The 57671-nt window shown below is 69.2% G+C and carries 33 protein-coding genes (2 of these 33 cut by a window edge); 18 read left to right on the plus strand and 15 right to left on the minus strand.

The window, feature by feature from the left end; all coding sequences use genetic code 11:
* Nucleotides 1-28556, minus strand: partial view of an Ig-like domain-containing protein gene (locus SNE35_RS18600; protein WP_320424469.1) — the 5' portion only. It extends 14440 nt beyond the left edge of the window; the window shows 28556 of its 42996 coding nt (coding positions 1-28556); it begins with the start codon at nt 28554-28556; the stop codon falls past the left edge of the window.
* Between the two features lie 298 nt (nt 28557-28854).
* Nucleotides 28855-30522 (minus strand): PAS domain-containing hybrid sensor histidine kinase/response regulator, encoded by a 1668-nt coding sequence (locus SNE35_RS18605; RefSeq protein ID WP_320424470.1) that lies wholly within the window; start codon nt 30520-30522, stop codon nt 28855-28857.
* A gap of 161 nt (nt 30523-30683) precedes the next feature.
* Here SNE35_RS18605 and SNE35_RS18610 point away from each other — a divergent pair, with 161 nt between their 5' ends.
* Nucleotides 30684-31559, plus strand: a complete 876-nt coding sequence (locus SNE35_RS18610) for a substrate-binding periplasmic protein (RefSeq protein WP_320424471.1) — start codon at nt 30684-30686, stop codon at nt 31557-31559.
* On the opposite strand, the gene SNE35_RS18615 is transcribed toward SNE35_RS18610, so the two are convergent.
* The 4 genes from SNE35_RS18615 to SNE35_RS18630 all read right to left on the minus strand — a co-directional run bounded on the left by SNE35_RS18615 (nt 31493) and on the right by SNE35_RS18630 (nt 36529).
* Nucleotides 31493-32278: a substrate-binding periplasmic protein gene (locus SNE35_RS18615; protein WP_320424472.1), complete on the minus strand. Its 786-nt coding sequence runs from the start codon at nt 32276-32278 to the stop codon at nt 31493-31495. The genes SNE35_RS18610 and SNE35_RS18615 overlap by 67 nt on opposite strands.
* Before the next feature lie 63 nt (nt 32279-32341).
* Nucleotides 32342-35344: a response regulator gene (locus SNE35_RS18620; protein ID WP_320424473.1), complete on the minus strand. Its 3003-nt coding sequence runs from the start codon at nt 35342-35344 to the stop codon at nt 32342-32344.
* Between the two features lie 230 nt (nt 35345-35574).
* Nucleotides 35575-35940 (minus strand): H-NS histone family protein, encoded by a 366-nt coding sequence (locus SNE35_RS18625; protein ID WP_320424474.1) that lies wholly within the window; start codon nt 35938-35940, stop codon nt 35575-35577.
* 88 nt (nt 35941-36028) lie between these two features.
* On the minus strand, nt 36029-36529 hold the full coding sequence (locus SNE35_RS18630) for a uracil-DNA glycosylase family protein (protein WP_320424475.1): 501 nt from the start codon (nt 36527-36529) through the stop codon (nt 36029-36031).
* A 430-nt stretch (nt 36530-36959) separates the two neighbouring features.
* On the opposite strand from SNE35_RS18630, the gene SNE35_RS18635 reads away from it, so the two are divergent.
* From SNE35_RS18635 to SNE35_RS18650, 4 genes are all read left to right on the plus strand, one after another.
* The gene (locus SNE35_RS18635; protein ID WP_320424476.1) at nt 36960-38279 is read left to right on the plus strand and encodes a toll/interleukin-1 receptor domain-containing protein; all 1320 of its coding nucleotides are present in this window, start codon (nt 36960-36962) and stop codon (nt 38277-38279) included.
* Nucleotides 38280-38334: 55 nt separating this feature from the next.
* Nucleotides 38335-39375, plus strand: a complete 1041-nt coding sequence (locus SNE35_RS18640) for an AAA family ATPase (RefSeq protein WP_320424477.1) — start codon at nt 38335-38337, stop codon at nt 39373-39375.
* 13 nt (nt 39376-39388) lie between these two features.
* The gene (locus tag SNE35_RS18645; RefSeq protein ID WP_320424478.1) at nt 39389-43945 is read left to right on the plus strand and encodes a hypothetical protein; all 4557 of its coding nucleotides are present in this window, start codon (nt 39389-39391) and stop codon (nt 43943-43945) included.
* A 165-nt stretch (nt 43946-44110) separates the two neighbouring features.
* The gene (locus SNE35_RS18650) at nt 44111-44365 is read left to right on the plus strand and encodes a hypothetical protein (RefSeq protein WP_320424479.1); all 255 of its coding nucleotides are present in this window, start codon (nt 44111-44113) and stop codon (nt 44363-44365) included.
* A 133-nt stretch (nt 44366-44498) separates the two neighbouring features.
* On the opposite strand, the gene SNE35_RS18655 is transcribed toward SNE35_RS18650, so the two are convergent.
* The 5 genes from SNE35_RS18655 to SNE35_RS18675 all read right to left on the minus strand — a co-directional run bounded on the left by SNE35_RS18655 (nt 44499) and on the right by SNE35_RS18675 (nt 48419).
* Nucleotides 44499-45029 carry a hypothetical protein gene (locus SNE35_RS18655; RefSeq protein ID WP_320424480.1) on the minus strand — a complete coding sequence of 177 codons (531 nt, stop codon included), beginning with the start codon at nt 45027-45029 and terminating at the stop codon, nt 44499-44501.
* Nucleotides 45030-45176: 147 nt separating this feature from the next.
* Complete coding sequence (locus tag SNE35_RS18660; protein WP_320424482.1) at nt 45177-46217, minus strand: AAA family ATPase; 1041 nt, start codon at nt 46215-46217, stop codon at nt 45177-45179.
* Between the two features lie 49 nt (nt 46218-46266).
* Nucleotides 46267-46473 (minus strand): helix-turn-helix transcriptional regulator, encoded by a 207-nt coding sequence (locus SNE35_RS18665; protein ID WP_320424483.1) that lies wholly within the window; start codon nt 46471-46473, stop codon nt 46267-46269.
* Between the two features lie 147 nt (nt 46474-46620).
* Nucleotides 46621-47280, minus strand: coding sequence for a hypothetical protein (locus SNE35_RS18670; RefSeq protein WP_320424484.1), 660 nt, complete (start codon nt 47278-47280; stop codon nt 46621-46623).
* 308 nt (nt 47281-47588) lie between these two features.
* Nucleotides 47589-48419: a hypothetical protein gene (locus SNE35_RS18675; protein WP_320424485.1), complete on the minus strand. Its 831-nt coding sequence runs from the start codon at nt 48417-48419 to the stop codon at nt 47589-47591.
* A 367-nt stretch (nt 48420-48786) separates the two neighbouring features.
* Here SNE35_RS18675 and SNE35_RS18680 point away from each other — a divergent pair, with 367 nt between their 5' ends.
* Nucleotides 48787-49173 carry a hypothetical protein gene (locus tag SNE35_RS18680; RefSeq protein WP_320424487.1) on the plus strand — a complete coding sequence of 129 codons (387 nt, stop codon included), beginning with the start codon at nt 48787-48789 and terminating at the stop codon, nt 49171-49173.
* A 107-nt stretch (nt 49174-49280) separates the two neighbouring features.
* On the opposite strand, the gene SNE35_RS18685 is transcribed toward SNE35_RS18680, so the two are convergent.
* Nucleotides 49281-49667 (minus strand): hypothetical protein, encoded by a 387-nt coding sequence (locus SNE35_RS18685; RefSeq protein ID WP_320424488.1) that lies wholly within the window; start codon nt 49665-49667, stop codon nt 49281-49283.
* 221 nt (nt 49668-49888) lie between these two features.
* Between SNE35_RS18685 and xisR the strand changes: the two genes are divergently transcribed.
* Nucleotides 49889-50107: an excisionase family protein gene (gene xisR / locus SNE35_RS18690; protein ID WP_320424489.1), complete on the plus strand. Its 219-nt coding sequence runs from the start codon at nt 49889-49891 to the stop codon at nt 50105-50107.
* A gap of 404 nt (nt 50108-50511) precedes the next feature.
* Here xisR and SNE35_RS18695 read toward each other — a convergent pair whose 3' ends face one another.
* On the minus strand, nt 50512-50910 hold the full coding sequence (locus SNE35_RS18695) for a hypothetical protein (protein ID WP_320424490.1): 399 nt from the start codon (nt 50908-50910) through the stop codon (nt 50512-50514).
* A gap of 517 nt (nt 50911-51427) precedes the next feature.
* Here SNE35_RS18695 and SNE35_RS18700 point away from each other — a divergent pair.
* The gene (locus tag SNE35_RS18700; RefSeq protein WP_320424491.1) at nt 51428-51952 is read left to right on the plus strand and encodes a hypothetical protein; all 525 of its coding nucleotides are present in this window, start codon (nt 51428-51430) and stop codon (nt 51950-51952) included.
* A gap of 139 nt (nt 51953-52091) precedes the next feature.
* Here the strand turns inward: SNE35_RS18700 and SNE35_RS18705 are convergent, their stop codons facing one another.
* Nucleotides 52092-52508, minus strand: a complete 417-nt coding sequence (locus SNE35_RS18705) for a TM2 domain-containing protein (protein WP_320424492.1) — start codon at nt 52506-52508, stop codon at nt 52092-52094.
* A gap of 163 nt (nt 52509-52671) precedes the next feature.
* Nucleotides 52672-52995 carry an Arc family DNA-binding protein gene (locus tag SNE35_RS18710; RefSeq protein WP_320424494.1) on the minus strand — a complete coding sequence of 108 codons (324 nt, stop codon included), beginning with the start codon at nt 52993-52995 and terminating at the stop codon, nt 52672-52674.
* Nucleotides 52996-53232: 237 nt separating this feature from the next.
* On the opposite strand from SNE35_RS18710, the gene SNE35_RS18715 reads away from it, so the two are divergent.
* The 10 genes from SNE35_RS18715 to SNE35_RS18760 form a co-directional block, all read left to right on the plus strand.
* The gene (locus tag SNE35_RS18715) at nt 53233-53418 is read left to right on the plus strand and encodes a hypothetical protein (RefSeq protein WP_320424496.1); all 186 of its coding nucleotides are present in this window, start codon (nt 53233-53235) and stop codon (nt 53416-53418) included.
* A 136-nt stretch (nt 53419-53554) separates the two neighbouring features.
* Nucleotides 53555-54076 carry a hypothetical protein gene (locus tag SNE35_RS18720; protein ID WP_320424498.1) on the plus strand — a complete coding sequence of 174 codons (522 nt, stop codon included), beginning with the start codon at nt 53555-53557 and terminating at the stop codon, nt 54074-54076.
* A 65-nt stretch (nt 54077-54141) separates the two neighbouring features.
* Nucleotides 54142-55116: a hypothetical protein gene (locus tag SNE35_RS18725; protein ID WP_320424499.1), complete on the plus strand. Its 975-nt coding sequence runs from the start codon at nt 54142-54144 to the stop codon at nt 55114-55116.
* Nucleotides 55117-55136: 20 nt separating this feature from the next.
* Nucleotides 55137-55325: a hypothetical protein gene (locus SNE35_RS18730; RefSeq protein WP_320424500.1), complete on the plus strand. Its 189-nt coding sequence runs from the start codon at nt 55137-55139 to the stop codon at nt 55323-55325.
* Between the two features lie 324 nt (nt 55326-55649).
* Entirely contained in the window at nt 55650-55883 is a 234-nt protein-coding gene (locus SNE35_RS18735; RefSeq protein ID WP_320424501.1) for a DNA-binding protein, read from the plus strand.
* Complete coding sequence (locus SNE35_RS18740; RefSeq protein ID WP_320424503.1) at nt 55880-56128, plus strand: helix-turn-helix transcriptional regulator; 249 nt, start codon at nt 55880-55882, stop codon at nt 56126-56128. Before SNE35_RS18735 ends, SNE35_RS18740 begins: the two co-directional genes overlap by 4 nt.
* Nucleotides 56118-56384: a hypothetical protein gene (locus tag SNE35_RS18745; RefSeq protein WP_320424504.1), complete on the plus strand. Its 267-nt coding sequence runs from the start codon at nt 56118-56120 to the stop codon at nt 56382-56384. Before SNE35_RS18740 ends, SNE35_RS18745 begins: the two co-directional genes overlap by 11 nt.
* Nucleotides 56381-56674 carry a helix-turn-helix domain-containing protein gene (locus tag SNE35_RS18750; RefSeq protein WP_320424505.1) on the plus strand — a complete coding sequence of 98 codons (294 nt, stop codon included), beginning with the start codon at nt 56381-56383 and terminating at the stop codon, nt 56672-56674. The genes SNE35_RS18745 and SNE35_RS18750 overlap by 4 nt, the downstream gene beginning before the upstream one ends.
* Entirely contained in the window at nt 56674-57438 is a 765-nt protein-coding gene (locus tag SNE35_RS18755; RefSeq protein WP_320424506.1) for a hypothetical protein, read from the plus strand. Before SNE35_RS18750 ends, SNE35_RS18755 begins: the two co-directional genes overlap by 1 nt.
* Nucleotides 57435-57671, plus strand: partial view of a replicative DNA helicase gene (locus SNE35_RS18760; protein ID WP_320424507.1) — the 5' end (the start) only. It continues 1101 nt past the right edge of the window; only the first 237 of its 1338 coding nucleotides appear in the window; it begins with the start codon at nt 57435-57437; its stop codon lies off the right edge, out of view. The genes SNE35_RS18755 and SNE35_RS18760 overlap by 4 nt, the downstream gene beginning before the upstream one ends.

The raw sequence follows: 57671 nt of genomic DNA on the forward strand, positions 1-57671 counted from the left end.
TGCAGGTCGTAGGCGCGGAACAGGTTGGCCAGGTAGGGCTTCGGCGCATCGGCGGTCTTGCCGGTGTTGCGGTTGTTGCCCATGGCCGTCGTGTACTCGTCCCCGGCGGTGGAGCCGTCGTTGACGTAGTAGGTGGCGCCGTCTTCCGGCACGGTGAACGGTTCCTGGCTGCGGTCCAGCACCGCGGCGTTGTTGACCAGCGAGACCTGGATGCGCAGGCCCTGCGTGCCGAAGTCGATGCCGCTGTTGCCGGGGATCCAGGTGTACTGGCCGGAGTCCGGCGTGGCCGCGACGATGTTGGCCACCCACTTCGGGCCGTCCGGCGTGTCCTGGTAGACGTCGATGCGCACCGGCGAGTCGTCGGTATTGCCGTAGGTCTCCCAGGTGATGTTCAGCGGCTTGAACTTTTCCCAGTCGATGTAGAAGTCCGGCGAGCGCAGGTCGATACGCGGGCTGCGGTCGGCCACCGGCAGATCCTTCACCGTGCCGCCGTAGGCGCCCAGGTCCGGCGCGCCGTTCTCGTTGATCTTGTAGAGGAAGGCCTGGTCGAAGTAGCCGTCGGCATTACCGCCGGTGACCCGGTTGGTCTTGACGACGAACTCCACCGAGCGCGTGCCGTAGGGCACCTGCGCGCGCTGGCCGATCAGCTCCCAGCGGTCGGTCGCGCCGCTGGCGTTGGCCGTCGCGGTGGCGATCACGTTGCCGGCCGCGTCGCGGAAGATCAGCTGCACCTGCGCGGTGTCGACCGGCGTCTCCACGCCCAGGCGCACGCGGCTGCCGAACAGCAGCTGCAGGTCCTGGCTGTCGGCCTCGGCCGCGGTGATGCCCAGCTGCGCCAGGGTGAAGGTCTGGCGCGCGAAGCCGCCCGCCACGCCGCCGGCGAAGAAGAAGCTGCTGCCCTCGTAGGCGGCCGGCGCAGAGCCGGTCGGCACCAGCGCCTGCGCGCCGGCGTTCACTTCCCAGCCGGCCAGCGAGCCCTCGAAGCCGGGGTTGGCGAGCAGGTTCTGGTCGGTCGTCGGCCGGCCGTTGTCGACCAGCGGGTTGCCCATGTCCACGCCGGGCGAGGAGTAGCGCTGCAGCGCCACCGGATCGCGCAGTCGGAAATCGTTGGTGAGGATGGAGATGAACTGCGGCTCGGCCCAGCTCGGGTTGACCACCGTCGTGCCGATCGAGTGCAGATCGAGCCGGTCCAGGTCCATCTGCCAGTCGAGGATGTCGATGAAGTCGGTGGCCCAGAAGCCGATCTTGCCGGTGCCCGAGGTGAACAGGTCGTTGTAGTCGCTGAAGATGCCGTAGCGGCTGTCGTTGGCGATGTAGAGGTCGTAGCCACCGGCCGCCCACATCACGTTGTTCTGCACCTCGACTTCCTTGCTGCCGCCCTCGGTGCGCAGGTTGTCGCCGGTCAGCGAATAGAAGGTGTTGTTGAACACGCGCACATCGGTCTTGCCGGTGATCTGCACGCCGACCACGGTGTTGCGGTCGAAGATGTTGTGCAGGATGCGCTGCTCGCTGGTCGCGTCGATCGCGCGCTGGTTCGCCGACAGGCGGTTGAACTGGATCGTGCCGGTGAAGTTGGCGACGCCGGTCACATTGCCCTGGATCAGGTTCATGTGGTCGGCCGTGCCGCCGCCGAGCTGGCCCGCGCCGGTGACGCCGACGGTGTTGTTGCTGACCACCTGGCCCTGCATCACCGCGCTGCCCGAGAGTTTCACGCCGGTGGCATTGCCGTCGAAGGTGTTCGGCCGGTCCAGCGAGGCGCCGACGAAGCCCAGCGCCTGGTCGCCACCCAGCGAACTCTGCAGGCCCACGGTGGCGCCGCTGACCCAGTTGCCGGCCAGTTGGTTGCCGGCCGCGTAGTTGATGCCCAGGGCGCCGCCCTGGATGCGGTTGTTCTCGATCAGGCCGGCGAAGGTGGCCAGCAGGTCCACGCCCGTGGCCGTGCCAAGGATCGTGTTGCCGGCGATGCGGCCGCTGGCGGCGGAGCCGGCCAGCACGCGCAGCGCGGTGGCGCCGCTGATCGTGTTGTCGCGGATCTGCACGCCGGTGGCGCTGTCCAGCAGCAGGCCGCCGCCGATGGTGTTGAAGCGCAGGCTGGCGTTCTGCACGCCCGCGGCGATGCTGACGCCGCCGCTGAGCTTGTTGCCCATCAGCTGGGCGCCCTGCCCGGCCGTGAGGCTCGTGAGGCCTGTGACGCTGCTGTCCGTCACGCCGACGCCGTTGGCCGCCACGGTCAGCGCGCCACCGATGGTCAGCCGCTGCAGGTTGACGTTTGCGCCGTTGATCACCACGTCGCCGTTGATGCGGCTGTTCGGTGTGCCCCAGATCAGCACGCCGGCATCGGCCGCGGACACGGTGAAGCCCGAGGCTTGCGTGCCGGTGACGATGATGACGTCGCCGGCGCCCAGCACCTGGCTGTCGAGGATGCTCTGCACCGAGGTGTTGGCATCCGCCGTGAAGGTGCGCGAGACCGGCGCGGCATCGCCGCGCACGAGGATCTCCGGCGAGTTCGCCGTGCCGCCGACGCTGGCGTCGGCCCAGGCCAGCAGGGCCTTGCCGTCGGCACCGACGGCCAGCGCCAGTTGCTGCGGCTGGCCGCCGGTGGCGCTGATGCCACCGCTGCTGGCTTCGCCCGGCAGCACTTCGACGAAGTGCTGCGTCGTAGCGTTCCATTGCCGCTCGTACAGCGCGCTCGCCGCATCGGCCAGCGGCGTGTTGACCCACACCAGGCGCAGCGAGCTGCCGCCCGCAGCCAAGGTCGGCAGGCCGGGCCGGCTCTGGTCCTTGATCACGTCGCGCACGGTCACCGTGGCGCCGTCGAGCTGAGCCGTGACGACCGTCGCGCCGGTATCCGAGAAGGCCTGCCAGGCCACGAACAGCGAGCCACCGAAGTAGGCCACGCTCGGCTGCGCATGCCAGGTGCTCGGCTGGCCCAGCGCCGTGTTCACCGCGGGCGAGCCGCTGACGTTCGTGGTCGCCCAGGTGCCGGTGTATTCGGCGACGTAGACCTCCCGCATCGCCGTGTTCGGCTGGATCGCCGAGTAGGCGATCGCCACCTTGTTGCCGTTGGCGCTGACGCTGAAGTCGCGCAACTCGGTGCCGATGGCAAGACCTGTCCCCGTGGTCGCCGCCTGCGCGCCCAGCGCCACCCAGGCGCCGCCGGTGTAGATCTTGGCGTAGACGCGCAGGTCGCCGCTCGCCTTGTCGGTCCACACCAGCACCGGGCCGTTGGTCGTGTTGACCAGCTTGCCCTCCACCGCCGTGCCGGTGCCGGAGACCGTGCCCAGGCTCACCCAGGCCGAGCCGCTCCAGCGCTTGACGAGGAGGTCGCTGCGGCCGTCGGCCGTCGTCTCGGTCCAGGACACGATGGGCGCACCTGTGCCATCGAGCGTGATGCTCGGCTTCGTCGAGGCCGCGTTCGGGCTGGCCGACACGCCGCCCTGCGTGGCGCTGCCGCCCAGCATCGTCCACTGCGTGCCGTCCCAGCGCGCCACGTAGACCTCGAAGTTGCCGTTGCGGCTGTCGCTCCAGGCCGCGTACTGCTGGCCCGCGGCGCCGGCCACGACGGCCGGTTGCTGCGAGAGGCCAGCGTCGCCTGCGAGCCCGCGCAGCGCGTCGGAGTCGAGCGTGCTGCCGCCCAGGTCGCCCCAGCGACCGGTGCCGGCGATGCCGTCCGGCAGCACGCCCACCGCGCGCGGGCTGCTGTCGTCCACCGCCACCGGCGTGGGCGCCGGCGTCGCGGTGACCGTGCCGTTGAACGAGGCATCGTCCCCGCCGCCGCCGAAGTCGATCAGGTTGCTGGTGCCACCGCCGGTCTCGCTGACCGCGATGCCGGCCACGCCCTGGATCAGGTCGTCGCCGCCTTCGCCGTACAGCAGGTCGTTGCCGCCCTGGCCGAAGAGCTGGTCGCGGCCGGAGCCGGCCTCGTTGCCGTTGGTGCCGAAGTCGCCGTAGAGGTAGTCGGCCGCGTTGTCGTCGCCGGTGGGGTCGATGCCCTGGCCGTACAGCTTGTCGTTGCCCGCGCCGCCCACCAGCAGGTCCGCGCCGGTGCCGCCTTCCAGCACGTCGTCGCCGGCGCCGCCTTCGAGCACGTCGTCGCCGCTGCCGCCGAGCAAGTGGTCGTTGCCGGCCAGGCCCTGCAGCCGGTCGTTGCCGGCGCCGCCGATCAGCGTGTCGTCGCCGTCGTCGGAGCCCACCAGCAGGTCGTCGCCGTCGCCGCCGTCGATGGTGCCGCCCTGGCCGTAGCCCTGGTGCAACTCGTCGTTGCCGGCCTCGCCGTAGATGCGGTCGGCGCCGAAGCCACCGTCGATGTAGTCGTCGCCGCCGTTGCCGTGCAGCTCGTCGTCGCCCTGCTCGCCGTAGATGCGGTCGGTGGCGTTGTCGTCCGGATCGCTGGTGCCGTGGCCGAAGATGAGGTCGTTGCCGCGGCCGCCGTAGAGCGTGTCGCTGCCGGCGCCGCCGTAGACGGTGTCGTTGCCGTCGCCGGCGTCCACGAAGTCGTCGCCCGCGCCGGCGTCGATCGTGTCGTCGCCGCCCAGCGCCCAGATCTGGTCGTTGCCGCTGCCGCCGCGGATCGTGTCGGCGCCATCGCTGCCGAAGATGCGGTCGTTGCCGGCGCCGCCATCCAGGGTGCCGTGGCCGACGATCAGGTCGTCGCCGCCGTTGCCGGAGATCGTGTCGGTGCCGTCGCCGCCGTAAAGGTCGTCGTTGCCCGAGCCGCCGCTGATGATGTCGTCGCCGCCGTTGCCGTAGACGGTCCAGGCCTGCGTCTGCGCGGAGACGTCGAGCACGTCGCCCTGGTCGCCGCCGCCGAGTTCGGGCCGGTCGCCGGTGACGGTGCCGGTCACCGTCGCGTGGCCGCCGGCCGCGTCGGCGCTGTGATAGTCCACCGCCAGGAAGATCCGCTCGCCGGCCGTCACCGTGCCGGTGATCGTCAGGTCGTCACCGGCATTCAGCGTGATCGCGCCACCGGCCTGCACCTTGCCGTCGCTGATGACGATGTCCTCGCCGCTGGCCGCGCTGTCGCGCGTGGTCAGGCGCACCTGGCCGAGGCTGCTGATGATGGTGCCGACATAGAGCGCCTGCACCACCTCGGTCAGCTGGATGCCGTTGGGCGCTGTCGCGGTGACGAAGCCGCCTTCCGCGGAGAAGCGGCTGTCGATCTCCACGTCGTTGTAGTAGCTGCCGATGCTGCCGCTGGCGGTCAGGGTCAGGTTGTTGCCTTCGACGTCGGCGGCCAGATCGGCCGCGTCGTCGAGCAGGTCGCCGGCCAGCACGCTCAAGACCACGTCGGCCGTGGTGGAGCGCACGCGGTCGAGGTTCATGTCACCGGCGACTTCGGTCAGGTAGATCGAGCCATCGGCCAGCGCGTAGAGCGTGCCGTGGCTGGGCCGCGATGAGTCGATCTCGATCGCGTTGGCTGCACTGCCGATACCGCTGCCCGCCGTGAGCCGCAGGTTGACGCCGGAGATGTCGGCCGCGGCATCGTTGCCGATCTCGCTGATCGCGCCCTGGCTGGCCGTGATCGTCACGTCGTTGTTGCTGGCTTCCACCTCGGCCAGCAGCACGCTGCCGCCGGTCGAGGTGATGCTGATCGCGCCGTTCTGCGCGAGCACCTTGCGCGGCAGCGTGATGTCGCCGCCGGCCAGCAGGGTGATGCCGTCGCCGGCGGTGATCAGGTTGTCGGAGAACAGGTTCAGCCGGTTGCCCGACTGGCCACCGGTGACGTTGCTGATCGTGCCCTGGCGCGCGGTGATGGACACGTCGCTGCCGGCCACCACGTGGTCGACCTGCACCGAGCCGGTCGTCGAGGTGATGGACACGTCGGCGTTCTGCGACCAGATCGAGGCCGGCGCCAGCACATTGCCGCCTGCCAGGATCGTCGCGTTGCCGGCGGCCTGCAGGATGCGCGGCAGGGTCACGTCGCGGCCGGCCGTGAGCTGGGCCGCGCCGCCCGCGGTCAGCAGGTTGGCCTGGTTCAGCGCCAGCCAGGTGTGGGCATAGCTCGCCAGCACGTTGGAGATGTCCAGCGCGGCGGTGAGCGTGGCATTGCCGCCGGCCAGCAGGTGGTCGGCGTAGATGCTGTTGTTCTGGCTCTGGATGGCCAGGTTGCCACTGCCGGCCTGCACGGTGCTGGGCAGGGTCAGGTCGCCGTTGGTGCGCAGGGTGACGTTGGCGCCGCCGATCCAGGTGTTGCGCTGGAACAGGTCCATGCGCTGGGCCGGGGTTTCGGCGATCACGTTCAGGTCGGAACCGGCGTCGAGCTTGCCGAGGCTGGTCGTCGTGGCGATGGCCGTGTTGCCGGTGCCGAAGAAACCGACCGGGAAATCGACGATCGCGCCGCCCGGCTGGTCGGGCCGGAAGTGGCGGATCCAGTTGGTCGTGCCGAGGTCCGTGGCCAGGGTGGCGGCGTTGATGTGCACCTGCACCTGGTAGGTCGGCGGCACGCCGTTGACGGTCACCTGCCGCTTGGCTTCGCGCAGCAGCAGGTCCAAGGTGCCGCCGGCCTTCATGTCGCCCAGGGTCAGGGTGAAGGTGTCGAAGGCCGGATCGCGCAGCAGGCCGCGGATGCCGAGGTAGGTGCTGGCGCCGGAGATGCTGGTCATCGTCGCCTGCCGGCCTTCGCTCTGCACCAGCTCCACGTTGAGCCGTTGGCCGCTCGTGCCGATCGCGCCGCCGGCGCTCAGCGCCAGCAGATTGGTGCGCACCAGCGCGGCGGTGCTGAAGGCCACGATGTCGCCGCCGACGCTGCCGATCTGCGTGCTGCCCAGCGGGTTGTCGATCACGCCGTTCAGCTGCACGTCCGGCTGGCCGGTCGTGCTCGTGTTGTTGATCAGGATCTGCGTGGCGCCGTAGCTGTGCTTGATGTTGAACTCGAAGGGCGTCGGGTCGGCCGCGCCGCCGCTGACGTTGTCCACGTCCAGGGTCACCGTGGGCACCGCGGTGCTGTTGACCGGCGCGATGTTGTTGATGCGCAGGTCCTTGTTCGACTCGTTGGTCAGCGTGATCCGGTTGTAGGTGTGGACGAAGGTGAAGGTCGACTGCGTGCCGGTGATCGAGCCGAAGTCGGCGATGCCCAGCCCCGCGTCGAACACGCCGTTGGCGCGGAAGTAGGCCGTGCCGACGCTGGCGTTGGTGATGTCGTTGACGATGATTGCGCTGGCGGTGTTCTGCACCGTCACGTTCTGCGCGGTGACGACATTGCCCGCCGCATTGACGAGCAGCACCGGGTTCGGGCCGCTGGACAGGCGCGCGTCGGCGTTGAAGTTGATCTTCTGCTGCAGCGTGTGATCGAAGCGCGAGTTGACGTCGCCGTCGTCGATCCAGGCGCCGTCCTGGCGGTAGCGGGTCGTGAAGGTGATGCTGCCGATCTCGGCGCGCACATCCAGCGCATGGGTGTCGAACAGCGCGCCGGCCGCGGCGTTCACGCCGGCCAGCAGGCGGTCTTCGACGATCGAGTCCACGTCGGTATCGCCGCCGGCGGCATCGGCCTCGCCATTGCCGTAGGTGTAGCTGCTGATGCCGGTGTTCAGCGCGTGGACGTAGATGTTCTCCAGCGAGAGCACCGTGGCGCCGGCGGCGACGTTGACCGTCGCGTCGGAGAACAGGCGGCTGTTCGCATGGGCATCGGGGTTGGCGCCCAGCGCGGCCGAGTAGGCGCTGGCCGTGACGTTGCTCTTGGCGCGGCCCAGAGTCGCGTCGAGGTTGATGTCGTCGCCGGCATTGATCGTCGCGTTGCTGCCGACGTTGACGGCGATCTGCTGGTGGTCGCCCGAGGATCCGACGTTCCAGTACATGTCGGCATCGGAATCAGCGCCCAGGCCGCCGCTGCTGGCCTTGCCGTTGATGCTGCCGTCGAAGCGCGCTTCGGCGCTGAGGGTCACGTCGTGCGCGGCCGTGATGCTGGCGCCGTCGCCCAGGCTCGCCGTGGTGTTGTGGTTGAGCTGCGCGCCGCCGCTGACCTGCGAGGAGTTGATGAAGCCGCCGCCCTTGGAGTTGGCGTCCACCGTGCCGTTCTGCGTGGACAGCGAGCTGAGCGTCACCGAGCCACCGCTGCTGCTGAGCCGCGCGCCGTTGCCGGCCGTGGCCGCCACCGTCTGCGTCGTGTTGACGAAGGCGTCCGAGTAGCCCACGGCGATGAAGGCGCCGCCCGAGCTGCCCGCCGTGGCCGCGCCGTTGGCCGCCGAGAAGGCGTTCAAGAGGATGTTGCCGCCGGCCTGGATGCTGGCGTTGTCCCCCACCAGCGCCTTCACCTGCGTGACGACGTCCACCGTGGACGTCGAGCCCTTGTCGCCGAAGATCAGCGCGCCGACCGAGCCGCTGGTGGCGCCGCTGGACACGCCGTTGTCGATCGCGTTGCCCACCAGCGAGCGCGCGCCGCCGGCGCCCAGCAACTGCTGGCCGGTGCCGCTGCCGGCGCTGGTGAGGTCGATCTCGAACTGGTGCTGGCCGCTGGTGGCCGCGCCTGACAGCTCGATGCCCTCGACGCCGATCGTGTGCTTGCCGCCGCCGACGCCGGTGAGGTCGATCGCCGCGCCGCCGGGGGTCAGCGAGAGCTGGAAGCTGTTGGCGTCGATCACCTTCACGTAGTAGGTGTTGCCGCTGACGAGGCCGGCCACCGGCGCCGCGTTGAGGCGGGTCAGGATGTGGCCGCTGGCCGCCGATTCGGCCGTGTTGCCGAGCGTGATGGCCGTGCCGTTGGTGGCATCGGCGGGGCTGGCCGCCAGCCGGATGTGGTCCGCATCGACGCGGATCACGTAGTAGGTGGTGTCGGCCGTCAGGCCGGTGAGCGCCACCGGCGGCTTGTTGGGACTCTCGGTCACCAGGTCGCGCAGCGTGTACTTGACGGCGTCGCCGGTGTTGAAGCCGTGGCCGCTGATGGTGATCGTGCTGTTCGCGCCGAGCGCGCTGCCGGTGAACTGCTCGGCGCTGGCGGTGCGGTAGGTCACCGCCTGGTTGTTCGTGAAGCCGTGGCCGGCCAGGGTGATCTTGTCGCCGGCGATGTCCACGTCGCCGCTGCCGAAGCTCTTCGGCGCGGCCAGCGCCGCGGCCTGGGTGGTGGCGAGCTTGATCGTCTGCGCGTCGATCACGCGCACGTAGTAGGTGCCGCCGTCGGTGAGCCCGGCGATGGGCGTGTTGCCGGCCGCGTGGTAGATCACCCGCTGGCCGTTGGTGAAGCCGTGCTCGGAGCCGAACTTGATCGCGTCCTGCGTGGCGTCCACCACGTTGGCGTTGAACACCGCGCCGAGCTTGACCGCGCTGTCGCTCTGCACGATCACCTGGTAGTTGTTGCCGTCCACCAGGCCGCCGACGGCCGCATTGCCGTCGCCGCCCTTGTCGTAGGTCACCGTGTCGCCGGTGGACAGGCCGTGCGCGCCGTTCAAGGTGATGACGTTGGTGCCCACGTTGACGCCGCCGGCGCCGAAGCTGGTGTCGCCGACGCTGACCTGCTGGCCCTGCGTGGCCTGCACCGTCACGCTGCCGCCGGCCTTCACCTGCGCGCCGCTGGCGAGCTGCGCGATGACGACCGGGTTCACGTTGATGTCGGCCTTGGAGATGCTCACCGCGCCGGCGCCGCCGGCGTAGCCGACCGCATTGCCGTCGCCCTCGGCATTGCCGCTGGCTTCCACCGTCACGTTGCCGCCGACGTCGATGCGCGCGCCGCCGGCAAGGCTCGCATTGATCTGCGGATTCACGTTGACGACCGGCGCCGCGCCGTTGCCGGCGATGAGGCCGCCGCTGGTCGCCTCGGCCACCGCGTTGCCGCGGCCGCCGCCGGTGGCCTCCACCGTCAGGCCCGCGCCGGTGATCTGCGCATTGCCGACCGTGGCACTGCTGCTCGAGTTGGCATCGGCGCGCGCATCGGTGGCGCCGAAGGCGGCGAGGCCGTAGGCCTGGCCGTCCGCGCTGGCATTGGCCTTGTCGGCCACGCCGGAGAGCACCGAGGTGCCGCCATCCGCATTGACCGAGGCGCCATCCAGGATCGCCGCGCTGACCACGCCGGCCGAGCCGGCCGTCGCCAGCGCGCCGTCCACGCCGACGAGGCCGCCGCTGGCCGCCTGCGAGTCGGCGCTGGCGCCCTGGGTGCCGTCGTGTGCGGCCTGGATGGAGATGTGGCCGCCGGCATCCAGCACACCGCCGGCGCTGACCGCCACCGTCGGCGTCACCTGCGCATTGGCCGCGCCCTTGCCCACCGCCACCGCGCCGATGGCCAGCGCATCGGCCGTGGCGGTCGCGCCGCCCGCGCTGCTGGCGCCGATCAGGATGTTGCCGCCGGCGCTGATGCCGCGGCCCAGCGCCTGCGTGTTCAGGTTGCGGGCCAGCACGGCGCTGGAGTCGTTGGACGCGGCGCCGATCAGGCCGCCGGCCGGCGCCGTGGTGTGGCTCGTCGCGCCCTGGGCCGTCGTGTTCTGGATCGTCACGTCGCCGCCGGCGGAGATGCCGGTGCCCGCGGCGATCGTCGTCAGCTGGTTGTCGTTCGAGTAGCTGTTGTTCTGGGCATTGGTCAGCGTGCCGCCGGCGATGGCGTCCGCGCGCACGTTGCCCAGGCCCACGATGCCGCCGATCGACAGGCCGTAGCCGCTGGCCGTGGCCATGTTGCCGGAGCGGGTCGTCACGCCGAAGCTGCCGGCGGCGGACAGGTCCGCGCCATTGCCGCCCAAGGTGGTCGTCATGTCGGCCGAGGACTGGGCCAGCGAGTTCGCGCCGACGCCGCTGAAGCCCAGGCCGCCGCCGGAGGCGTTGGCGAAGGCGGTGGCGTCGTGGCCGTCCGCGCCGTTGGCGTTGGCGTTGTGGCTGGCCAGCACGCTGAAGTTGCGGCCGGCGCTGACATCGGCCGCGCCGACGATGGTGTCCATGTCGGGCCGCACGCGGGCGCTCGCGTCCGAGCCGGAGACCGACGCGCCGGCGGCCACGCTGATGCCGTCCGATTCGGCGTTGGCATCGCCGGTCGAGAGGTTGTTGATGATCACGTCGCGGCCGGCGGCGATGCTGCCGCCGCTGCCGATGCCGGTGTTGATCGTCGGCGTGACGACGGCGCTGGCCGTGTTGGTGCCGAAGGAACCCAGCAGGCCGCCCTTGGCGGCCTTGGTCGTCGCCACCGCGACGTAGTTGCTGCTGGTATTGACGATCAGGTCGCCGCCGACGGTGCCGTTGATCGAGCCGGTGGTGGCGTTGGTCGTGCCGCCGATGTTGGAGGCCGACTTGGCCACGCCGCCTGCGCCGGCCAGCGCCAGGTTGAGGCTGTCGCCGAGCGACACCGCCGTCAGGCCGGACAGGGTGTCGAAGCGCACATTGCCCGCGGTGTTGAACTGCACGCCGGAGCCGGTGCTGTTGGTCAAGGTCGCGTTGACGTTGGCGCTGGCATCGCTGCCCGAGGCAGAGATGGCGCCGGCGCCGGCGCTGGCCGTGGCGGTGGCCGTGGCGGCGCCCACCGCGGCGTCGCCGTTGTTCAGGCGCAGCGCCAGCTCCACGTCGCCCTTGGCGCCGTGTGTGGTGATGCTGGCGTTGTTGCCGACCGTGGTGGACATCGTCGGGTTGATGTCCACATCGGCCACCGAGCCGCCCACGCCCACGCCGCCGGCGAACTGCACGCCGCTGGCGACGCCGGTGGACGAGGTGGTGGCATTGGCGCCGACGCTGACGCCGCCGTTCACGTCGATCTGCGCACCCGCGCCGATGCCGGCCGAGATGGTCGGCGTCACCTGGCTGGTCGCCCTGGCGCCGGTGCTGGCCGCGATCAGGCCGCCGGCCGCGGCGGAACTGTTGGCGCTGGCGGTCTGGATCGCCGTGGCGGACACGTCCAGGCCCGCGCCGTTGATCTTGCCGCCTGCGGTGGCGCTGGTGGCGCCGGCGGAGGTGGCCGTGGCCGCCATCGCGCCGCGGGCGGCGGCGAGGCCGGCGCCGGTGGCCGTGCCGTCGGCCGTCGCGTTGTTGGTGGCCAGCGCCTGCACGGTGACCACGCCGCCGTTGCCGTTCAGCGTCGCGTTGCCCTGGGTTTCGGCCTTGGTGTTGGCGGCGGACTTGGCGATGGCCGCCGCCCCGGCCACGCTGACGCCGCCGCCGATGCCGGCGGTGTCGGCCTTCGCGCGGGCGCTCTGGCCGCCCTGGTCGTGCTGCGCGCGCACCGAGACCGACTGGCCGCTCAGCGTGGTCGTGCCCTTGACCGTGTTGGTGACGTCCGGCGAGACCTCGGCATTGGCCGACATCAGGCCCACCGCGCCGACCAGGCCGGCGGAGAGGCCGCGCGCCTGCGCATTCGCGTCCGCCTCCGAAAGCGCCAGCAGGCTGATGCTGCCGCTGCTGGTGACGGTGCTGACGGACGTGGTGTTGCCCGCGCCGGAAGTCACCGCGCTGGCCGACTTGGCTACGGCGCTCGCGCTGTTGACGCCGGCCCCCAGGGCGCCGCCCGAGGCGTTGGACTTCGCGTCCGCATAGTTGTGGCCCAGCGCGCGCACGTCGACAAAGCTGCTGCCGGCGGAGCCGCCGTCCATCGTCGCCGTCGTGCCGCCCACCACGTTGGAAGTGGCACTGCTGCTGCCGGCCGAGACCAGGGCCGAGAGCGACAGGCCGCTCGACTCGGTGTTGGCGAGGTTGGCCGCGTCGGCATGGATGCTGATCGAGCCGCCCGCCGTCAGCAGGCTGCCGGCGCCGCTCCTGGCGGTCGTGTTCGCGCCGGCCGTGGCCGTGGCGGACGCACCGACGCCGCCCAGCAAGCCGCCGCCCGAGGAGCCGCGTGCGATCGCCCGCGTGTCGGCGCCGGTGGCGTTCGTGCCGTCGTGGTTGTGCTCGGCGCGGATGGTGATGTTGCGGCCCACGTTGGCCGTCTCGGCACCGGTCTGGGCCGAGATCGTCGGGCTCATCGTCGCGCTGGCGATCGAGCCGCCGATGCTGACGCCGGCACCCGCCGCCACGCCGACCGCGTTGGCCGTCGTGTCCGCGGCCGACAGCGCGTTGACGATCAGGTCGCGGCCGACGTTGAGCGTCCCGCCGCCGCCGAGGTTGGCGTTGATCGTCGGGTTGAAGGTGGCCGTCGCCGCGTTGACCTGGCCGGCGCCCAGCAGGCCCAGTGCCGAGGCCTGCGAGTTCGCGTTGACCAGGTGGTTGGCGTTGGTGACGAGCGAGAAGTCCAGCGCCTGCGTGCCGCTGACGCCGCCCAGCGTGGCATCGATCGTGCCGCCGATGGCCGCGTTCGACACCGCGCCGCCGAGGCCGCCCACGCCGAATCCGCGCGCATCGGCCGTCGCATCGGCATGGCCGCCGACCTCGGTGTCGATGGACACGCCGCGCGCCGAGTTCAGGGTGACGCCGCTGCCGGTCGTCTGCGTGATGTTGTAGTTGACGGTGGCCGCCGCATCGGCGCCGCCGCCGGCCGCGATGCCACCGCCCGCCGCGAACGCGGTGGCCGTGGCGCCGCCCAGTTCGTTGCTGGCGCCGTTGTGCTGCAGCTCGAAAAGGATGTCGCCCGTGTTGGCCGAGCGCGTCGTCACGCTGACGCCGCTGCCGATCTTCAGGCTCATCGTCGGCGTCAAGGTCACCGTCGCCTTCGACAGGCCGATTGATGGACCCGCCGACACGGCCACGCCGGTGGCCGTGCCGTCGCCATCGTCGCTGGCGCTGCCGACCACGTTGACCGGGCCGGTGACGTCGATCTGCGCGCCGTCGCCCAGGCCCGCGCGGACGTCGGGGTTCACGGTGACCGTCACGCCCGCGCCGGTGCCGGCGGCGAGCAGGCCGCCGGCCGCGCCTTCGGCCGTGGCATCGGCGTCCTGGTAGGCGGTGGCGAGCACGTTCAGCGACGTGCCCAGCACGTCGGCACCGCTGGTCGCCTCGGTGATGCCGCCGGAGCGGGCCGAAGCGCTGACGATGCCGGCCGACACGCCCAAGGCGCCGCTGAAGGCATCGCCGGTTCCGGTGACGACGTTGTTCGCCAGCGCCTGCACCAGCACGCCGGCCTTGCTGCCGGAGTTGAAGCTGGTGGCGTTGCCGCTGAGCGCCTTGGTGTTGGCCGCGGCCGTGGCATCGGCGCTGGCACCGCTGATCGCCACGCCGCCGCCGAGGCCGGCCGCATCGGCCGTGGCCGTGCTGTCCTCGCCGTCCTGGTTGTGGCGGGCGCGCACGGTGATGCCGTTGCCGCTGACGCTGGTGGTGCCGCGCACCTCGGCGGTGACGGCGGGCGCCACCTCGCTGGTGGCGCTCATGAAGCCGACCGCACCGCCGATGCCGAAGGAGAAGGCCCGGGCCTGGGCCAGCGCATCGGCGCTGGAGATGGCGTCGACCAGCACCGCGCCGCTGGCGGCCGTGGTGCTGCTGGCGACGCCGGTGTCGCCGAGGCCCGCCGAGACGGCGCTGTTCGAGCGCGCCGTGGCGCTGCCGCCGCTGGCGCCGGCCAGGCCCGCGGCGCCGGCCGCATTGGCCGTTGCCGTCGCATTGTTCTTGCCCTGGGCGATCACGCTGACCGAGGTGGCCGCGTTGCCGCCGCCGCGCAGGTCGGCCGTGGTGCCGCCGCCGACGATGGCGCTGCTCTTCGACTCGCCGAAGCCGATCAGCCCGCTGGCGCCGAGGCCCGCGCTGCTGCCACTGGCGAGGTTGGCCGCATCGGCCAACACCTTGACCGAGCCGCCGGCCGTGAGCTGGCTGCCGGCGCCGACGGTGGCGTCCACGTTCGCGGCGGCGGTGGCCGAGGCCGAGGCACCGGTGCCGCTGAGCAGCGCGCTACCGGCCGAGGCCAGCGCCGTGGCCGTCGTGTCGAGGCCGGTGGCCGCCGTGCCGTCGTGGTTGTGGCGCGCCTCGACGAGGATCGCGCCACCGGCGTCGAGCACCTGCGTGCCGGTGCGGGCGAACACGGTCGGGCTCATCGTCGCGCTGGCGAGCGAGGCACCGATGGCCGCGCCGCCGGCCTGCTTGCCGATGGCGCTGGCCGTGGTGTCGGTGCTGGAAAGCATCTGCACCGTGGCGTTGCCGCCGACGTGCGTCGTGCCGCTGCCGAGGTTGATACCCAGCGTGGGCGTGAAGCTGGCCGTGGCGCTGTTCACCTGGCCGCTGAGCAGGCCACCGCCGGCCGCGCGGGCGGTAGAGGTGACGTTGCCCGACGACGTACCGAGCGCGTTCAGGTCGCGGCCCACCGTGCCGCTGGCGCTGGCGAAATTGCTGGTGGCCGAGCCGTCCAGCGTCGCGCTGGAGACGGCACCGCCGATCGCGGCGACGAGGCCGAAGGTGTCGCTGTTGGCCGTGCCGTCCACATGGTTGGCAAGCGTCAGGCCGATGTTCAGGTCGCGCCCGGCGTTCAGGGTGACGCCGCTGCCCGAGCTTTGCTGGATGTCGTAGTGGCTCTGCGCGCTGGCGCCGGTGCCGCTGCCGGCGGTCACGCCGCCCGAGGCCGCCGTGGCGGTGGCCGAGGCGCCGCCGGGGACGTTGGTCGGCGTGTTGTTCAGGTGGGTCGCGATCGTCAGGTCCGCGGCGGCGCCGCTGGCCGTCAGGCTCACGCCGGTGCCGATGCGGTTCGTCATCGTCGGGCTCAGGGTGGCGTCGGCCACCGAGATGCCCATCGAGAAGCCGGCCGACACGGCGACGCCGGTGGCTGTCGCGTCCGAGTCCGCATTGCTCTCGGCGACGACCGAGACCGGCCCGCCGACGCTGACCTGCGCGCCGTCGCCGATGCCGGCATTGATCGTCGGCGTGACGCTGCTGGTGGCGCCCGCGCCGGTCACGCCGGCGGTGATGCCGCCGGCCGCCGCGGTGGACTCGGCGTCGGCGTTCTGGTCCGCATGGGCCAGCACCGAGAGGCTGGCGCCCGTCACGTCCGCGCCGCTGACGGCGCCGGTCGTGCCGCCGGTGGAGGCGTTCGTGATCACGCCGCCGATGCCCAGCACCAGGCCCACCGAGGTGGCCGAGCCCTTCGCGTAGGCGGTGTTGCTGGCCAGGCCCTCGACGACGACCGCGCCGCTGCCGCCGGCGATCGAGGTGTTGTTGCCGACCAGGGCCTGCGCGCCGCCCTTGCTGGTGGCGCTGGCGACGGTGCCGTTGGCCGCCAGGCCCAGGCCGCCGCCGGCCGCGTCGGCGATGGCACGGGCGTCTTCACCCGCCTGGTTGCTGTAGGCGCCGATGCGCACGCCGCCGGCCGAGACCAGGTTCGTGTTGCCGGTCACCGTGCTGCCGACGGCGCCGGAGTTTTCGGCGCTGGCCGTCATCACGCCCACGGCGCTGCCCACGCCCAGCGAGAGGCCGTAGGTGTTGGCCGTCGCGTCGTTGCTGCCGCGCGATTCGATGACGATGCTGCCGCTGCTCTTCAAGGTCGCGTCCTGCGCGGCCACGCCGACGGTGGTCTGCACCGCGCCGTTGGCGGTGGCCGTGCTGCTCGCGCCATTGGTGCCGCCGAGGCCGCCGCCGGAGGCATCGGCCGCAGCGTTGGCCAAGTTGCGCGCCTGCGAGCGTACGAGGATGTTGCTGGACGAAGAGACGCCGCCGAGCAGTTCGGCGCTGGTGCTGCCGTCCGCATGGGCGATGCCGATGCTGACGCCCAAGGTGGCGCCGCCGACCGAGAGCGCCAGCGCCTTGGCCTGCGCCTCGTTGCTGTTGTAGGCCAGCACGTCGACCCGGCCGCCGGCGCCAAGCAGCGAACCGGAGCCCACGCTGGCCAGCACCACCGCATTCGCATCCGCCTCCGGCGCGGCGCCGGTGCCGGCGAAGCCGCCGGCGCTCGGTGCGCGGGAGGTCGCGATGGCGCCCTGGTTGGCCAGCGCGCTCGTGCCGTTGTGGTTGTTGCGCGCCTGCACGCGGATCAGGCCGCCGGCGTTCAAGAGCGCGGTGGCGCCGAACAGCGCCTGCACCGTCGGCGAGAAGACGGCCTTGGACAGGCTCACGCCGGTGGCGCCGGCACCGCCGGTCACCGTCAGCACGTTCGCATCGGCCTTGCCGGTGGAGATCGCGTCCACCGTCGCATCGCCGGTCGTGGCGATCAGCGACTGCGTGCCGACCGAGGCGCGCAGCAGCGGGTTCACCGTCACGAAGGCGAAGTTCGCGCTGATGCCCACCGCGCCGATCGAGAAGCCCAGCGTGTGGGCATAGGTGTCGTAGTTCGCTTCCGCGTCGACGTGCAGCGCGCCGACCGTCAGGCCCGCGTCCTGCCCGATGTTGACGCCAGCCCCCAGGTCGGCGCTGACCTGGCCGCCGGCCGTGAGCCGCGTGAACGAGGCGCCCGCGGCCACGGCGCCGGCCGTGCCCTGGTCAGTGTTCAGGTGGATCGTGCGATTGGCGATGGCGGTGACGTCGACCTCGGAGGCCGCCTTGACCCGCGCGCCGTCCGCCAGCCCGGCCTGGTTGAAGGACTGGTCGCTGAGCACCGACACGGCGGCGCCCAGGCCGACGAAGCCGGCGCCACCGGCAAACGAGATCGCGCTGACGTTGCTGTCGAGTTGCGACTTGACCGTCAGCTTGCCGCCGGCCGTGTAGGTACCGCCGGCATTGGCATTGGTGTTGAACGCAGTGGAGAACACGCCGATGCCGGCGCCCACGCCGCCCGCGCCGCCGCCGATCGCGCCGACGAGGAAGTCCACGTCGTTCCACTGCTGCGCATTGACCGTGATGGACCCGCCGGCCGTCACGCTGGTGCCGCCGGCCACGGTGGCCTCGGTGCCCTGGGCCGGATCGGCCGCGTTGATCGCGGCCAGCCATTCGCTCTGGCTCGGGCCCGCGCCGCCGACCCGCGTGCCAGCAGCGCCGGCCTGGTCGTGCACGCGCTGCTGGCCGCTGCCGGCCGCGCCGCCACTGAAGCCGCCGAGCACGCTGCCGACCTGGCCCTTGGCCAGGCTCGCCTGCTTGGCCGCATCGCCGTCACCGGAGCCGGAGGAGCCATCGCCCTGGGTCTTGGTCAGGCCATCGGCCTGGGCGCCCTGGTCGTTCTGGTAGCTGCGCTGCAGCGGCGAGCCGACGGACCACACGGTCACCGCGCCGGCCGCGCCGACGAAGCCGCCGGCGCCGGAGATCGTCAACGAATCGAGGTCGATGCGCGAGATGCCGTTGACGGCCACATCGCCGCGGGCGTTGACGTCCGCATTGCCGAGGATGCGCGCCGCCGTGTCGTTCTTCAGGCTGCCCACCTGCACCGCGCCGCCGACGCCGACGAAGCCGCCCGCCACCGCGCCGGTGAAGTGCGTGCCGCTGGCGCTGTTGGCCGCTGTGACGTAGACGCCCTGGCGCGCGTCGGCGCCGGCGTTGTTCTTGTTGATCTTGGTGTTGGCGCCGATGATCGCCGTCGTGTCCGAGTTCAGCAGCGACACGCCGACGCCGCCGCCCACGCCCACGTAGCCGGCACCCGCCGCCACGTCGAGATGGAAGAAGTTCTCGCTGCTGCTGCCCTGCACGATCACGCCGTGGCGCTCCACCGTGCCCATGCCCGAGCTGCCCACGCTGCCGTCCAGCAGGCCCTGCAGGCCGGTGCCCGCGGCCTTGGCGTCGACCGTGGCGCCGGTCAGGATGCCGGCGTTGGTGCTCTTGGTGATGCTCATGACGCCGACCGAGGCGCCCACGCCCACCGTGCCGCCGCCGAAGGCGCCGGCGATCAGCGTGGTGTCGGTCGTGTCCTTGGCCAGCACGCCGACGTCGCCGCCGGCCGAGACGACCGCCAGCGCGCCGATGCTGGCGTTGGTGTCGTTGTCCAGCACCAGCACGTTGACCGCGCCGCCGACGCCGACGGTGCCGGCCGCGATGCCGGCCGAGATCAGCAGCAGGTGGTCCTCGTTGGTAGCTTGCACGACCACGTCGTCACGCGCCTTGACCGAGGCGCCGCCGTCGATGCTGGCGTTGGTCGAATGGCCCAGCACGGTCACGTCCACGCCCGGCGCCACGCCGACGGTGCCGAAGCCCAGGCCGCCGGCCACCGCCACGTGCGAGAAATCATTGCCCGCGCCGACCAGCACGCTCTGGCCCGCCGTCGCCGCCGAGGTGTCGGCGTTGACGACGGCGCCCGCGCCGATATTGGCGTTGGTCGTCGTGTTGATCACATTGGTGGCCGAGCCGATGCCGATGCCGGCCGTGCCGGCGCCCAAGGCGACCGCGAAGGTGTTGATGTCGTCGCGGTTGGTGGCCGTGACCGCCAGGCCCTGGAAGCCGCTGCGCACGCTGGGCGTGGCGACGCGCTTGCCGGTGAAGCTCTGGTCGTCGCTGGTGTTGCCGTTGCCGTCCGGCGCGTTGAAGGTCGGCGTGCCGACCTGCAGCTGCGCCGCGGTGGGCCGCGCGCCGCTGGCCGCATCGGGCACCGCGTTCGGGTCCATCGGCGTGGACGCGACGTAGCCAACGCCGATGCCGCCGTCCTCGACAGCGAGGCCCGGGCGCAGGCCGTCCGCCGTGACCTTGGCGCCCTCGCCCACCAGCGCCGCCGTGTTCTTCGTCGCGGTGACCACACCCACCGCCGCTCCCACGCCGGCCGAGCCGGAGGCGGCGACCGCGCCGGTGATCAGGTCGAAATCGCTGCTCTCATCGGCCGCGACCACGATGCTGCCCTGCGCGTGCACGTCGCCCGCGCCGGCATTGGCCTTGGCGTCGCTCGGGTCGTCGCCCAGCAGCGCGCGGGTCGTCACATTGAGCACCTGCACATTGGCGTTCGCCGCCACGCCCACCGAGGAGCTGGCCGCCACGCCGGCCGCCACCGAGGCGACGTTTTCCTTCGAGGTGGAGGTGATCTGGATGTCGCCGTCGGTGATGCCGGTGACGCCGGAGCCGAGCCGCGCCTCGGTGTCCTTGGTGATCGTGTTGACGGTGGCACCGAGGCCCACGCCCACGCTGCTGGACGCGGCCACCGAGCCGGCCACCGAGACGATGTCGGTCTGGTCGCTGGCGCGGATCTTCAGGCCCGACTGGTCGGCCGCCGCGGCGGTAACCATGTTGAAGGTGGAGCTGTCGTCCACGCCGGCGAGCGTGGTCTCGTTCAGCACGTTGACCACGGCCGAGCCGGCCACCGCCGCGCTGCTGGAGGCCCCGCCGCCGACGGCGATGGTCACCAGGTTCTCGTGCGAGGTGGCGGCGATGTCGGCACCGGCCGCGGAGCCGGCGGCCAGCGCCGTCTGCGGGCCGACCAGCGCCTTGACCGTGTCGTTGTGGACCAGCACGGTGCTGGAGATGCCCACGCCGGCCGAGTTGCCGTAGGCCAGCGCGCCGGCGATCTGCGTGATGTCGAAGGGCGCATCGGCCGTGACGGCGAGCGCCCCGCCCGCCTGCAGCGCTGAGCCGGCGCCGCCGGCGGTCGTGGCCTCGGTGTCGTTGGTGACGATGTAGACCGAGACGCTGCCGCCCACGCCGGTGCCGTCGGTAGAGACGCCCGCCGTGGCGGCGACGCTGGTGATGTCCTGGTCGCTCGCGGCCCTGACCGCGACGTCGCGTGCTGCCTGGATGGCAACACCTGACCCCAAGGTGGCCTTGGTGTTCTCGATCAGCACGGTCACGTCCAGGCCGATGCCGACGCCGGCGTTGCCGACGGAGATGCCGCCCGCGCCGGCGCCGCCCTCGATGTTCGTCTTGCTCTTGGCGCCGACCGTCACGTCCTGCGCCGCGCCGGCCGCCACGCCCATCGCCGTGGCATTGATCTTCACGCCGTCGTCGAGCCGGGCCACGGTGTCCAGCGTGTAGATGTTGACGGCGGCCGAGCCGGCGCCCGCGCCGCCGTCGGTCGAGATGCCGCCGGAGATCGAGAGATTGCTGACGGTGAGGTCCGGCAGCGGATCGGGCAGATCGAACTTGGCCGGCACCACCTGGCCGGTGGCGGTGATCGTGGTCGCGTCGCGCGCCGCGAGCTGCGCGCCGGCGCCGACCGAAGCGGTCGTGTGCTCGACGACGATGTTCAGGCCCACCGACGCGCCGACGCCGGTGCCGCCGGTGGACAGCGCCGCCGCGCCGGCGATCGCCTGGATCGCGGTGCTCTGGTCGGCGATCACGTCGAGCTTGCCGCCGGTGGCCTTGATCGAGGCGCCGGCGCCGACGCTGGCCGTGGTGTCCAAGGTGATGACGTTGATCGCGACGGAGCCGGCGACCGAGGTGTCCTTGCCGCCGGCCGCGGCCACGCCGACGGTCTGGAACTGGTGGTCGCCGCTGTCGCCGGGCCGGTCGGCATGGATGGCCACCGAGGCGGCGCTGAGGTTCGCGTTGTTGCCGACGCTGGCAACGTTGCTGGCGTCGACGACGGCCAGGCCCACGGCCGCGCCGACATTGGTCTTCTTCTGCAGGTCAATCGCGTCGCCCGAGGCCTGGGTGATCGTGTTGTAGTCGGCCTGCGCGTCGACGGTCAGCGCGCCGCCGGCGCTGAGGCTCACGCCGTTGGCGATGCCGGCCGTGTTGTCGGTGACCAGCACCTGCACCACGATGGCCGCGGCCACGCCGGTGCCTTCGGACTTGCTGCCGCCCGATTCGCTGCTGGTCTTGCTGTTGGACGAGTCGACCTGGTCGTTGGACTTGGGCAGGTCGCGCTGCTTGTCCTTGTTTGGGTTGTTGTTGAGCTGGTTGTTCGCTTCCTTGTCGGAACTGCGGCCGCCGGCGTCGTTGCCCGAGGCGCTGGCCTTGGCATTGCCGGTGGCGAGGATGGTCGCGCCGGAGGACACGTCGGCCGCGCCGCCGGCGGCGACGTTGCGCGCCAGCCGGGCGCTGACCGCGCCGTCGACGACGGTGACGACGACCGAGGCACCCACGGCCGTGTCCTTGCCGGCCGCATCGGCACTGGCCGTGCCGGTGACGTTGTCGAGGCGGAAGGCGCGCACGGCCATGTCGCCGGCCACCGCCAGGGTGCCCGAGGCCGTGCCGGCATAGGCGGTGGTGTCGTTGGTGTCGATCGTGACCGCGGCAGCGACACCGACGCCGGTCTGTCCCTTGGAGCCGTTCTCGGTTTCGGTCTTGATCGTGTCCTGCGCGGTGGCCGTGACGGCCATGGCAGAGACATTGCCGCCGACCTGCGCGCCGTCGTCCAGCGAGGACGTGAGGTTGCGGTCGATCACGCTGACGCCGACGGACGCACCGACGCCCACGTCGCTGCCGTCCGCCTTGCCGCCTTCCTTCTCGGGCTTGGCGCTGGCGCTGTCACTGGCGGTGGACTGCGTAATGGCCTGCAGCGCGCCGCCGGAATCGGCACCGGCCAAGGTCGCGCTGGCGCCGCTGCTCAGGCGCGCCGTCGTGTCCTCGTTGACGATGTTGATCGCCACCGCGCCGGCCACGCCGATCTCGCCGCCGCCGGCGCCGCTCTTGGCGCTGGCCAGGGTCGTGTGCGTCGTGTCGCCGTTGACGTTGGTCATCGTCGCGCCGAGCAGCAGGCCGTCGGCCGTGATGCTGACGCCGCTGGCGACGATGGCTTCGTTGGTGGTGTTCGCGACATTGATCGCCACGGCCGCGCCGACGGCGTCGCCGCTGTCGGCCGTGGTGGCGCTGCCGTCGGCGGTGGCCTGGCCGTCGGTGTTGGCCGTGGCCTGGACGGAGACGACCTTGGTCGGCGTCGTGATCGTGCCGGCGCTGATGCGGGCGCTGCTGGTGGCGTCGGTGATGTCGACGGCCACGGCGGCCGCCACGCTGACGGTGTCGCTGCCGCCGCTGTCGCCGCTCTTGGTGTCGGTGCTGGCGACGCCCGCCGAGGGTGTGGCGCTGCTGCTGGACGAATCGCGCGCACCGCCGGCGCCGGCGGCGCTGTCGCCGAGACCGCGGCCGCCGCTGGTCTTCTTGTTGACGCCGTCCTTGCTGCTGTCCTTGTCCTGCTCGCCGCCGACGGAGCTGGCCTCGGCATCGGCGGTGGTGGCGACCTGGCTGGTGGCCATGACGCCAACCGTGCCGGTGCCGGTGATCGAGCGGGCGATGTCGGCCCGCGAGTGATCGAGTTCGACATTGACCGCCACCGAGGCGCCGACGGAAGCATCCTTGCTGCCCTCGGCCTTGCCCTTGGCCGTGGTCGTGTTGGTGGAGCGCAGGTCCGCGGTCACGGCGACGTCGCCGGCCGCGTTCAGCAGGGTGGCGCTGGAGCCCAGGCGCGCGATGCTGTCCTGGTTTGCCACCGTCACCGCGACGACCGGCGCCACGGCCGTGCCGCCCTTGGCGCCGCCCTGGGCGTTGGTGACGATGGTGTTCTGCAGCGCGGACGAGACCGTCAGCGCGCCGGTGTTCGACAGCTTGGCCGTGTCGTCGACCTCGGCCCGCGCGATGTGGTCGGCCACGTTGACGGCGACGGACGCGCCGACGCCGGTGTCCTTGGCATCGGCCTGCACGCCGGAGTCGGTGGGCACCGCGCTGGCGCTGTCGGCATGGACAGTCTTGGCAGTGACGCTGCTGGCCCCGCTGCCGGCATTGACGTCGGCGCCACCGGCGATCTCGGCCGTGGTGCGGTCCACCGCCACGTTCACGGCCAGCGCGCCGGCCACGCCGGTCTTGGCGCCGCCGGCGCCGCTCTTGGCGCTGGCACCAGTGGTGTTCTTCGAATCGCCGCCCGCGGCCATGCCGGCGGTGACGTTGATGCCCTGGCTGCGGATCACGCTGTCCGCGGCGACTTGCGCGGTATTGGTGTTCGAGCCTACGTTGATTGCCACGCCGACACCGACGCCGGTGTCGTTCGGATCGTCCTTGTCCTTGGCGCGGGTGGAGCCGTCGGCGGTGGCCTGCGCATCGGCATCGCTGGTGGCGCCGACGTTGACGGCGCCGGTAGAGGTCAGCGTGCCGGTGCCGACGGTGGCGCTGGCCGTGCTGCTGGCGATGTTGACCGAGACGGCCGCCGCCACGCTGACGGTGCCGCCGCTGCTGCTGCCGTCGCCGGTGCCCGTGGCAGACGGCGTGGCCTTCGAGGACGCGGAGTTGCGCGCGCCGCCGGCCGCGGCGGCCTTGTCGCCGCTGTCGCGGGCGGACTTGTTCTGGTCGTCCACGCCCTTGTCGTCGCTGGAGGAGCTGCTGTCGTCCTCCTTGCCGCCGACGGCGCTGGCCTTGGTGCTGGCCGTGCTGGCGGTCTGGCTCGCGGCAATGCTGGCGATGGTGCCGGTCGTCGTGATGCTGCGCTTGATGCTGGAGACGCTGTGATCCAGCTCGACGTTGACAGCCACCGCGGCGCCGATGGCCGCGTCCTTGCTGCCCTCGGCCTTGCCTTCGGCCTTGGTCGTGTTGGTGGACTTCAGGCTGCTGGCGACGCTGACGTTGCCGGAGGTGGTGAGCAGTTGCGCGCTGGTGCCGATGCGCGCGATGGCGTCCTGGTTGGCGACGGTGACGGCGACGACCGGCGCCACAGCCGTGCCGCCCTTGGCGCCGCCCTGCGCGCTGGTGGTGATCGCGTTCTCGACGCTGCCGCTGACGGTTAGCGCGCCGCTGGAAGCGACGCTTGCGCCGTCGTCGATCTCGCCGCGGGCAATGACATCGGGCACGTTGACGGCGACGGACGCGCCAACGCCGGTGTCCTTGCCGTCGGCCTGCGTGCCGGTGTCGGTGGGCGCGGCACTGGCGTTGTCGGCATGCTTGGTGGCGGCGCTGATCGTGCTGGAGCCTGCGCCGGCATTGACGCTGGCGCCGGTCGTGACCTCGGCCGTCGTGCGGTCCACGGCCACGTTGACGGCCAGCGCGCCGGCCACGCTGGTCTTGGCGCCGCCGGCGCCGCTCTTGGCCTCGGCGCTGTTGGTGTGCGTGCCGCTGGCGGCCATGCCGGCGCGCACGTTGAGGCCCTGGCTGGCGACGATGGCGTCGCCCAGCAGCCGGGCCTCGTTGGTGACGATGCCGACGTTGATCGCGACCGCGGCGCCGACGCCGGTGTCGTTCGGGTTGCTGGCGTCCTTGGCGCGGGTGGAGCCGTCGGCGCTGGCCTTGGCGTCGTCGTCGGCCGTGCTGTCCAGGCTCACGGCGCCGCCGGCCGTCAAGGTGCCGCCGCCGGCCGTGGCGCGGCTGGTGGCCTGGGCGACGTTGACGGACACGGCCGCCGCCACGCTGACGGTGCCGCCATCGGTGCCCTGCGCGGAGGGCGTGGCCTTGCTGCTGCTGGACGAGCGCGCGCCGGCCGCGCCGGCGGCCGAGTCGCCGCTGCCGCGAGCGGCGTTGTTCTGGTCGTCCACCGCCTTGTCGTCGCTGGAGGAACTGCTGTCGTCCTCCTTGCCGCCGACGGCGCTGGCCTTGCTGCTGGCGGTGCTGGCCGCGGTGCTGGCGGCGCTGATGCCAATGGCGCCGCTGCTCGTCACGCTGCGCGCGGTGCTGGCGAGGCTGTTGTCGTTCTCGACGTTGACGGCCACGGCGGCGCCGACGGCGGCGTCCTTGCTGCCCTCGGCCTTGCCTTCGGCGCTGGTGGTGTTCGTGCTCTTCAGCGTGCTGCCGACGTTGACGGCGCCGCTGGCGTTGACGGCCTGCGTGCCGGTGCCGATGCGGGCGATGCTGTCCTGGTTGGCCACGGTGACGGCAACGACCGGCGTCACCGCCGTGCCGCCCTTGGCGCCACCTTGCGCGCTGGTGGTGACGGCGGAATCGGTCTTGCTCGTCAGGCCCAGCGCGCCGCTGGCGCTGAGGGTGGAGCCGTCCTGCATCTCGGCGCGGCTCGTGTGGTCGGCGACGTTGATCGCCACCGAGGCACCGACGCCGGTCTTCTCGGCCGTCACGCCGTCGGCATCGGGCAAGGCCTTGACGGTGTCGCCGGTGGTCGAATCGGCGTCCAGCGTCACCGCGCCAGCGTGGGCGTTGACCTTGGCCGCCGGATTGAGCGTCGCGCTGAAATTGCTGATGCCCACGCCGATCGCGAGCGACCCGGCCACGCCGGTGTTGCCGCCGGCGGCACCCGAGGTGGCCGTGGTCGTCGCCTCGCTGCGCGCGCCGCTGACGGTGCCGGCGCCCAGCGCCAGGCCCTGGCTGTCGACGGTGGCGGCGCCCACGTGCGCATCGCTGGTGACCTGGGCCACGTTGATCGCCACCGCGGCGCCGACGTTGGTGCTGCCCTTGGAGGCGGCGCCGCTGCTATCCACCTGGCTGTCAAGATCGCTCTCGTTCTTCAGCGAGACGGTGCCGGCGGTCGTCTTGATGTTGGCGCCATCACCGATGTGGGCGAGGCTCTGGCCGTTGGTGACCTGGATGCCGATGGCAGCGGCCACCGTCACCGGGCCCTCGCCAGTGTTGGCCGGCGGGGCCGTGCCGTTCGCGCCGCGGGCGCCGTTGTTGCTGGCCGCCGCATTGCCGGCGCCCTTGGCGCTGTCGCCCTGGCTGCTGGCGTTCTGGCCCTTGTCGGTGGCGCCCTTGGCCGCCGCCTTGGCCTCGCTGCGGGTGGTGCCGCTGTTGCGGCCGGAGAGCAGCACGGCGGCGCCGGCCTGCAGCTTGCCGTCCAGCGCCAGCTCGACGATCGGCGCGGCATAGGTGACGACCACGGAGGCGCCGACGGCCGCATTGCTCTGCCCCTCGGCATCGCCGGCGCCCTTGGCCAGCACGTTCTGCGCGTTCTTCGCATCGCCGGTCATGCCGGCGCTGAGCGTGAGGTCGCCGGTGGCGGTGAGGCCGACCTTGCTGCCGGTGTTGACCACCGTCACCGCGACGACCGGCGCCACGGCCGTGCCGCCGCTGGCGCCGCCCTGGGCCTCTGTCTGCACGTCGCCGGTGGCGCTGGCGGCCTGCGCGAGGCTGGTGCCGCTGAGCTTGCCGTCGGCCTGCGCGCGGGTGGTCTCGTCGACGACGTTGATCGCCACCGAGGCACCGACGCCGGTGCTTTCGCCGGTGGCGCCATTGGTCTTGGGCAGCGCGCGGGCCTGGTTGTGGGTGTTGCTGGTGGCGTTGAAGCTCAGTGCGCCGGTGCTGGTCGCGTTGCTGCCGGCCTCGATCACGGCCTCGGTCGTCATCACGCTGACGTTCATCGCCAGCGAGCCGGCCACGGCGACGCCGCTGGTGCTGCCGGCGCCGGACACGGCGCGTGCGCCGAACAGCGCGTCGGTCGTCGTGCTGGCCGTGAAGGTGGCGCTGGGCGCGGTGATCGCGGCAGTGCCGCCGAGCGAGGCGCGGGTCGTGCCGTCGGCGAAGTTCAATGCAGCGGCCACGCCGACGCCGGGGCTGCCGGTGGCGGCCGTGCCGTCGGCCTCGGTCGTGGCCTGGCTGCCGCTGGGGCTGGCGGTGGACGAGGTGGCGCCCACCGTGACTGCGCCGGTGCTGGTGACACCGCCGCCGGCCAGCCGCGCGGTGGTGTCGCCGCCGACGTGGGTGACGGCCACCGCAGCGGCGAAGTCGAGGTTGCCGTCGCCGGTGGCGGCCTTGTTGCTGCTGAGCTGCTGCTGGCCCTGCGTGGGCGTGCCGCCGCTGGACGGCTGCGTGGCACCGCCGCCGGTGGCCTTGGCGCTGGTGTGGACGGTGCGGGTCGTCGTCGCGGTGGCGCTGATGCTGCTGCCCTGCAACGCGGCGCTGTCGCGCACGTCCACCGAGGTATCGCCACCGACCTGGGTGACGGCCACGGTGCCGCCCACGGCCGAGCCGCTGCTGGAGCCGGCGGTACCGTCGGCGAGCGTGCGCACGTCCACCGTATTAGTGGACTTGAGGATCAGATTGCCGCTGGCCGTCAGCTTCGCCGTACCGCCGACGCTGATGCCGGCGCTGCTGCTGACGATGGCCGAGGCGACCGAAGCGTCCTTGTCGCCCTGGGTGCTGCTGCTGTCGGGCTGGGTCGTCGCTGCGGCGGTGACGGAGGAGTTGGCCGCCAGGGTCAGCTTGCCGCTGGTCGCGTTGAGCAGGCTCGTGCCGCCGACGGTGATGGCAGCGTTGCTCTGCGTCTGGATGAAGGCGATCTTCAGCAGGTTGCTGGCGTAGCTGCTGTCCTGCGTGTTGACGTTGACGCTGGTGTTGACGACGAGGCCGATGTCGCTGGCCGTCAGGTTGGTGTTCGTCAGGTTGATCGCGCCGCTGGCGTTGCCGAGCAGGTTCAGGCCGTCCAGCAGGGTGACGCCGTCGGTGACGGCCTTGGTGACGCCCAGGTACATGTCGCCGGCGCTCAGCGAGACGCCGTTGGCGGTGATCGCTTCCTGCGAGTCGACGTTCAGCGCGCCGGAGACGGTGACGTTGCTGGCGAAGACGATGTCGTCGGTGCTCTTGAGGAACAGCGCGGCGGGGTTGTAGAAATCTGGGCCGGAGCTGAGCACGGTCAGCGTGTCGTCGGAGACGAGCGGGATGTCGGTGCCGCCGTCCAGTTCCACCATCAGCGCGAAGGGGTTGACCGGCGTGGTGCCGGCGGCGCCGTCGTCGTAGCCGAGGTCCAGCTGTACCTTGTCGCCGACGCCCGGCAGGCCGGTGATGCTGACCTTGACGTTCTGGTTCAGCGCCACCTGGCCCAGCGAGGTGTTCAGCGTGTTGTCCCAGACGCGGATCTGCGCCTGGCCGCCGCTGAAGATGGTCTCGACCTTGATGTCGTTCGAGTGCGCGGCGCTGATCGATAAGGTGCCGGCGGCGGCGAAGACGGGCAGCGGGATCGGCGTGTCGGACAGCAGCAGCCGCGGTTCGAGATGCTCGAAGACGAGCTTCTCGCGGCCCCGCTCAGCCTGGGTGTCGGCTGCGGGTGGCGGCGTTGCCTTGCCGCTCAGACCGTTGCGAAGCTGGTTCCACCAATTCCTGCGCTTGCCCATGTGCCGACTCCACCGCAGTGGGGCCGCCGTTGGGCGTTCCATCCGTACCGCAATCCCAAACCGAACTTCGAGATTCCACGCACAACTTCACACCGCATCCACACGACGGCCGACAAATCATCTTAGTTGTCTGCTACGTAAACGTGCTTTGCTGATCTGGACGTTTTGAGGGTGATTGCTAACGGCGAAATCGAGCGGCGGCGCGGGTTTCCGGGCGATCGAAATATTCCTCAGGGTAAGTACCAAGTTAGATATTTGTAACGCCGGGCGGCGTTTTTCCTCAATAGGAATGAAGGGTCTAGCCCAGCACGCGCCGGAGGTCGGCGACGAAGCGATCGAGGCGGATCGGCTTGGTCCAGTACTCGATCGCACCGGCGGCTTTGGCAAGCTCGATCTCGCCGGGCATCGCGCTGGCGGACAGGGCCACGACATTGATCTGCGCCAGCGCGGGATCGCGGCGCAGGCGGGCCAGCACCTCGATGCCATCGATGTCCGGCAGCCGCATGTCCAGCAGCAGCAGGTCGGGCTGCAGCTCGGCCGCCAGCCGCAGGCCCGTTTCGCCGTCTTCCGCCAGGTGCAGCTCCAGCTGCGCCCAGGGCCGCAGCGCGGCCTGCACGATCTGCTGGTTGACGAGGTTGTCCTCGATGTAGAGCACGCGGGCCGGCGGCAGCGTATCGGCGGCCCGCGGCGAGATCCGGCCGGCCGTGGCGCCAGCCGCCAGCGGCCCGGCTAGCAGCAGCTCGACGCGGGCGGTCGTCCCCTCGCCCGGCCGGCTCTCCAGCTGCAGGCCGGCGCCCATCAGCTCGAGCAGCTTGCGCGTCAGCACCAGGCCGATGCCGGTGCCCTGGACGCTGCCCAGCTCGCGGCCCAGGCGGTTGAAGGGTTCGAACAGATGGGCCATCTGCAGTTCGCTCATGCCGCAGCCGGTGTCGGCGATGCGCAGCACATAACGGCCCGCCTCAGCGGTGCCGCTCACGCTGACGCGGCCGCCGGGTTGGTTGTACTTGACCGCGTTGCTCAACAGGTTGATCAGCGACTGGCGCAGGCGCAGCGGATCGCCCTGCACCATGCAGTCGCCGGCCGCGTCGTCCACCGTCAGTTCGATCCCGGCCTGCTCGGCCTGCGGCCGCAGCAGCGCCGTCGCCTCGTCCAGCAGCGCACGCAGGCGCAGCGGCTGCAACTCGGTGTGGATGTGGCCGGACTCGATGCGGGCGATGTCCAGCACGTCGTCAATCAGGGTCAGCAGATGCCAGCCGGCCTTCAGGATCGCATCGACACGGGCGCGCTCGGCCTCGGCCGCATCGATCGCCGGCGTGTCGCGCAGCAGCTGCGCGAAGCCGAGCACCGCGTTCAGCGGCGTGCGCAGTTCATGGCTCATGCGCGAGAGGAACTCGGTCTTGGCCTCACTGGCCGCCGCCGCGGCCGCGACCTGTGCCCGGGCGGAATCGGCTTCCCGCTGCAGGCGCCGCCAGTCGGTGATGTCGCGCACGATGAAGAGATGATAGGGTTCGCCACTCTCGATCAGCAGGCGCACCGAGACCAGCACGACGACCTCGTGCCCGTCGCGGTGCCGCCCATGGGCCTCCATCGAATCGACCTTGCCGGTGCGGTTGAACTCCTCCCAGAAGCGCGCGCGCTCCGCGTCGCTCGGCCAGATGCCCAGGTCGAGCACGGTCTTGCCGAGCACTTCCTCGCGGTGGAATCCGAACAGCCGGTGATAGCCGGGATTGACGTCGATGTAGCGCCGCGTGGCGACGCTGGTGATGCCCACGGCATCCGGCGTGGTCTCGTAGATCTTCTGGAAGCGGGCCTGGGATTCCTGCTGCGCATCGTGCCGGGCCAGCAGGCGCCGGTGGCGAGCCCACTGGTAGGCGAGCAGCACGACAAGGACCAGCCAGCCGATGGCGAGCAGCCACCAGGCCGGATGCGGCACTGGCCAGGACTGCCACGAAAGGAGCTCGTTCATCACCAGCAAGGAGTCCGCGATGTCGGCGGATGGTACTGGCAATCGATTCGGCCAAGGCTCGCGGGAACCCTGGCCTCGCCCGCAAGGTTTGACCCCGGCGCGTGAACAAATTGGAACGAGCCCCGCTGCGAGATGATGCGGGGCCCCTACCGATCCGTAACATGAGCCGCGAGATGCCAACACCACCCGACACCGTCGACGCCGCAAGACGCCTGGCCGTCTTGGGGCTCGCCGCTGCCGGCATCGGAGCCGCACGGGCAGCGGGTACGCGCCGCGTCGTGCGCGCGCTGGTCGAGTCCTGGCCGCCCTACCTGTACCCGGGCGAAGGGCAGGCGGTGCGGGGGCTGGACGCGGAGCTGCTGGTGGCCATCTGCCAGCGGGCCGGCTACGAGGTGTCCTGGGTGCGCGCGCCCATCGAGCGGCGCAAGCGCCGCTACGAGCAGCTGCTGAGCGACCAGTTCGACGTCATCTTCTCGGCCACGCCGGTGCCGGACAAGCTGGGCGAGGTGATGTACACGCAGCCCTACCGGCGCGAGATCATGATGGTGGCGGCACCGGTCGTCCACGATTCGACGCTGGAACTCGTCCGCGATTTCAACGACGTGCTGAAGCGGCGGGTCCGCCTGCTGCACGTCGAGGCCGATGGGCTGGGCAAGGAGTTCGAAGCCTCGCGGCAGGCGCTGGCGGACGCGGGCCTGCTGGTCCGCTACGCAACGGGCCGGCAGGGTGTGGAGATGCTGCGTGCCGGCCGAGCGGCGCTGATCCTCGGCGACGCGCTCGACCTGCAGGAGCAGGCCCGCCAGCTCGGATTCCCGCTGGTCCGGCAAGCCTACGGCTACAGCGAAACACCGGTGAGCCTGATGCTGAGCCGCAAGCGCCTGAACGAGGCCGACCTGCGGCGGATCAACCAGGCGATCACCGAGCTGGAGCAGCGCGGGGTTCTTGCCGCGATCCGCAGCCGCTATGCCGTTCAGGCCGGCGCCGCTTCCGGCGGCAGCAAGGGCTCCAGGCCGATGGATTTCAGGCCCTCGAGGTAGTAGCGCTTCGTCAGGCCCTCTTTGGTCATCTGGGCGAGCGCCCCGTCCAGCTTGGGAACCAGCTCGGCGTGGCGCTTGTGGACCAGGACGTGCAGCGGCTCGGCGGCCCAGTAGTAGGGCCAGCGCACCAGGCCTGGAATGGCTTTCTTGCGGAGCTGGATCTCGGTATCGAGGTAGATCGCCACGGCGGCATCGATGCGGCGTTCCATCAGCATGTTCGTCAGGGCGAAGTGGTCCTGCACCACGACGAGGTTCATGCCCTGGGTGTACTTGTCGAGGACGAAGACGCCGCGGACGATGCCGATCCTCATGCCCGCAATGGAGCTGCGGGTCCGCGTGGCGAAGTCCGGCATCGCGCCGTAGACGGCCACCTCCGTCCTGCAGTTCGGCGTCGGCACCATGATCAGGTTCGGGAAGCGCTGGGCCACCTCCGAAATACGACCGATGTCCGCATCGACTGCGCCGTCGTTGGCCATCTCGATCAGGCGCAGCAGCGGCAGGCGGACGAAATCGCAAGTGCTGCCGAAACGCCTGAAGGCCTCGGTCAGTATCCGTTCTTCGATGTCCACGAGGATGGAGGTGTAGTCCGTCCGGCCGATCCGGATGGGTGGTGACTTCGTCTGCGCCAGGCTGGGCAGGGCCGAGGCGGCCAGTGCGGCGGCGACCAGGGCACGCCGACGCAGATCGGCATCCGGTTCGGAAGTGATCGACTCGTGCATTGCAGTCCCCTCCTCGGCTGAAACGCGCTCCCCTCGCTATCGAGAATATTCCTTTTCCGGGCTTCAGTGCGCGGCCGGCAGCAAGGCCTGGGCCGTTTCGAAGTCGTAGTCTTCCAGTGCGCGCACCAGGCCATCGTGATGCTCACCCAGCACGCGGCGCAGTGTCCCGTCGTGCTGCTGCAGCCAGGCGCTCGCCTCGGGATCGTCGTCGGCAATCAGCAAGCGCAACTGCTCCAGGGCAGCGGGCGCTGGCATGCCTGCGTCGGCCTTCGCTTCCACAGCCTGCGGCGCGCCGTCCATCACGGCGAAGTGGGCCTGCAGGGCGGCCACCAGTTCGCTCAGGCCGGCCTCCAGCGGGCCGAGCAGCGCGTCGACCTGCGCGGGGTCGCCGTGCAGCAGGCCGTCGATCTCGGTAGCCATGCGGTGAACGCCGGTCGCCCCGATATTCCCCGACACGCCCTTGAGCGTGTGCGCCAGCCGCTGCGCGGTGGCCAGATCCTGGTGCTGCAGCGCCTCGCGGATGTGGGTGGCCGCCTGGCGCTGGCTGGTTGCGAACTTGCGCAGCAACGACAGGTACAGCGACTCCTGGCCGAGCACGCGCCGCAGGCCGAGCGTGATGTCCAGGCCCGGGATCGTGGCGCCGGCCAGGCCCTGCTGCGCTGCCGGCGCCTGCGGGGCCGGCTCCGCCGGGCTGGCCACAGCGGCCGGCGCGGCGTCCAGCACGGTGTCCGCCAAGGTGTCGGGCGCCCAGCGCAGCAGCGCACGCCACAGGTCGTCCGGGTCGATCGGCTTGGCGACGAAATCGACCATGCCCGCCTCGCGGCAGCGCTCCTGGTCGGCCTCGCCGGCGTTGGCGGTCATGGCGATGATCTTCAGCGATTGGAGCCGCTCGATCTTCAGGATTTCGCGCGACGCGGTGACGCCGTCCATCACCGGCATCTGCATGTCCATCAGCACGATGTCGTAGGGCCGCAGCTGCGCCTGCTGCAAGGCCTCGACGCCGTTCTCGGCCATGTCGACCTGCACGCCGATGAAGTCCATCAGCCCGGCCGCCACCTCGCGGTTGATCTCGTTGTCCTCCACCAGCAGGATGTGCATGCCGCGCAGGCGAGCCAACTGTTCCGGTGCCGTCGCGGCCTGCTGCGCCGCCGTCTCTTCCCGGGTTTCCCGGCCATCGCTGAACATCTGGATCACGCTGTCGAAAAGGGTCGATTGGTTGACCGGCTTGAGCAGGACCTGCTCCATGCCGGCCTGGCGGGCGGAGTTCACCAGTTCCTCATGCCCATGGCCGGTCACCATCATCAGCCGCGGCGTCTGCCGCAGCGCGGTGGCCCGGATGGCTCGTGCCGTCTCGATGCCGTCCATGCCGGGCATCTGCCAGTCCAGCAGCACCGCGTCGAAGGGCTCGTCGCCGCCGTCGGCCGACTTGATCTCCTCCAGCGCCTGCATGCCGGATGCGGCGGTGCTGACCTTGAAGCTGAGCGCTTCGAGCATCACGCTCATCACTTCACGCGCCGGGGCGTTGTCGTCCACGACGAGGACGCGGCGGCCGCGGATGTCCGTCAGCGGATTCACCCGCGTCACCGCCCCCTCGCGCTTCTTCAGGCGGGCGGTGAACCAGAAGGTCGATCCCTTGCCCTCCTCGCTGCTCACGCCGACCCGGCCTCCCATCAGTTCCGCCAGGTGCTTGCTGATCGCCAGGCCCAGGCCCGTGCCGCCGTAGCGCCGCGTGGTCGAGGTATCGGCCTGCTCGAAGCTCTGGAACAGGCGATCGATCTGAGCGGGGGTCAGGCCGATCCCCGTGTCGCGCACGCTGAAGCGCAGCAGCACGTCGTCCTCGATGTCTTCCACCACCCGCGCCGCGACGACGATCTCGCCCTGCTCGGTGAACTTGACCGCGTTGCTCGCGTAGTTGATCAGGATCTGGCCCAGTCGCAGCGGGTCGCCGATGAGCGCATTGGGCACGTCCGGCGCGACGTCGAAGATCAGCTCCAGGCCCTTGGCCTGCGTCTTCGCAGCGATCACCGTGGCCAGGTTGTCCAGCACTTCGTCCAGGTTCATGTCGACTTCTTCGATATTCAGCTTGCCGGCCTCCACCTTGGAGAAGTCCAGGATGTCGTTGACGACACCCAGCAGGTGCTGGCCCGCCTGCTGCATGCGGTTGACGTAGTGCTGCTGCTTGGGCTCCAGGCCCATCTGCTTGAGCAGGTGCGACAGGCCCAGCACGGCGTTCATCGGCGTGCGGATCTCGTGGCTCATGTTCGCCAGGAAGGTCGTTTTCGCCTCGGATGCCTGCTCCGCCTCCCGGCGGCTCTGCTCCAGGGCCCGCATCAGCACCTGCTGCTGCTCATAGGCCTGTGTGGCCGTCTGCTCCGCCGCCATGCGCCGCTTCAGGTCGCTGGACAGGCGCTGCGCGATCTTGTTGAAGCTGCGCATCAGGTGGCCCAGTTCGTCCTGCCGGGTCGAGGTCAGCTGCGACAGACCCGCCTCCGCGCCTTCCTGCGCCGCATCGTCCAGTGCCCGCTGCAGGGTGCGCAGCGGCTTGAGCACCAGCTTGAACAGGCTGTACGACAACGTCGGCACCAGCAACGCCACCAGGATCGCCGTCTCGGCCACCCGCCGGACCACCAGATCACGCAGTTCCGCGATCATGGCCGCCCGCGAACTGACCACCTCCACGTCCGCGATCCTCACCAGCTTGCCTTCGGTCTTGAACATCAGCGGGAAACGCGTCACCAGCTCCGTCGATCCGAGATTCGCGAACGAGGACGCTTCCGCATAGACGCTGTCGTCCTTGCTCTGCCGCACCACGATCCGGGTGACCGGCGCCTTCATCTCGGACTCGATGTTCTTCTGCAGCGACTCCTTGTCGAAGCGCCACATCGGCTCCGCAAGGCTGATCAGCAGACGCTCCTGGAGATTCTGGAGGTCGGATTCAAGGCGGGATTCGAGCCGGGCCTTGCTGTCCTGGTAGGACGACCACGCAAAGCCTACGAGGACGACAGAAACCAATACGACAAAGATGGCGTTCAGTCGCCATCCGATGCTCTGCCAATGTTTGACCATTCGCTGCCTGCTCCTCAGGTGAGGCTCGCTGAGGATGCCAGGGACCCGCTCTCCGCGCAATTCAAACTTGGTATCGGAATTCACGGCGCGGACGAAGACAGCAGGTATCTGTAACCGTCCTGGCCGGTTTGGCATCCGCCAAGACAAGCGCCCGATCGAACGACGGAAATCGCTCGATCAGGCGCCTGGTGGAGTCTGGTGCACCGGAGCGTTCCGGCGCCCTGACAGGGTCAGGTCGACGACACCTTGAATTCGTCGCGATGCCGGCCTGCCGCCTCGTAGTCGGCCAGCCAGCGGGCCGCGCGGCCACGGCCGCTCCAGGTGTTCGAAGGATTGGACGGATCCTGGTACAGCACCGCCGCCGTGCTGCCCGCATTGCTGCCGCGGCCCTTGCCGGCGTGCTTGGTCTCTTCGTACGGGCGAAGCGCATCGATGCCTTCGGAGACGGTGAAGCCCGCATGCTGCAGCTTCTTGACATAGCCATCGGCCAGAACCTTCAGTTCCTCGCCGCGCTTGCCCTCGATCTCCTTGTCCAGCTGCGCCTTCAGTGCCACCAGCTCAGCGAAGGACAATTTCCCAACGTCAACGTCTGCCATGTTCTCTTTGATCTCTCGGTTGTTCCGCCCAGCGCGGTAGCCGATCGTACGACAGCGGGTTTGCGGTCCGTCTTGCGTTGGCTGATCGTTACTCGGCGACGAGTTCCGCAATCCGTTCTCGCAACAGCGGCACAAGCTCAAGCTCGAACCACCTGTTCGCGCTGAACCATCCATTGTTCGTCGGGCTGGGATGCGGCAGCGGCACCACCGTCGGCCAATACTTCTGCCAGTTCAGCACCGCTTGCGTGACGCCCTGACGCTCTTCGGGCAGATGGTAAGCAAGCGCGTACTGGCCGACAACCAGGGTGAGGCGGATGTCCGTGAGGCGTTCCAGAAGCGCCGACCGCCAGCGCGGCGCGCATTCCGGGCGCGGCGGCAAGTCACCCGACTTGCCCTTGCCGGGGTAGCAGAAGCCCATCGGCAGGATGGCGAGGAGTTCAGGGTCGTAGAAGCTCTCCCGCGAGAGTCCGAGCCAGCCGCGCAGCCTGTCGCCGCTCGCATCGTTGAATGGCAGGCCGGTCTCATGCACCTTGCGACCCGGCGCCTGGGCCGCAAGCAGGATCCTGGCTTGCGGATGAAGCTGGACCACGGGTCGCGGACCCAACGGCAAATGCTCGGCGCACAGCGTGCAGGACCGGACGTCTGCGAGAAGCGATGCGAATGAGGACACGTGGGCTCAGCGGCAAGAGACAAAAAAGACCCCAGGCAAATCGCTCGCTTGGGGTCTGTTGTTTTGGACCGGAGGGGTTCACAAGATCCTCTGGAAGCCTCGTCGATATTATGCATTCCTGGATGTGATCTAACGCTGTTCCCCTTTTTGTTCCCCTACAGCGTCGCCCCTACCCCCGGACTAGCCTCCATCGAAGTCCCCTGACAAGTGCCGCCTCACCAGCAGAGGTGACCGACGACGGCAGACCGCGAAGCGTGTCGCAACGAGCACGGCGATAGATCGCATTCCTCCGCCTTGGGGATGAGCCCTGACCGCTTCTCCGATCTGGCTGCGATGATTTGAAACAGTCATGCTGCAAGTCAAGGTCCGCACTCCGAGCAAGCACGTCGCGACGACACCGAGCCGCGGGGTGCTGTTCATCTCCTATTCGCACGCTGATCGGGAGGACGTGCTGCCATTCGTTCAGCAGCTACAACCGCTCGTCGAGCGTGAGCAGCTCGACCTGTTCTTCGACGCCGATCGGCTGAAGGCCGGCGATGTCTGGAGCGACAAGTTGTCCGCGGCGCTGCAGCGCTGCGAGCTGTTCGTGCTGCTGGTGACGCCGTCCTGCCTGGCCTCGGAATTCTGCATCCAGCGCGAGCTGCTGGTGGCGCTCGATCGCCAGCGCCGCGGGCTGTGCCGCATCGTGCCGGTGGTGCTGCGCGACTGCGACTGGAAGCGCAAGCTGCTGCCGGACGGCAGCCAGGAATACCTGAGCCGCTTCCAGGCGCTGCCGGCCGGCGACGGCGCGGCCGTGGCCTTCAGCAGCGGCGCGGCACGCGATGCGGCGTGGCTCGCCATCGTCAACGCGCTGGCCGAGGTGCTGGCCGAGCCGGTCAGCGCCGTGCAGCCAGCGGCGCGTGCGCCGGTCAGCGTGCCGGCGCTGCTGCCCTATCTGTGCGACCAAGTGATCCCCGAGCGCGGCGTGCGCGAGCTGCTGACGCGCTGGCGCACGCAGGGCGGCCCGCTGCTGCTGATGCTGCGCGCCGCCGCGCCGGACTGCCCGGACTACTTCATCGACCGCATCGACGAGCGCCACCTGCGCAAGCTGCTGCCCAAGCTCACGCCGGGGCTGGACCTGCAGCGCCACAGCGGCTTGCAATGGCCGACGCTGCAGATGGGGCTGCGCGACGACGCGGCGCTGCAGGGCTGGTTCCTCGACCAGATCATCGAGCGCGTCACCGCAGATCCCTACGCCAGCGAGGACGAACTGCTGCAGCAGCTGAACGACGAGGGCATGAACCGGCTCTTCGTGGCCGGCGTGCCGACCGCCCCACCCGAGTTCGTACGCCTCTCGCTGCAGGCGCTGGCCGCCTGCCTCGCCCGCCTCGGCCAGCGGCTCGAAAAGGCGCGGCTGGCCGCGATGCTGTGGAGTGAAGACCCGGCCCTGCGGCAACTGCCCGCCGATACACGCTGGGACGACACGGCCGTCTGCATCGGTCTGCCCGTGCCGCTGGGCCGCTTCGGCGTGGAAGCGGTGCGCGACTGGGCGATGCTCGACGAGGTGCAGCAGTTCGCCGCCATCGATCGCACCGAACTCGACGCCGCGTTCGAAGGCGCGCCGGACGAGCTGACGATGCGCGAGTTCGCGGCCATCGCCGGCCCGCTGCTCCAGCGCCAGGCCGGCTGACGGGCGGCCGCTGCCAGCCCGAGGCTCACCACCCAACCGACGGGAACCCCACGCCATGCCACTCAATCTTTTCCGCGGCCAGGGCCCGGTCGAGCCGGTCACCGATCTCGACGAGCGGCTGCCCGCCATCGACCGCAGCGCGCTGCGCTCGGCCGGCCAGTACATCGCCGACGACGGCCTGCGCCATGCGGTGGACGTGGCCGTCTACCTGGGCCTGCCGCTGCTGCTGACCGGCGAGCCCGGCACCGGCAAGACGCAGCTGGCCTGGCGCGTCGCCGCCGAGTTCGGCCTGGGCGAGCCACTGGTGTTCGAGACCAAGTCGTCCAGCGTCGCGCAGGACCTGCTCTACAGCTTCGACGCGGTGCGCCGCTTCTCGCTCGCGCAGGTCAAGGCCGGCGCCGACGAAGCCGAACGCGACCGCGCGCTCGACCCGCGCCGCTTCGTCCGCTACCAGGCGCTGGGCCAGGCGATCCTGCTCGCCAACGATGCCGCCACCGCGCAGGCCTGGCTGCCGCCCGGCGCGCCGGCGCCCGCCGCGGAAGGGCGACGCTCGCTGGTGCTGATCGACGAGATCGACAAGGCCCCGCGCGACTTCCCGAACGACCTGCTCAACGAGATCGACCGCCGGCGTTTCCGCGTCGCCGAGCTGGGAGACGACTACATCGCCGCGCCCGACGCCAAGGCGCCGATCGTGCTGATCACCAGCAACTCCGAAAAGCAGCTGCCCGACGCCTTCCTGCGCCGCTGCGTGTTCCACCACATCGAGCCGCCCGACGACGAGCGCCTGGCGCAGATCGCCGCCGCCCGGCTGCCCGCCTACCGCGGCCGGCCGCGCCTGCTGGGCGATGCGGTGGCCTTCTTCCAGTCGGTGCGCGAGGACGCGCTGGGCCTGAGCAAGAAGCCCTCGACCGCCGAGCTGCTGAACTGGCTGGACGTGATGGTCGGCGCCGGCGCACGGCTCGACCAGGCGCTGAAAGCCCAGCAGCAGACCGCCGCCGACTGCCTGGGCGCGCTGTGCAAGACGGTGGACGACCGCGTCGCCGTGGCCGAGCGGCTGGCCGCATGGCAAGGGCCGCAGGGGCGGTCCGCCGGCTGAAGGCAGCACCGACATGACCGCAGCAGCGGCCGGCAGCAGCAGCAGCAACAACAGCACCGACGACGACCTGCTGGCCTCCTTCCTTGGCCACCTGGCGCGGCACGGCTTCCAGGTCGGCCTGCGCGAACTGGTGCGCGCCAACGAGCTGATGCTGGCGCTGCTGACCCAGGGCCGCCTGCCCGCCGACCCGGCCCAGCGCATGGCCTTGCTGAAGCCGCTGCTGTGCCGCTCGGCCGAACAGCAGCGCCAGTTCCCGCTGCTGCTGGCGCGCTGGGCGCCGGCCAGCACCGTGCGCAGCGGCTGGCGTCGCGCGCGTCGGCACGGCGGCGGCGGCGCCGGCTCGGGCACGCGGCCGGTGCTGCAGCGCTGGCCGCCGCTGCTGAAGTGGGGCCTGGCCGCGCTGCTGGTGCTGCTCGCGCTGGGCTTCGCCGCCGGCGCCTGGCGCTATTGCGCGCCGCTGGGGCTGTGCAAGGCGCCGGTGGTGGTGGCGGCGCCGCCGTCGGCGCCCGCATCCGGGCCGGACGGCAGCGCCCCGCCGCCCGTCGAGCACAACACGCCCGCAGAGCCGCCGGGCCACCTGCCCGTCGCCGGGGCCGAGCCCGCCGTGCCGCCCGCCGCGCCGGCCGCCTTCTGGCTCAACCTGGCCGGCGCGCTGGCGATGCTGATCCTGCTGGCGATGGTCGTCATGCTGATGCTGCGCCGGCTCGCGCTGCAGCCGCTGCGCACCGATGCCCGGCTCGAGCAGCGCACGCTGATCGCGCCGCGGATGCGGCTGCTGCAGAAGGTGCCGGCGCTGCTGCGGCAGACCTCGCGCGAGCTGCGCCGGCCACGCCGCACCGACCGGCTGGAGCTGGACCTGGCGCAGACCATCGCCGCCACCGTGCGCGGCGGCGGCGCCTTCAGCGCGCGCTACCGGGCGCGCAGCGGCACGCCTGAATACCTGGTGCTGATCGACCAGCGCGGCCCGCACGACCAGTTGGCCCAGCTCGCCGGCGACATCGTCGGCGCGCTCGATCGCCAGGGCGTGGCGCTGCAGGCCTGGCGCTTCAGCAACGGCAACCCGGCTTCGTGCCAGCCGCTGCGCCTGGACGGCATGACGAGCCGCGCCGGCACGCGGCGGCGCGTGCGCTTCGGCGAACTGGCGCTGCGCAACGCGGGCCAGCGCCTGCTCGTCTTCGCCGACGCGGCGCAGCTGATCGACCCGCTCGGCGGCGGGCTGCGCGAAGGGCTGGAGGCGCTGCCCTCGGCCTTCGCCGCGGCGATGCTGTTCACGCCGCAGCCGGTGCCCGGCTGGGGCGCGGCCGAGCAGACGCTGGGCGAGGCCGGCGTGCTGGTGCTGCCGCTGCAGTTGGGCGGCCTCGCCAGCGGCGCGGACTGGCTCAGTTCGCAGCGCGCGCTGCTGACGCTGGAGCCGGACTGGCCCAGCACCTACCCGCCGCGGCTGCTGCAGCACGGCCTGCTCTGGACCGCCCGCGCCGACGCCCCGCCCGCCGCCGAACTGGACGGTCTGCTGTTCGAGCTGGCGCTCTACCTCGGCGAGCGGCGCTTCCAGTGGCTGTGCGGCTGCGCCGCGTTCCCGGTGCCGTCCTGGCCGGTCACGCTGGTGCTGGCGCCGCTGTTCCTGCAGCCCGGCGACGATGTCGTCACCGGCGCCGCGGCGCTCGCCTCGCTGCCCTGGTTCCGCGAAGGCAGCTGGCCCGGCTGGCTGCGCGAGGCGCTGCAGCAGCGTCTCGCGCCGGCCCATGCCGAGGCGGTGGCCGCCGAGCTGCGCCGCCGGCTCGATGCCGCCAGCCTGGGCCGCCCGGTCGATGCCGCGGGCAACACGCTGGCCGACGTCGCGCTGGCACCGGGCCTGCTGAGCCGGCTGCGGCGCTGGCGCGCGCAGTGGTGGCGGCGCCTGTCCACCGATGCCTGGGTCGGCCGCAGCCGCGAGGGCCGGCTGCGCCGCGACGTGCTCTTCCTCGGCTTCATCCAGCGCGGCGTCGCGCAACGGCTCATTCAGCGCGTGCCCGAGCGGCTGCGCCGCCAGGTCTTCCGCGAGGGCCTGCCGCTGCTGGGCCTGCGGCCCTGGGTGCCGATCAGCGCGCTGGTGCTGGCGCTGGCCGGCATCGCGGTACAGCTACCGCCGCTGCGCCAGCGCCTGATCGACCGGATCGCACCGCAAACGGTGCCGACGCTGCCGGAGATCGGCCGCTACAAGGCGCCGAACGGCAGCCCGGCTTCGGCGCTGGCCTTCAGCCCGGATGGTGTCTGGCTCGCGGCCGGCTTCGAGGACGGCCACGTCGCAATGCTGCGGCGCGACGGCACGCCCGACAACGAAGTGCTGGCCGCCGAGTACGGCCCGATCAGCCGGCTGCAGTTCAGTTCGAACGGGACGCGGCTGCTGGTCATCCGCTCCATCGGCCCTCAGCAACGCGAGGTCTCGGTGCTGGGCCGCGACGCGAGCGACGGCCGGGTGATTCTCGACAAGGCAGGCGAGGTGTCGCTGTCGAACTCCGGCACCGTGCTCGCGTATGCGCTGGAGGGCAAGCCGCTGCAATTCGTCGTGATCAGCGCCTCCGGCCAGCACACGTTCACGCCGTTCGGCCCGGCGGTCGCGAGCAAGTGGCCCAACCTGATGCCCGGCCTCGGCGAAGCGTCCTGGCTGCTCTCGACAAAGGACGGCGGCATTTCCGAGGTGTCGCCCGCCGCCGGCACCCTGCAGCGGCTGGAACTCACGGCGCCCTTGCCCGGCGGCGCCGTGCAGAGCATCGACGCCATCGCCACGGACCCGCAGCACGGCCGGATCGCCGTGGCGTCCGATCGCCGGATCCTCGTGATGGACAAGGGTGGCAAATCCGGCCTCGCCGCCTTCTCCGACCTCCCGGCCCAGGTCAGCTGGCTGCAATTTCGCGCCGACGGCCAGGCCCTGCTGGTCAGCATGGTGGACGGCAGCGTGCGCCTGCTGCCGCTCGACGGCGGCCCGGAGTTGACCTGGAACAACCTCGGCCCGACGTCCAGCGCCGAGCTCAATGCCGACGGCACGCAACTCGTGGTCCACGATTCGCAGAGCCGCCGCCTCCTCGTCCTGCCGATCAACGCCGACCCAGGCCTTGGGCCCATCGCGATGTATGCCGACGTGCGGCCGGTATCGGCCTTGAGCCCGAATGGCCGGCAACTGGCAGTGGCCGCCGCAGACGGTTCCGTGCGCCTGCTCGGTGAGCGGCTGCCGGCACCGACGGAGGCCTGGCGCCGCTCCGCGCCGCCCGCGGCGGATCTGTCGGCAAGCGCACCGACGGCAGCGGAGGCGCCGGCCTCGGCTTCTGTGCAGCAGGCCCGCCCGCCCAGCGTCGTCGGCCTACCGCAGGCCCAAGCGCTGAACGAACTGAAGCGCACCGGTTTCGAGGGTAGCCGCGTCGTCGGCGATTTCGCCGACGCGGACTTCTGCAACGGCACGGTTCTCACACAGGAAGATGCCGCGCCATCGGCGAAAAGGACGTTGGGTCAGGAGCTTCGCGTCGCGCGGAACGACACGGCCTTCTACCCACTGAGTTGCCGCGGCGACATGACTGAGCTGCAAGCCGTGGCCGGTGCCCGCGCCGGCCTGCAACGGCTGACGATGCGGATGCGTGCCATCGGCACCGGCCCGGCGGCGGCCGGCCTGGAGCCAGGACAGTGCGCCTGGCAGGACCGAGCGTTCCGTCCGCGTGAGCCGGAACAGCTCGTCATCGACGTGGCGCGCTCTGAACTACCCCGTCTGCAGGTCGCGCTGCGTGACGCCCAGCGCACTGTCGTATTCAGCGTAGTGAACCGCGGCGAGCGCTTCCGGGCCGGCTGCGTCCTCAGCGTGGACTCGACGCCGCAGTCGGTCGCGCAAGCGGCAGGTCCCGCTTCATCGCCGTCATCTTCGGCCGAGGCGCCAGCGCCACCAACGCAGCAAGTACAGCAGTCGCAGCAAACGCCGAGGCGGTCCGACGAAATTCTCCGGGCTGAAATCGATCTGGTTGATGACTTCTTCGGCTCGAAAGACACGGAGCCCAATCTGATCGTGTCGCGTGCTCTTGCCGGACTCTTCGGCGGAGACACGGAGGGGCTGGCGCTGGCGCTGGCCATCGCGCGGACAGAGGCCGGCGACTTGCAACCGCGTGTCGAACAGCCGAATGCCAATAACACCAGCCGCGGTGGTGAGCCATTCGACTTGTACGAGCCGACCGGCCGCCTCGGTCCGTCGCTCGGCAACACCGTACGCGGCGATGGCCAGCGCTACCGCGGCCGAGGCATCTTGATGATCGTAGGTCGTGCCAACTACGCGCGCTATGGCGAATTAATCGGTCGCGGCCAGCAATTGATCGATACGCCTGACACGATGACCGACGATACAGTCGCCATCGCAGTGCTGGTGGTCGCCGTGCGACAGGCAACGCTTCGCCTGCCCCGTCCTTTTGGCGAAGCAGAATTGAGGCAGGTTCAGCGCACGATCAACGGCAAGACCGATCCCGCTGCGCTGCTGAGGAACTATCAGGCCGCAAAACCGTTGGCCGAGACTCTGGTGCGTGACGCCGGCCAGTCGGCGGGGGCGAAGAAGAGCTGAACACAAGCGAGGATTGCCGGACAGCCAATCGCCGCAGTCCGTCGCATTCAGTTGCAGTGCGTCGACCTCCTTGAGCGATTCATCGCCATCCGCTGGCGATACCCGTCACCGGCGCCGAAACTGCAATCACTGGATCAACAAACCCACCGCAGCAAGGAGCCCATCATGAGCAGCAACGACAAGTACTTCGCCCTCGGCCTGGTCGGCATCGTCGCGATCTTCGGCTCGGTGGCTCTCGAACTGGCACAGGCCGCCACGCCCGCACCGCAGGAAGTCGTCAAGCTGGAGCGCGTGGTCATCGTCGGCAAGCGCGCCCCGGTCGTGGCCCAGTTGCCGCGCGTCATCATCGAAGGCTGTCGCACGCTCCCGGCGGACGGCGTGCAAGTGGCGACGGCCAACGCACCGGCCAGCCGGATCTGAAGGAGCAGCGCCGCTCGACGCGGACAGGAATCAACACCTCCCCGATCACCGCGAGAGTTGCGGTGATTTCCGGGGGCAAGCCTCCGAGTAACACGCTTAAGAGATCGGGGGGCTTTGCCTCCGAGCATTTGCACTACTCGTTCTCCAGACTCCGATTCGCAGAACGCTGCAGAGCGCGTAGATCTGGCGGCACCGCGTCGAGGTCAGCCTGCAGCACGGCAGAGATAGCCAGAACCTTCGGACGGTTCGCCCGCTCTGCCAGCAGCATTCCCCGCCGGAAGGTCTCGATGCGTGTGAACGCCTCGGTCCGCAGCTTCAAGACGGACTGCAAAGCGCCCAGGTAGTCGGCGACGCGATCGTGATGTTCATGGAAGGCCCTGGCCGATTTGCCAGAGCGCGAGACCTTGAACGTGGACACCACCACGCCACGCCAGTCTCGCGTGGTGCGATGCTGAATCCACTTCACGGCCATCGGCGAGCGCACGCTGTAGTCGCCCTTCGTCCGCTTCCATCGCTCGACACGGATCTTGCCGGTCTTTGGTGGCTGATAGAGGTTCAGTAGTTCGTTGATCTGGTCGAGGACCCCGTCGAGCAGGTGGATGTAGGAGATGTGGGATGAGATCGCGCTCAACGCGCGCAGTTCGAGATCGTCAAAGTCGTCCATGTGCATAAGCATTTGTGCCAGCGGCGCAGCAGAGCCCGCACGCCGTCGGCGTGGTTGATCGAAAGAGTGAGGAGTCGGGCCGGCGAAGGCGTCACGAAATCGCCGAAGCCGACAGCACCGACAGGTGTCGTCTTCGACGCCTTCACGTCAGTTGCCCGAGCCCAGGGTGTCCAGGTGCCAGGTCCAGCCGCCGCGCATCCCGTCCTTGCGGGAACTGGCGCCCATCCGCTTGGCCATCCTCTGAACGGTGCGCGGTTCGTAGCCGGCGCCGCGGGCATCTGCCTCGAATTGCTTGGACGTGATCGGCCCGCCGGCGAAGCAGCCGCGAATGAAGGCTTCGATGTCCGACCGCGGGCCGTCGCGTTCGTCGTCAGCGCCGTCCAGCGCGGAAAGGATTTCCCTGGCCGAGCCATCGACAGCGCCGAGCCATTCGACACACTGACCGACGACACCATCGGCGACGTCCACACGCTTCAGCTGGTACGCGAAGCCACCCTCGTCGGGCCCGACATTCGACTTGGCGCGAACGACCACGCGCCGCTCCTCGCCGTCCGCTCTCCCCTTCGCGGCCACCAGCACCAGCCTGGCCTGCGCTGCGAAGGCCAGGCTACCGGTGATGCGCTCGACAGGATCACGACCGCCGGTGCCCTTGGAGAAGTGGGTGATGCCGACGATAGTGCAGCCGAGCCGCTGGCCGAGTTCGATGACAGGCTGCAGCGCGCGCCGGACTTCGTTGCTCTTGTGCCCGTCGCCGGCAACGGCCGACACGATCGGATCGAGGATCAGCAGCCGCGGTGCTGCCAGGCCCTGCAGCGTGGCCTGGAGGCTTACCATGTCGCGCCCAGGGTCGAAGGCCCGTGCGCCCTCCCCGGCCAGACCGTAGACGAAGTGCACACGCTTCATGTCTGCGCCGGCCGCCACCAGGCGGGCAGCGATGACGGGCGGCGGATCCTCGCCGCTCCAGATGATCACGTCGCCGGCATCGGTGCACTTCGAACCGTCAGGCCAGACTCCGGCGGTGGTCACGACGGCGGCCAGCGACAGCGCCAGCGTCGTCTTGCCGCAGCCAGGTGCACCGCCCAGCAGCACCAGCATTCCGGCCGGCAGGTAGCCGTTCCAGAGCCACTCGATGGGTTCCAGCGCGACAGCATCGCCGCGGAGCAACCGAACAGGAGGGAGGGGTTCCATGAACGCGCCGAGAGCGCGGGGCTCGAGCGGCTTCGGTCTCATCGGAACGTCACTCACCGCAGGCCTCAACCCATGCGCGGACGTCGTCGGTGCGCCAGGCGGTCACGCGGCTGGACAGCTTGACAGGCCTGGGAAAGGTGCCCGCTCTCACCTTTCGCCAGAGCGTAGCCGCTGAAAACGGCACGATGGCGGGGATAAGTTGGGCCTGTCGGACCAGTGCGCCAGCTGGCAGGGAAGGTACGAGACGAGGTGTCATTTCGAATCACTTTCTGAGTTGAAGTGACTCGACTGTGCAGATCAACCATCGACAGCAATAGCCGCAATGTGTGCCACCGCCCCGTTCAAAGCACGTGTCACCAACCCAAGATCGCCGCAGCGATCAGGGCCGCGTCGGTGTCACACACTATTTCGATCGAGGTCCGGACGGAAGGCCCGGAGCGCGCAGGATCGTTGCCATCGCCTTGGCCATACGCTCGGAGACGGGAGCGCCGTCCGACAACTTCTGCTCTTGCAGCCAGGCCATCACTGCCTTGTTCATGTCCGCTGATGCTGGCGCAGATGGATCGAAGTCTGCCCAGAACTTGGTCGCCGCCCTCGCCAGCATCCGAAGAAGCTCGGTCTCGTAGCTGCCCCAAGGCCATGGCCCCGCCGAATCGCCTGCTGCCGGCGGCGCCACCTCCGGAACTCGCGTCCATTGCTGCGACAACTCAGCCGGCAGGGGCCAGCCCACCCGAACCGCCCAGTCGGCGAAGTCCGTCGTCTGAACCGTCAGGTCGGAAAGGAAGCCGGTCTGCGCCACGCGGCAGGGAAGCAAGCCCGATTGCTGGTGCCCCACTGCAACCTCGAAGCGATGCCGCAGATCCGAGGCCGGCGAGTCCGATGACGCGCGAAGCCAAACACCCTCGGCCGGCAGCGATGACGGCTCGAAGCCACAAAGCAGCGCCACAGCTTTCCAAAGCGGCAACCTCGGCATCAGAGACCATTTGGCCCATTCCTGATCGGTGGGCGAGCGCATGTCCTCGAGCGTCGTGCGGCCGAGGGATAGAAATGTCGAGGAATTCACGAGGGAGTCGGCTCAAGGGCGGCCCCTCGGCACTTACTTGTTCAGGAGGAACAATTGCACCACCCGGGCGAACGGCGTCTGTCGACCTGACCGTGGCAGATGCCACGCTTTGGCGTCGCATGACGCATCACAACATCGCAGTGCGGTGCGAGCGAGCCCAGCTCGCACCGAGCTGGACGTCGGTCTGAGCGGTCACCGAGCGCGCTGCTGCTTCAGGCACTCAAGGCTGCGCTCCATCTCCGCAACGTCGACAGCAGCGTAGCCTCTGGCCAAAACTGCGCCCTTCTGGGCGTGCAAGCTCATCGTCTTCAGCGGCAGTAGGCCAAGGCACCGTCGTATCCGAAGCTGATCGTCCGCTCACCTGCCTCAAACGTCCCAGTGCCGGTCTCGCGAACGGTCCCGTGCTGGGCGAGCCGTTTCATCCTCTCGGCCTTCGACAAGCTAGGCGCGCAGTGGTCCAGGACGGGCTTCGCCTCGGACACCTGCGGAGGCGGAGCTTCGCTCTGAGCAGGTGCTAGCGCGCTCGTTGGCTTGCTGAGCTCAAGGGGGCCGGTCGCCGGGTCATAGACACCGAAGTCCTTGATCTGGGCCTTCTCGAAGGTGAAGAAGGTCTTCAGCTTCTCGTATGAGAGCCGGCGTACCAGTCCATCGTCGGAGGTCGCTACATGGCTGGCCGGCCCCAACTTCTCAAGGACATGGTCGTATGACGCCCCGATGCCGAAGCCCTGCAAGTCAGGAGTGACGATCTGATCCGGTGCCGCCAGGTAGCGGATGAACCTGACCTTGCCAGCCTTGAAGCGGACCACGTAGCCGGCGCTGTCCAGATTGGCCGAGCCGGAGCCGGCGTAGTACACCCACAGCCCCTCGTCGAGGACTTTGGACGGCTCGCCCTTCGCGAACCGCACGTCGCCCTCGGTTGACGCCAGCGTTATGCCCCCAAACGTGGAGAGCGGCTTTGCCCGAGCCTCGTAGGTGTTCGTTAGCCAGACACCCAGGCCGCACAGCACCAGTAAAACGGCCGGCACACCGACGCCCCACTTCGCAATCCGTTTCCATCGCCACCGGTCCTTGGTGGTGGCGTACAGCCCAACCAGAGCTAGGACAATTGCGCCCCAGAAGATTCCTTCGCCGACTGTCACGACCCCTCCCCGTTCCGTCTGCTTTGCGTCAGCTTAGCCAGGAGCCGCCACAGCGACACTGGGCATTGCCCGAACTCCCCCGCCCCCCGCCTGCGCAAAGCGTGCGGCGATGGCGATGGCGATGGCATCTTCATGACAGCGATCGCCCGAAGCCGGGCTAGCAGGGGAGTGGTCGGACTCGGCTTGATCGGCGGACGCTGCTCGAATAGCGTCACCAAGCTTAATGACGCATCGCACCATGCAACCGGGCGGTTCGGGACCCGGCGTGCAGCATTGCCAACGTAGGACCTGTCGCTCCGGGACGCTATCGGAGACGGGCTTCTACCGGGCCACAGCTTGTGCTCGGCAATTCCAGCAGGAGGCAATCATGATTGGTGACATGGCCGCAATCGCAGTTGAATGCGTGCGAACCGGACGCCCCGCCATATGGGCCCCCAACCTAGGCCGCTACGTGTGCCCACAGGTCGACGCGATTCCAGAGGAAGAGCTAGATCGGAGGTCAATGCGCCGGCCGCCGATCAGCGCTCAGTTCAAGCTGATCTTCGTAACCGCGGCGGTTGGGACTGCGCTTTCCCTGCTCCTGTGCGTATGCCTGACCCTCGCAGCAGGCCGCGATCCGCCTTCGCTGTTGACGGAACTGGTGCGAGGTCTGTTTGACCTCGCGAAAGTTGGGTTCGGCGCCATCGTCGGACTACTCGGCGCCAAGCGCCTCGAAGCGGACGGCGGCGACAAGGCCAATCACGAGCACCGCTAGCAGCAACCTGCTAGAAGCAGCCTCTCGGGCATTCCGATCGTAGATCACACCGAATTCGTGCGGGAAGGTGTGCGGTCACCAGCCCCACTGTGTGACCACCAAGCGAGCTACCTTCTCGTCTTTGCCTGCGACGCCCGCTCCGCGTCCTCGCGTTCCAGAGCGTCACTGATGTGGAACGAGTTCACCTGGTCGAGCCCCATCAGCGCAAGGAGAGGGTGCAGCTCCTTCAGCGTCAGAATGAACGACGGAAAGTCGTCCGCCACCACGGCCGCGATCGCATGGGTGCTGCCCATTAGATCGATGTAGTACCGTGGCGCCTCTGTGATGCGCTCGTAGACCGCGATCTCGGCTCCTGAGCCATACGCCAACTCCGTGGAGATCTGAGGCTTATACCCCGCGTCGTCCAGTGCTCTCCGCAGGTCGTCGAACGGTAGAGGCCCAAGAGGATCGTCGACCTCAACGAAGACACCGCCTTGCAACTTGTATGCATTCAAGGAATGGTCCTTAGGTGCGCAGATACCTGCGGCATTCTGCACGAGTCAAGCCACATCGCGACTGGACAATCGCAGCCTCCGGGCCGGCGTGGGTAGCGCTCAGGGCGCCGGTCACGCGATCTGAAAGCCGCCGGACCATCAGACATCTGGCGGAGGAGAATGCAGCGCCCCTCGCAACCGTACCGCGCCCGGCGAGGTGGCTTGGACTTCAAGGATGGTCGATGCTCAACTGGGTCCGTCTCTCAAAATACTGCGAGCTTTCAGGCGAGACGCCAGATGCGGTAAGTTCGCGCATCCGCACCGGCAAGTGGCTTCGCGACATCCACGCCCGCAAGCCCGACGGCAGCTCCGAACTGTGGGTGAATCTCGACGCGGTCAACGACTGGGCGGAAGGCAAGCTGCCGGCGCACCTGCATGGCAAGGGCAAGCACGAGACGTAGAGGCATCTCGCGGCCCGGCGGTAGCGTTGTTCAACTCGAGGTCGGGAGCCAAGCGTTCAGCGTACCGGCAACTCCAGGCCACCGTGATGCTCTTTGCCTTCGGCCGGCTGTACCGGTACTTCCTGAAGATCAACAGCACGGGGCCGAGCCACCCGGCATCGACCTCCGCGGATACTTCGTCGTCAGGGAACAGCGCCGCGTCCGGCAGAGACATTTGCGCCCGGCCCACATACTGGCCGGGCACATGGGCCAAGATTCCGTTGGTGCTGAGCGTAGGGGCTGGCGTGCCGATGTGTTCAGGAACTTGTGTCATGGCGCCATGCTCCACGCACGATGGCTCATGGCGTGAGCTAGTACGTGCGCGGACCCGAACCCTCAGTTCGCCAGCGCTTGGCGACCGCCGTTCAGGGCAACGTTGCCGCCGTCGACACCTTGGTGCAATTTCCTGCGGGCACGGAAGTTGTGGCGTTGGTGATCTGCGTGCACAGCCACCAATCGCCGGTGTCTGCGTACAGCACCATCAGTTCGTCGCCAACGGCCTTCAGGGAATAAGTTCCCGAAAGGAACACCACGTTGCCGATCTTTGCGCACCTTCCGGTTGGAGCCCCGGTAGTCGATGCCTTCGTGTTGGAGCAGAAGTCGACGTTTGCGGTGGTGAGGTTGAGGATCCAGAGCCCAGCGGGCGTTTCGACATAGCTGTAGTAGTACGCCTGAGCGGCTCCGGCGCCGGCGGATAGCAGACCTGCAGCTACGAGCTTCATGGCTCGTCCGCGGAAGTATTGGATGATCTTCGTGAATTGCATGTGATCTCCCTTGGCTAGTGCCGGCCACCTCGGCCGGTGATTCAAGTTGACCTTCAGGGTCTCAAGGGGTCAAAGGACTTCCGCGGTGAAGGTTCCCCGGCGACCATAGCCACTTTGACGATGCATCGCTCTGCGTGAGGCGATCGTCATACGGTTGACATGCCGCGGACGCGCGCAGCCGCCTTGTCTCGACGTCAAGTGCTCGGCCACAATCAGGTCATGAAAGCGATTCGCCGCCATCACCACGCCCGTCTGAAGCACAAGCGCGCCGGCCATTTCGGCGGGCACGCTGCGGATTCGCGTCGGAGCCTGGGCATGGCCTTGGCGACAGCAGCACCCTGCAGTTGCCCCATGTGTGGCAATCCACGGAAGTATTGGGGCGAGCGGACCATGCAGGAGCGTCGCCTCCTGGCCAGGTCTACTGACTGAGCCAGTACCAGCCCAGGCCGTACACATGCCCAGCAGAAGAACACCACCACGCGGGCCTGGAGAGGTAGATCAACTCCGCGAGAAGCTTGTGAGCCTCCGAGGCGAACTCTACTTCGCCTACACAGCGATCCTCGAGTTGATGCCGGACATGCAACAGGAGTTCCTCGTCGCTTGGAGTGGTGTGCAGGATCACCGGGATCTATCGGCCTGGCTGCGGTGGGCGGTCGATGGTCTTCTTGACATGGCCGAGCGTGATCACGGTCCATCGGTGGACTCGCGCATCGGGCAGTGGCGCGCCAACTGCCCTTTGTGCGCACGCGAAGAGCTGAGCCGACTGAATCGCGGCTTTGCCTATCCGATTGGACTGAACCGGCACTTGTCCGGCTCCCACGGCATGAAGCGCTGTAGCGTCGTGGCCGCAGCGCACTGGCTTGCCGTGGACAACATTCGCTACTTCGACACTCGGACCCGTGAGGGTGCTGATTTCAAAGGGCCATGGTGGTCGGATCGGCCGAAGCCTTGGCTGGAACAAGCCAAACCTGCGCCAGCAGGCCCTCCCGCCAACGTCGTACAGCTTCGGCCACCGCCGGCCGATCAACTTCCAGCCGAATAGCTCGACTTGCCGCGCTGCAGCCCCGGACGCCCAAGCTGATCAGCCTCCGCAACATGCAAGAGGTGGCGCAGCTCGACACGCCGTTCGAAGTCGTGTTTGAAGCTTGGTCGACGTAGGTGCAATGTCCGCAAGCTTGCACTCAGGTCATGGCATTTCCGCCTGCGTCCGCCTTGACTGAGATGACCTCAATGAGCGCCCAAACCGCAAAGATCACCAACGCCACCACCGAGAAGCCGGAATAGAACCTAGTCGAAGCATCCAGGACGAAGGCGATTCCGAAGATCACGAGCTTGATCGCACCGGCGACGTTGTACCCAGCATAGAAGTTGTGGAACCCCCAGCCACCGAACAGGAGGCCGAGGATGATGTAAACCCCGCGGCTCTTGGAGACTGTGACCGTGGTTGGCGATGGGGCCAGCGGCGCAGCGTCGCTATAGAAGATCGGCCTCGTCGGCGCGACCGTTGCAGGCTTGGCAATCGGGTAGCCGCAAGACGGGCAACTGGTCGCCTTGTCCGAAACCCTGGTCGCGCACTCAGGACAGTCCATCAAAGCCATTGAAATCCCTCCTCCAGTGATGGCCTCTGCGGGCCGTTTCGGGAATGTGAAGGGCCCAATGCTGCCATCAGCACTGCAGTCGATGCCACCCGCGTAAGCCCTGCCCCGACCAGACCAGACCGGCAATGCAGCTGGATGACCGCCGCCGCGGTCCGACAACCGGCTACTTCGACTTCTTGGCAGCAGGCCTTCGGCCTGCAGGCGTCACCGCGCTCGGATCCAACTGGGCACTGAGCCTCGCCACCCGCTTTGCCATCGTGCCGATCTGCGCGTCGAGTTCCTTCAGCGCAGGCAGGCTAGCCAGGACATCGCCGCCGGGCAAACCCGCGGACTCGCCGAAGGTCGACTCCAGGCGCTGAATGATCTCGGCATTCATCGATCGGCCGGACTGCTTCGCAGCATCGGCGATTCGGTCGCGCATCCCGTCCGGGAACCTGACGACGAACTTCTCCGCGGCGTCCGAAGGGAACTTGGCATCGGTAGTCATGCCCTATTTTAGTGGCGAATCGCCATAAAAAATATTGATGGCAATTCGCCATCTTTTGAATTGACCTCAATGATGGCGACTCGCTATATTTCAGTCACCGCAGCGCAAGCCGCAGTTCAAAGCCCGCAGCACCGGGTCGAGTTCTTCTGAAGGCCCTGGTCTTCCACCGTTACCCGCAAGGGCAGAGCGTGCTGGCTCTGGCGGTGGAAGACCAGGGCTTTTACTTGGAGGCTCAGCATGGCCATCATCATCAGCATCGAGCAAGCACGCTCAGCCCGTCGCGCGAAGACGACGAGCAATCGCAAGCAGCCCGCATCGTCACGCCGCACCGTCCTCCGCGCTGTCGGCAGCGCCCCTGCCCTCACCTCCGCCCAGCGCCAGCGCCGTGACGAAGTCCGTCTCGCCGCCAAGGCCCGCCTCTGAACGAGTCAATCCGCGTTGACGGCGGCCTCGCAGTCGGAGGAGCAGCACGGCAGCGTGGCAAGCACGGCCGGACGGTCCCGGCAACACCCACCCACCATCAACCGCAACCCGCACCTCGAGAAAGGATCCGCAAGTCATGGTGACCTCTACCCTCCGCCCTACTCCGGGAACCCCGTACTTCAACTTCACGCTTGTTCTGCAATGGTTCTACGCGGCCCGCGGGATGTGGGTCGACGACAAGCCTCGAGGCCTGCTGACAGCCATGCTCGGCCCCCAGGCTCCGATGGAGATATCCACCGGCAAGGTCTTCTTCATGACCGGCGAACAGATCGGGATGATGCTGCGCGATCTTTCGGACAACGGGCTCCGAGGCTTGACCAAAAGGCAGTTGGCCCAATCACAGCGGCGATTGCTTGAGGCGCTCCGCCGGTCCGGCAGTGTTCCCGCTGACGTACCGTGCTCGACAAGAGTCGAGGGCCCTCGCCCCAGCCTGGACAGCGCATCTCATCCCTTTGAACCGCTGCGCATTCCGACCGAACGCAAGGCCCGGAAGGCGTTCGAGAATCACGCAATGAGTTGCCTGCGAGCAGTCGTCGACTACTCGCAGCAGGCCGACTACATGGCGAGTTTCGGCCAGGCAGCCCTGCGCGACGGGTAAGCGGGCCGCAACTGCGAAGAGCCTCTGCATCCACGTGAACGTCCCGTCAACGTCGAAAGATCACTATGACCACGAAGACAACCACCCGCAAAACGGCGCCCCTCCCTCCAGAGGTTCCGAACTTCAAGTTCGAGCGCCACGCAGCCGCACTTTCTGGTGCAAAGGAACGCGCTTCCAAGGCCACCGCCGCGGGAAAGCAAGGGCGAGCGGAATCGGACTCCCACGCCGTTGCTGTGCGCACTGGGGCAGGTGCATTCTTGAGTCTGCTGCAGCGGATCAAGACGCGAGCCGAGTCGGACATCAGTGCCTTCATGGCCTCCAACGGCGGTGAGTACGGCGACGCAAGGAACTACCGAGCAATCGTCGCACTCATCGAAGCCGACCTGATCAGCCAAGTCGCCGAGGCAGGGCCATCTCATCGCGAGGGCTACCTGAGGGCAATCGCCGACATGCTCTGCCTGGCTGTGGACGGCTGCGGTGTCGGCCCAGACTGGGACCCACTCGCCAGCTCGGTCGAGGCCTTTGCGACGCCAGGCGAAGTCGATCTGCAGCCAGCATCCAGTCCAGCTCCTCCAAAGGCCACGCAGCCTCTGGAAGTTGGGTCAGGTATCCGGCTGGGCCAGTCCCTTGCTCAGGCCCAAGACGCCGTCTCGGAAATTGCTGTGAGGCTGCATCAAGCTGCCGGCATCGCCGCCATGGCTGCCCGCGCATACTCTCCTGACTACACCTCCTCGGAGCGCCCTCACTTCGACGACTTGTACAGATCGCTTGACTTCGCGTGTGATCTCTTGCGCGAATGTCTGACCCATCTTTTGCACCTCGATGGCCAAGCTGGCACTCCCCTGTGCGATGACTGGTGTTCCGATGTGTACAACGCTGCATCCATGCTCGACATGTTCTCCTCGTTGGTATGGAGCGACAACCTTGAGCTTCATGTCAGCGACGCGGAACTTCACGGCTTCCTGAATGGAGTCGCAGCAGCGGCCAGCCGGGCGCTAGCTGCTCTCGAAGCCAGTCGACAGGCGCGAACCAGCAAATAGCCGACCGAGGTCTCCACGAGATGACCGTGGAGCTCGCCGAGTCCGCTGCGCGAGTGCAAAGTGCCGCGAGCATCGTGTCCAGTTTCGTCACCGAGGCCAACGAAAGAGGTGATGGTGTCGACAGTCAAATCGGCGTCGATGAACTGATGGGGACGGTGTTCCGTCAGATGTTCCGAGTGTCGGTTCCACCGGTAACCGATAGAACTTGACGCGCATCGGCGGCAATCGCCATAATTCGATCCACATCAACGTTTGCAGTTGCTTCTGCCCCGCAAGGGCTTGATCTTCTGGCCCCTAAGGCCTCCATCCCAGCGCCGCGCGCTCAAGCCGACCAGATCGGCAAACAAGTGGATGGATGAGCTCGCCCCTACGAACCCGCCTCTCGGCGGGTTTTTGCATTCCAGGCCCTGAACCTCCCTCAGGGCCCGCCTTATGCCGATTTGAACCATCGGCTATTCCGCCCGCTCGGCTCCAAGCCCAGCGGGCTTTTTCATTCCTGGAACCAGCCCGCGCCACGCGCAGAGGACCCACAGATGAAAGCACCTCGCTCTATCCAAGCGCCCGATGCTGATGCCGACTACCCGCCACTGGAGACCGTCACTCGGCCCACCGTGGGTACGGCAGCCGCGGCGTACTACCTGAATCGGAAGCCGGAGACCCTGCGCGGCTGGGCAGCAAATGGCAGTCCGATCCGAGCTCTTCGGATCAACGGCCGTCTGGCTTGGCCTGTCGCGGAACTGCGCCGCGTACTGGAGATCGCCGCTTGAGTGCAGCGACACCCACGACGCCGCGGCGTCGCTACCACCAGCCGCTCGAAGTGCTGCAGTTGCCACACGCACTGCTCCGCCTGGAAACCCTCGCCGCGGCGAGCGGCTTGAGCATCCAGACCCTCTACCGCAAGGCAAAAGCCGGCGAGTTGACCCTCATCCGGATGGGCTCGCGCTGCACGCGCGTTCGATCACAAGACGCCCGAGCCTTCATCGAAGCCCAAGGAGGCGCGAATGACCGTTGAAAAGACAGAAGCCCAGGCCGTTGCAGCGGCACAGGGCTTCGGTGATCAAACGCAATCAGACACTCGACATTCTGCCCGGCCGGATGCCGATCGCAAAGCCATTTCGACTATCCAGGCCCAACTGGCCCTCAAGGGCTACGAACTGGTGCCCCGGGCGAATGGCACCTTCATCGTTCGTCGCTGGGGGATGTTCCGCGACCTGATGAGTTTTGGCGAAGCGGAAGCGTTCCTCACGCAGATCGGAGGTGGGCAATGAATCCGATCGATCCGGCACGCATTGCAGGCCTACGCGAACTCAACCGGCTGTTCCCAGGCCTATCCGGCAAGGCCCAATGCGACCGCCTGCTCGCTGCACTACAAACGCTCGGTCCGTGCTGCACCCTCGAGCTTCGCCGCTATGCCGACATCTATGACCCGGCAGCACGCAAGCTTGGCTTGGTCAAGGCCGGCCATCGGATCCTGACCACTTGGATGCACGTCGAGACCGAGTCCGGCGTTCTGCATCGCGTCGGGCGGTATTCGTTGGTCAAGGGTAGGGCCGACTGATGGCGCGCATTCGCACTATCAAGCCGGACTTCTTCACCAGCGAGGACGTTGTTCGGCTGACGCCGATGGCTCGGTTGCTCTACATCGCAACGTGGATGGAAGCCGACCGCGAGGGCCGCATGGTCTGGCGGCCGGGCACGCTGAAGCTGCGCTACCTGCCAGGCGACGACTGCGACCTGCCGGCACTGGCACAGGAGCTCATCAATGGCGGCTTGATCGTTCTGTATGAGGCCGGCGGACAGCAACTCGCGCACATCCCGACCTTCACGCGCCACCAGATCATCAACAACCGCGAGACGCCCTCAGCTTTGCCCGCGCCGCCTGACGCGTGCACCACGCGTGATGCACGCGTCACCGACTCGTCACCGTCGCGTGACGACGCGTCCGAGGGCGTCGAACATGCGACAGGCACGCCGCTCGTAGGAAAGGAAGGGAAGGGAAAGGAAGGAAAGGAGCACGCGTCGGCGACGCGCGCTGGCGCTGCTGCTCAAGGCACTCGACTGCCCTCGGACTGGGTTTTACCGGACGACTGGCGAACCTACTGCGTCGAGAAACGTTCTGATCTCGATCCCGACGCGGTAGCCGAGAACTTCCGGGACTATTGGCACGGTAAGGCCGGTAAGGATGGCCGCATGGCGGACTGGCGCGCCACGTGGCAGCGATGGGTGCGCAACGAGACCGTACGTGCTGGCCAGCGTGTGAGCCAGGCGACCAGCCGCAGCTTCCTGCACACGGACCACTTCTTCGGAGGCGCCGAAGCATGAGCACCCCCGATTCCACCCTGCCCTGGTCCTGCGAGGCCGAGCAAAGCGTCCTGGGCGCTCTCCTGATCGACAACGATGCCGCCAATCGTATTGCCGGCCACATCGACGCTACGGCCTTCTGGCACGTGCCTCATCGCGCCGTGTTCACGACCATTACTCGCTTGATCGCTGCTGGGCAGCCGGCCGACGTCGTGACCGTGTTCCAGGCCCTGCAGGACGATGGCATTGCCGAT

Source organism: Roseateles agri (assembly GCF_034043675.1).
GTDB lineage: Bacteria > Pseudomonadota > Gammaproteobacteria > Burkholderiales > Burkholderiaceae_C > KK5.

Coding starts and splice junctions, on each gene's coding strand:
- SNE35_RS18615 (WP_320424472.1), bottom strand. CDS start 32,278: ATGCACGAGTCGATCACTTCCGAACCGGATGCCGATCTGCGTCGGCGT.
- SNE35_RS18650 (WP_320424479.1), top strand. CDS start 44,111: ATGAGCAGCAACGACAAGTACTTCGCCCTCGGCCTGGTCGGCATCGTC.
- SNE35_RS18730 (WP_320424500.1), top strand. CDS start 55,137: ATGACCGTGGAGCTCGCCGAGTCCGCTGCGCGAGTGCAAAGTGCCGCG.
- SNE35_RS18720 (WP_320424498.1), top strand. CDS start 53,555: ATGGTGACCTCTACCCTCCGCCCTACTCCGGGAACCCCGTACTTCAAC.
- SNE35_RS18610 (WP_320424471.1), top strand. CDS start 30,684: ATGAGCCGCGAGATGCCAACACCACCCGACACCGTCGACGCCGCAAGA.
- SNE35_RS18680 (WP_320424487.1), top strand. CDS start 48,787: ATGATTGGTGACATGGCCGCAATCGCAGTTGAATGCGTGCGAACCGGA.
- SNE35_RS18640 (WP_320424477.1), top strand. CDS start 38,335: ATGCCACTCAATCTTTTCCGCGGCCAGGGCCCGGTCGAGCCGGTCACC.
- SNE35_RS18665 (WP_320424483.1), bottom strand. CDS start 46,473: ATGACACCTCGTCTCGTACCTTCCCTGCCAGCTGGCGCACTGGTCCGA.
- SNE35_RS18605 (WP_320424470.1), bottom strand. CDS start 30,522: ATGAACGAGCTCCTTTCGTGGCAGTCCTGGCCAGTGCCGCATCCGGCC.
- SNE35_RS18750 (WP_320424505.1), top strand. CDS start 56,381: ATGAATCCGATCGATCCGGCACGCATTGCAGGCCTACGCGAACTCAAC.
- SNE35_RS18735 (WP_320424501.1), top strand. CDS start 55,650: ATGAAAGCACCTCGCTCTATCCAAGCGCCCGATGCTGATGCCGACTAC.
- SNE35_RS18755 (WP_320424506.1), top strand. CDS start 56,674: ATGGCGCGCATTCGCACTATCAAGCCGGACTTCTTCACCAGCGAGGAC.
- SNE35_RS18645 (WP_320424478.1), top strand. CDS start 39,389: ATGACCGCAGCAGCGGCCGGCAGCAGCAGCAGCAACAACAGCACCGAC.
- SNE35_RS18635 (WP_320424476.1), top strand. CDS start 36,960: ATGCTGCAAGTCAAGGTCCGCACTCCGAGCAAGCACGTCGCGACGACA.
- SNE35_RS18705 (WP_320424492.1), bottom strand. CDS start 52,508: ATGGCTTTGATGGACTGTCCTGAGTGCGCGACCAGGGTTTCGGACAAG.
- SNE35_RS18660 (WP_320424482.1), bottom strand. CDS start 46,217: ATGGAACCCCTCCCTCCTGTTCGGTTGCTCCGCGGCGATGCTGTCGCG.
- xisR (WP_320424489.1), top strand. CDS start 49,889: ATGCTCAACTGGGTCCGTCTCTCAAAATACTGCGAGCTTTCAGGCGAG.
- SNE35_RS18695 (WP_320424490.1), bottom strand. CDS start 50,910: ATGCAATTCACGAAGATCATCCAATACTTCCGCGGACGAGCCATGAAG.
- SNE35_RS18710 (WP_320424494.1), bottom strand. CDS start 52,995: ATGACTACCGATGCCAAGTTCCCTTCGGACGCCGCGGAGAAGTTCGTC.
- SNE35_RS18655 (WP_320424480.1), bottom strand. CDS start 45,029: ATGGACGACTTTGACGATCTCGAACTGCGCGCGTTGAGCGCGATCTCA.
- SNE35_RS18715 (WP_320424496.1), top strand. CDS start 53,233: ATGGCCATCATCATCAGCATCGAGCAAGCACGCTCAGCCCGTCGCGCG.
- SNE35_RS18620 (WP_320424473.1), bottom strand. CDS start 35,344: ATGGTCAAACATTGGCAGAGCATCGGATGGCGACTGAACGCCATCTTT.
- SNE35_RS18725 (WP_320424499.1), top strand. CDS start 54,142: ATGACCACGAAGACAACCACCCGCAAAACGGCGCCCCTCCCTCCAGAG.
- SNE35_RS18625 (WP_320424474.1), bottom strand. CDS start 35,940: ATGGCAGACGTTGACGTTGGGAAATTGTCCTTCGCTGAGCTGGTGGCA.
- SNE35_RS18745 (WP_320424504.1), top strand. CDS start 56,118: ATGACCGTTGAAAAGACAGAAGCCCAGGCCGTTGCAGCGGCACAGGGC.